This window comes from Nocardia sp. BSTN01, assembly GCF_015354405.1.
GTDB lineage: Bacteria > Actinomycetota > Actinomycetes > Mycobacteriales > Mycobacteriaceae > Nocardia.
In genome coordinates this window covers 1-56,397 of sequence record NZ_JADKYP010000022.1, presented here as the reverse complement: position 1 = coordinate 56,397, position 56,397 = coordinate 1, and the positions used below count along the sequence as shown (strand labels likewise).

Annotated in this window: 55 protein-coding genes and 1 pseudogene (1 of these 56 only partly in view); 30 read left to right on the top strand and 26 right to left on the bottom strand. The window is 67.8% G+C overall.

What is annotated here, in order from left to right:
* The 3 genes in view from IRT45_RS19160 to IRT45_RS19150 are tightly spaced (at most 22 nt apart) and all read left to right on the top strand, a layout consistent with a single transcriptional unit that may run on beyond the window.
* Positions 1-409, top strand: partial view of an MlaD family protein gene (locus IRT45_RS19160; protein WP_194807219.1) — the 3' portion only. 653 nt of this gene lie to the left of the window's left edge; the window shows 409 of its 1,062 coding nt (coding positions 654-1,062); the start codon falls outside the window, past its left edge; the stop codon is at positions 407-409.
* Positions 406-1,362: an MlaD family protein gene (locus IRT45_RS19155; RefSeq protein ID WP_194807218.1), complete on the top strand. Its 957-nt coding sequence runs from the start codon at positions 406-408 to the stop codon at positions 1,360-1,362. The genes IRT45_RS19160 and IRT45_RS19155 overlap by 4 nt, the downstream gene beginning before the upstream one ends.
* 22 nt (positions 1,363-1,384) lie before the next feature.
* Positions 1,385-2,026, top strand: a complete 642-nt coding sequence (locus tag IRT45_RS19150) for a hypothetical protein (protein ID WP_194807217.1) — start codon at positions 1,385-1,387, stop codon at positions 2,024-2,026.
* 26 nt (positions 2,027-2,052) lie between these two features.
* On the opposite strand, the gene IRT45_RS19145 is transcribed toward IRT45_RS19150, so the two are convergent.
* Positions 2,053-2,532, bottom strand: a complete 480-nt coding sequence (locus IRT45_RS19145) for a carboxymuconolactone decarboxylase family protein (RefSeq protein WP_039776864.1) — start codon at positions 2,530-2,532, stop codon at positions 2,053-2,055.
* Positions 2,529-3,623 (bottom strand): dihydrodipicolinate reductase, encoded by a 1,095-nt coding sequence (locus tag IRT45_RS19140; protein WP_194807216.1) that lies wholly within the window; start codon positions 3,621-3,623, stop codon positions 2,529-2,531. Before IRT45_RS19140 ends, IRT45_RS19145 begins: the two co-directional genes overlap by 4 nt.
* A 127-nt stretch (positions 3,624-3,750) precedes the next feature.
* On the opposite strand from IRT45_RS19140, the gene IRT45_RS19135 reads away from it, so the two are divergent.
* Together IRT45_RS19135 and yidC are read left to right on the top strand one after the other, a co-directional pair.
* Complete coding sequence (locus tag IRT45_RS19135) at positions 3,751-4,047, top strand: DUF6412 domain-containing protein (protein WP_194807215.1); 297 nt, start codon at positions 3,751-3,753, stop codon at positions 4,045-4,047.
* Between the two features lie 113 nt (positions 4,048-4,160).
* Complete coding sequence (yidC, locus tag IRT45_RS19130) at positions 4,161-4,994, top strand: membrane protein insertase YidC (protein WP_194807214.1); 834 nt, start codon at positions 4,161-4,163, stop codon at positions 4,992-4,994.
* Here the strand turns inward: yidC and ctaD are convergent.
* A complete protein-coding gene (gene ctaD, locus IRT45_RS19125) occupies positions 4,991-6,736 on the bottom strand; it encodes a cytochrome c oxidase subunit I (RefSeq protein WP_194807213.1) in 1,746 nt (581 codons plus the stop codon). The genes yidC and ctaD overlap by 4 nt on opposite strands.
* A 337-nt stretch (positions 6,737-7,073) precedes the next feature.
* Here ctaD and IRT45_RS19120 point away from each other — a divergent pair, with 337 nt between their 5' ends.
* Together IRT45_RS19120 and IRT45_RS19115 are read left to right on the top strand one after the other, a co-directional pair.
* Complete coding sequence (locus IRT45_RS19120; protein WP_194807212.1) at positions 7,074-9,635, top strand: ATP-dependent Clp protease ATP-binding subunit; 2,562 nt, start codon at positions 7,074-7,076, stop codon at positions 9,633-9,635.
* A 26-nt stretch (positions 9,636-9,661) separates the two neighbouring features.
* Positions 9,662-10,060, top strand: a complete 399-nt coding sequence (locus tag IRT45_RS19115) for a DUF1801 domain-containing protein (protein WP_309241051.1) — start codon at positions 9,662-9,664, stop codon at positions 10,058-10,060.
* 26 nt (positions 10,061-10,086) lie between these two features.
* On the opposite strand, the gene IRT45_RS19110 is transcribed toward IRT45_RS19115, so the two are convergent.
* Positions 10,087-10,365: a hypothetical protein gene (locus IRT45_RS19110; protein ID WP_194807211.1), complete on the bottom strand. Its 279-nt coding sequence runs from the start codon at positions 10,363-10,365 to the stop codon at positions 10,087-10,089.
* A 78-nt stretch (positions 10,366-10,443) separates the two neighbouring features.
* Positions 10,444-11,148 (bottom strand): TetR/AcrR family transcriptional regulator, encoded by a 705-nt coding sequence (locus IRT45_RS19105; RefSeq protein ID WP_194807210.1) that lies wholly within the window; start codon positions 11,146-11,148, stop codon positions 10,444-10,446.
* A 113-nt stretch (positions 11,149-11,261) separates the two neighbouring features.
* On the opposite strand from IRT45_RS19105, the gene IRT45_RS19100 reads away from it, so the two are divergent.
* Both IRT45_RS19100 and IRT45_RS19095 read left to right on the top strand, forming a co-directional pair.
* On the top strand, positions 11,262-12,032 hold the full coding sequence (locus IRT45_RS19100) for an SDR family NAD(P)-dependent oxidoreductase (RefSeq protein WP_194807209.1): 771 nt from the start codon (positions 11,262-11,264) through the stop codon (positions 12,030-12,032).
* A 103-nt stretch (positions 12,033-12,135) separates the two neighbouring features.
* A complete protein-coding gene (locus IRT45_RS19095) occupies positions 12,136-12,618 on the top strand; it encodes a nuclear transport factor 2 family protein (protein WP_194807208.1) in 483 nt (160 codons plus the stop codon).
* Positions 12,619-12,631: 13 nt separating this feature from the next.
* Here the strand turns inward: IRT45_RS19095 and IRT45_RS19090 are convergent, their stop codons facing one another.
* Positions 12,632-13,699, bottom strand: coding sequence for an AraC family transcriptional regulator (locus tag IRT45_RS19090; protein ID WP_309241050.1), 1,068 nt, complete (start codon positions 13,697-13,699; stop codon positions 12,632-12,634).
* Positions 13,700-13,708: 9 nt separating this feature from the next.
* On the opposite strand from IRT45_RS19090, the gene IRT45_RS19085 reads away from it, so the two are divergent.
* On the top strand, positions 13,709-15,181 hold the full coding sequence (locus IRT45_RS19085) for an NAD(P)/FAD-dependent oxidoreductase (protein ID WP_194807207.1): 1,473 nt from the start codon (positions 13,709-13,711) through the stop codon (positions 15,179-15,181).
* A gap of 23 nt (positions 15,182-15,204) precedes the next feature.
* On the opposite strand, the gene IRT45_RS19080 is transcribed toward IRT45_RS19085, so the two are convergent.
* Complete coding sequence (locus IRT45_RS19080) at positions 15,205-15,627, bottom strand: PPOX class F420-dependent oxidoreductase (RefSeq protein WP_194807206.1); 423 nt, start codon at positions 15,625-15,627, stop codon at positions 15,205-15,207.
* A gap of 150 nt (positions 15,628-15,777) precedes the next feature.
* Between IRT45_RS19080 and IRT45_RS19075 the strand changes: the two genes are divergently transcribed.
* The 3 genes and pseudogenes from IRT45_RS19075 to IRT45_RS37025 form a co-directional block, all read left to right on the top strand.
* Positions 15,778-16,263 (top strand): methylated-DNA--[protein]-cysteine S-methyltransferase, encoded by a 486-nt coding sequence (locus tag IRT45_RS19075; RefSeq protein WP_194807205.1) that lies wholly within the window; start codon positions 15,778-15,780, stop codon positions 16,261-16,263.
* Positions 16,253-17,005 (top strand): 2OG-Fe(II) oxygenase, encoded by a 753-nt coding sequence (locus IRT45_RS19070; RefSeq protein ID WP_194807204.1) that lies wholly within the window; start codon positions 16,253-16,255, stop codon positions 17,003-17,005. The genes IRT45_RS19075 and IRT45_RS19070 overlap by 11 nt, the downstream gene beginning before the upstream one ends.
* A pseudogene (locus tag IRT45_RS37025) lies at positions 16,998-17,288 on the top strand (Ada metal-binding domain-containing protein); the annotation flags it as partial. The gene IRT45_RS19070 and the pseudogene IRT45_RS37025, both read left to right, overlap by 8 nt.
* Positions 17,289-17,291: 3 nt before the next feature.
* Here IRT45_RS37025 and IRT45_RS37020 read toward each other — a convergent pair.
* On the bottom strand, positions 17,292-17,669 hold the full coding sequence (locus tag IRT45_RS37020; protein ID WP_030516063.1) for a hypothetical protein: 378 nt from the start codon (positions 17,667-17,669) through the stop codon (positions 17,292-17,294).
* Between the two features lie 375 nt (positions 17,670-18,044).
* Between IRT45_RS37020 and IRT45_RS19060 the strand changes: the two genes are divergently transcribed.
* Positions 18,045-18,749: a VIT family protein gene (locus IRT45_RS19060; protein WP_194807202.1), complete on the top strand. Its 705-nt coding sequence runs from the start codon at positions 18,045-18,047 to the stop codon at positions 18,747-18,749.
* A gap of 25 nt (positions 18,750-18,774) precedes the next feature.
* Here IRT45_RS19060 and IRT45_RS19055 read toward each other — a convergent pair whose 3' ends face one another.
* A complete protein-coding gene (locus tag IRT45_RS19055; RefSeq protein ID WP_156055668.1) occupies positions 18,775-18,948 on the bottom strand; it encodes a hypothetical protein in 174 nt (57 codons plus the stop codon).
* Between the two features lie 118 nt (positions 18,949-19,066).
* The gene (locus tag IRT45_RS19050; RefSeq protein WP_194807201.1) at positions 19,067-20,065 is read right to left on the bottom strand and encodes an acyl-ACP desaturase; all 999 of its coding nucleotides are present in this window, start codon (positions 20,063-20,065) and stop codon (positions 19,067-19,069) included.
* Between the two features lie 217 nt (positions 20,066-20,282).
* Between IRT45_RS19050 and IRT45_RS19045 the strand changes: the two genes are divergently transcribed.
* From IRT45_RS19045 to IRT45_RS19035, 3 genes are all read left to right on the top strand, one after another.
* Positions 20,283-21,527, top strand: coding sequence for a KasA/KasB family beta-ketoacyl-ACP synthase (locus IRT45_RS19045; RefSeq protein ID WP_194807200.1), 1,245 nt, complete (start codon positions 20,283-20,285; stop codon positions 21,525-21,527).
* Between the two features lie 96 nt (positions 21,528-21,623).
* Positions 21,624-23,492: a long-chain-fatty-acid--AMP ligase FadD32 gene (gene fadD32 / locus IRT45_RS19040; protein ID WP_228534595.1), complete on the top strand. Its 1,869-nt coding sequence runs from the start codon at positions 21,624-21,626 to the stop codon at positions 23,490-23,492.
* A 161-nt stretch (positions 23,493-23,653) separates the two neighbouring features.
* Positions 23,654-23,854: a hypothetical protein gene (locus tag IRT45_RS19035; protein WP_062963520.1), complete on the top strand. Its 201-nt coding sequence runs from the start codon at positions 23,654-23,656 to the stop codon at positions 23,852-23,854.
* A gap of 54 nt (positions 23,855-23,908) precedes the next feature.
* Here the strand turns inward: IRT45_RS19035 and IRT45_RS19030 are convergent, their stop codons facing one another.
* Positions 23,909-25,075 (bottom strand): thiolase family protein, encoded by a 1,167-nt coding sequence (locus IRT45_RS19030; protein ID WP_194807199.1) that lies wholly within the window; start codon positions 25,073-25,075, stop codon positions 23,909-23,911.
* A gap of 222 nt (positions 25,076-25,297) precedes the next feature.
* Here IRT45_RS19030 and IRT45_RS19025 point away from each other — a divergent pair, with 222 nt between their 5' ends.
* The 3 genes from IRT45_RS19025 to IRT45_RS19015 all read left to right on the top strand — a co-directional run bounded on the left by IRT45_RS19025 (position 25,298) and on the right by IRT45_RS19015 (position 30,316).
* Complete coding sequence (locus IRT45_RS19025) at positions 25,298-26,812, top strand: hypothetical protein (protein ID WP_194807198.1); 1,515 nt, start codon at positions 25,298-25,300, stop codon at positions 26,810-26,812.
* A gap of 43 nt (positions 26,813-26,855) precedes the next feature.
* Positions 26,856-27,695: a DUF72 domain-containing protein gene (locus IRT45_RS19020; RefSeq protein WP_194807197.1), complete on the top strand. Its 840-nt coding sequence runs from the start codon at positions 26,856-26,858 to the stop codon at positions 27,693-27,695.
* 86 nt (positions 27,696-27,781) lie between these two features.
* Positions 27,782-30,316 (top strand): MFS transporter, encoded by a 2,535-nt coding sequence (locus IRT45_RS19015; RefSeq protein WP_194807196.1) that lies wholly within the window; start codon positions 27,782-27,784, stop codon positions 30,314-30,316.
* On the opposite strand, the gene IRT45_RS19010 is transcribed toward IRT45_RS19015, so the two are convergent.
* Positions 30,289-30,780 carry a hypothetical protein gene (locus IRT45_RS19010; RefSeq protein WP_194807195.1) on the bottom strand — a complete coding sequence of 164 codons (492 nt, stop codon included), beginning with the start codon at positions 30,778-30,780 and terminating at the stop codon, positions 30,289-30,291. The two genes, IRT45_RS19015 and IRT45_RS19010, sit on opposite strands and share 28 nt — an antisense overlap.
* 387 nt (positions 30,781-31,167) lie before the next feature.
* Here IRT45_RS19010 and IRT45_RS19005 point away from each other — a divergent pair, with 387 nt between their 5' ends.
* The 3 genes from IRT45_RS19005 to IRT45_RS18995 are packed head-to-tail and all read left to right on the top strand — an operon-like array spanning position 31,168 to position 34,636.
* Positions 31,168-32,217 carry a helix-turn-helix transcriptional regulator gene (locus tag IRT45_RS19005; protein ID WP_194807194.1) on the top strand — a complete coding sequence of 350 codons (1,050 nt, stop codon included), beginning with the start codon at positions 31,168-31,170 and terminating at the stop codon, positions 32,215-32,217.
* Complete coding sequence (locus IRT45_RS19000; protein WP_194807193.1) at positions 32,214-33,617, top strand: pyridoxal phosphate-dependent aminotransferase; 1,404 nt, start codon at positions 32,214-32,216, stop codon at positions 33,615-33,617. Before IRT45_RS19005 ends, IRT45_RS19000 begins: the two co-directional genes overlap by 4 nt.
* On the top strand, positions 33,614-34,636 hold the full coding sequence (locus IRT45_RS18995) for a hypothetical protein (protein ID WP_194807192.1): 1,023 nt from the start codon (positions 33,614-33,616) through the stop codon (positions 34,634-34,636). The genes IRT45_RS19000 and IRT45_RS18995 overlap by 4 nt, the downstream gene beginning before the upstream one ends.
* On the opposite strand, the gene lipB is transcribed toward IRT45_RS18995, so the two are convergent.
* From lipB to IRT45_RS18980, 3 genes are all read right to left on the bottom strand, one after another.
* Positions 34,579-35,229 (bottom strand): lipoyl(octanoyl) transferase LipB, encoded by a 651-nt coding sequence (gene lipB / locus IRT45_RS18990; RefSeq protein ID WP_194807191.1) that lies wholly within the window; start codon positions 35,227-35,229, stop codon positions 34,579-34,581. The genes IRT45_RS18995 and lipB overlap by 58 nt on opposite strands.
* A 62-nt stretch (positions 35,230-35,291) precedes the next feature.
* Entirely contained in the window at positions 35,292-36,521 is a 1,230-nt protein-coding gene (locus tag IRT45_RS18985) for a DUF475 domain-containing protein (protein ID WP_194807262.1), read from the bottom strand.
* A 122-nt stretch (positions 36,522-36,643) separates the two neighbouring features.
* Entirely contained in the window at positions 36,644-37,138 is a 495-nt protein-coding gene (locus IRT45_RS18980; RefSeq protein ID WP_309241049.1) for a transglycosylase SLT domain-containing protein, read from the bottom strand.
* A 451-nt stretch (positions 37,139-37,589) separates the two neighbouring features.
* Here IRT45_RS18980 and IRT45_RS18975 point away from each other — a divergent pair, with 451 nt between their 5' ends.
* From IRT45_RS18975 to IRT45_RS18965, 3 genes are read left to right on the top strand one after another with little or no spacing between them, the layout of a single operon-like run.
* Positions 37,590-38,117: a MarR family winged helix-turn-helix transcriptional regulator gene (locus IRT45_RS18975; protein ID WP_228534594.1), complete on the top strand. Its 528-nt coding sequence runs from the start codon at positions 37,590-37,592 to the stop codon at positions 38,115-38,117.
* A 13-nt stretch (positions 38,118-38,130) separates the two neighbouring features.
* Positions 38,131-40,830, top strand: coding sequence for an MFS transporter (locus tag IRT45_RS18970; RefSeq protein WP_194807189.1), 2,700 nt, complete (start codon positions 38,131-38,133; stop codon positions 40,828-40,830).
* Entirely contained in the window at positions 40,827-41,648 is an 822-nt protein-coding gene (locus IRT45_RS18965; RefSeq protein ID WP_194807188.1) for a YceI family protein, read from the top strand. The genes IRT45_RS18970 and IRT45_RS18965 overlap by 4 nt, the downstream gene beginning before the upstream one ends.
* A gap of 19 nt (positions 41,649-41,667) precedes the next feature.
* Here IRT45_RS18965 and IRT45_RS18960 read toward each other — a convergent pair whose 3' ends face one another.
* Both IRT45_RS18960 and IRT45_RS18955 read right to left on the bottom strand, forming a co-directional pair.
* Positions 41,668-42,000: a hypothetical protein gene (locus IRT45_RS18960; RefSeq protein ID WP_194807187.1), complete on the bottom strand. Its 333-nt coding sequence runs from the start codon at positions 41,998-42,000 to the stop codon at positions 41,668-41,670.
* Between the two features lie 203 nt (positions 42,001-42,203).
* On the bottom strand, positions 42,204-43,379 hold the full coding sequence (locus tag IRT45_RS18955) for a helix-turn-helix domain-containing protein (RefSeq protein ID WP_228534593.1): 1,176 nt from the start codon (positions 43,377-43,379) through the stop codon (positions 42,204-42,206).
* Between the two features lie 154 nt (positions 43,380-43,533).
* Between IRT45_RS18955 and IRT45_RS18950 the strand changes: the two genes are divergently transcribed.
* Positions 43,534-45,078 (top strand): long-chain-fatty-acid--CoA ligase, encoded by a 1,545-nt coding sequence (locus tag IRT45_RS18950; protein ID WP_194807186.1) that lies wholly within the window; start codon positions 43,534-43,536, stop codon positions 45,076-45,078.
* A gap of 5 nt (positions 45,079-45,083) precedes the next feature.
* Here the strand turns inward: IRT45_RS18950 and IRT45_RS18945 are convergent, their stop codons facing one another.
* The 8 genes from IRT45_RS18945 to IRT45_RS37790 form a co-directional block, all read right to left on the bottom strand.
* Entirely contained in the window at positions 45,084-45,764 is a 681-nt protein-coding gene (locus IRT45_RS18945; RefSeq protein WP_194807185.1) for a TerD family protein, read from the bottom strand.
* Positions 45,765-45,772: 8 nt separating this feature from the next.
* Entirely contained in the window at positions 45,773-47,836 is a 2,064-nt protein-coding gene (locus tag IRT45_RS18940; protein WP_194807184.1) for a CocE/NonD family hydrolase, read from the bottom strand.
* Between the two features lie 107 nt (positions 47,837-47,943).
* A complete protein-coding gene (locus IRT45_RS18935) occupies positions 47,944-49,176 on the bottom strand; it encodes a cytochrome P450 (protein ID WP_309241047.1) in 1,233 nt (410 codons plus the stop codon).
* On the bottom strand, positions 49,173-50,450 hold the full coding sequence (locus IRT45_RS18930) for a cytochrome P450 (protein ID WP_194807183.1): 1,278 nt from the start codon (positions 50,448-50,450) through the stop codon (positions 49,173-49,175). The genes IRT45_RS18935 and IRT45_RS18930 overlap by 4 nt, the downstream gene beginning before the upstream one ends.
* The gene (locus IRT45_RS18925) at positions 50,447-51,094 is read right to left on the bottom strand and encodes an ATP/GTP-binding protein (protein WP_194807182.1); all 648 of its coding nucleotides are present in this window, start codon (positions 51,092-51,094) and stop codon (positions 50,447-50,449) included. Before IRT45_RS18925 ends, IRT45_RS18930 begins: the two co-directional genes overlap by 4 nt.
* Positions 51,075-51,440 (bottom strand): DUF742 domain-containing protein, encoded by a 366-nt coding sequence (locus IRT45_RS18920; protein WP_194807181.1) that lies wholly within the window; start codon positions 51,438-51,440, stop codon positions 51,075-51,077. Before IRT45_RS18920 ends, IRT45_RS18925 begins: the two co-directional genes overlap by 20 nt.
* A 10-nt stretch (positions 51,441-51,450) precedes the next feature.
* Positions 51,451-51,858 (bottom strand): roadblock/LC7 domain-containing protein, encoded by a 408-nt coding sequence (locus tag IRT45_RS18915; RefSeq protein ID WP_036506268.1) that lies wholly within the window; start codon positions 51,856-51,858, stop codon positions 51,451-51,453.
* Positions 51,855-53,243, bottom strand: a complete 1,389-nt coding sequence (locus IRT45_RS37790) for a sensor histidine kinase KdpD (RefSeq protein WP_194807180.1) — start codon at positions 53,241-53,243, stop codon at positions 51,855-51,857. The genes IRT45_RS18915 and IRT45_RS37790 overlap by 4 nt, the downstream gene beginning before the upstream one ends.
* Positions 53,244-53,680: 437 nt before the next feature.
* Here IRT45_RS37790 and IRT45_RS18905 point away from each other — a divergent pair, with 437 nt between their 5' ends.
* From IRT45_RS18905 to IRT45_RS18895, 3 genes are all read left to right on the top strand, one after another.
* Entirely contained in the window at positions 53,681-54,484 is an 804-nt protein-coding gene (locus tag IRT45_RS18905; protein ID WP_194807258.1) for an SDR family oxidoreductase, read from the top strand.
* 8 nt (positions 54,485-54,492) lie between these two features.
* Entirely contained in the window at positions 54,493-55,341 is an 849-nt protein-coding gene (locus IRT45_RS18900) for a TIGR03619 family F420-dependent LLM class oxidoreductase (RefSeq protein WP_194807257.1), read from the top strand.
* Positions 55,342-55,485: 144 nt separating this feature from the next.
* Entirely contained in the window at positions 55,486-55,980 is a 495-nt protein-coding gene (locus tag IRT45_RS18895) for a nuclear transport factor 2 family protein (RefSeq protein WP_194807179.1), read from the top strand.
* On the opposite strand, the gene IRT45_RS18890 is transcribed toward IRT45_RS18895, so the two are convergent.
* On the bottom strand, positions 55,968-56,397 hold a 430-nt coding region (locus IRT45_RS18890; RefSeq protein ID WP_228534591.1), incomplete at its 5' end, for a 3-hydroxyacyl-CoA dehydrogenase family protein. The two genes, IRT45_RS18895 and IRT45_RS18890, sit on opposite strands and share 13 nt — an antisense overlap.

The following is a 56,397-nucleotide window of genomic DNA, read 5'->3' as shown; positions in this document are numbered from 1 at the left end:
GCAGGTGCTGCACGATATTCAGCCGGAACTCGACGATATCCTCAGCCGTACCTCGGTCGATCAGATGAACGGCATCACCGGCTCCATCGTGGGCGTGACGAAGATCTTCGGTGGGCTGGGGCCGGTGGGTGCGTCGCTGGCCTGGCTCGGGCCCGTGCTGCGTGATGCCGACGGGGCGGCCCAGGCGTTCGCGCCGCTGCTGCTCTCGGCCGGCCCGGTGGATCTGAGCCGGCCGTCGAATCTGCAGGCCGTCGTGGAACTGTTGCGCGACAAGCTGATTCCGTTCGTCGAGCGCGGGCCGAAGGTGAACATCGTCGGCGTGCGCTCGGACGCGTCGGCGGACGTGCCGCCCGATCAGCAGACCGACCGCATCCTGGCGACCCTGCGGATGATCGGAGTGGTGCGATGAGGTGGGGTGCGCTGACCTCGTTGGGCGGCATCGTCGCGATCACCGTCCTGGGAGCGAGCTATCTGACCTTCGGCGTCGTCCGCGCCGATCCCTTCGCCGACTACAACCGAACCACTATGGTGCTGACGGATTCCGGGGGGCTGGGGGTCGGATCGCCTGTGCTGCTCACCGGGCTCGAGGTCGGCCGGGTGACCGCCGTGCGTCATACCGCCGCCGGTGTCGAGGTCGGCATGCGGCTGGCCGCGGACAAACGGGTGCCGGCCGACAGCACGGTGACCATCGAACATCTGTCGGCCCTCGGCGAACCGTATGTCGAATTCCGGCCCGTCACCGGCAACGGGCCGTACCTGCACGACGGCCAGTGTCTGGAAACGTCGAATGTGCGCATGCCGCTGTCGATTCCGGACGTCGCGCGGATGGTCACCGAGACCATGAACCAGCTCGATCCCGGGGTGGTGGGCACGCTGGTAACCACCGCGAGCTCCGCGCTGAACGGCACCGACGCCGCGATTCCGAATCTCACCCGATCCGGAGATCTGCTGGCGGCCGCGATCATGAGCCGCAGCCCGCGGATCGCGGATCTCCTCAACAGCTTTCAGGCCGCGGCGGCCGACATCGAGTGGGCCGGTCCAGCCACCGCTACGGCCGCGCCGGCATTCGTGCGGTTCACCCACGCCCTGAACGATCTGGTCGCGGCGGTGGGCCGGATGGTGGACGCGCGCCCCGCCGGAAGCTACACCGAGGGCAACGGTCTGGCGCCGTTCCTGGCGAAGCTGACCGACCGGCTGGCCGAACTCGGCCCGGAGCTGAAGTCCCTGGGGCCGGCGCTCGCGCCACTCACGGAGGCGACCACGAACGCCGCGCCGCGCATCGACATCTCCAGTCTGATCACGCAGGCCCTCGACGATGTGGGCACCGACGGAACCGTGCGGGTGCGGATCAATGTCAAGTAGTACGACCGAGAAGGAGGACGCCATGTCGAACGACACTGGTACCGAACCGAAGCGGGCAGTCGACGCGGAGGCCGAGTCCTCCCTGCCTGTCACCACCGAGTCCGCCACCCCCGAGACCGGGGCGACGACCGCGAAAGTGCCTCGCACTCTATCGATCCGGCTCTCCACCGTCGTCACCGCGGCGGCCGGAATGGCACTGATCGCGTCGGCCGCGGTCTTCGGATCGCTGTGGCTGTCGGCGCGCGGCGATCTGCACGACCGCGACGACCGGGCGGCGGCGCAGCAGCACGCCGAACAGGTCGCCACCGATTACGCGGTCGGCGCCTCGAATATCGACTACCGGAACGTCGGCGCGTGGATCGGCAAACTGAAGGCCGGCACCTCGTCGCAACTGGCGCAGAAATTCGACGCCACCGCACCGAAGCTGCAGGAGATCCTGGTCCCGCTGAAGTGGACCTCGTCGGCGAATCCGATCGCCGCCAAGGTGATGAGCGCCGAGAACGGCGTCTACAAGGTCGACGTCTTCCTCGACGTCACCTCCACCAGCGCGCAGACGCCACAGGGTGCGCAGACCACCGTCACCTACACGGTCGACATCGATCCGAGCAGCGGCTGGAAGGTGACCGATGTCGGCGGAATGGCCGGGGCCCTGCCCAAGCAGTGACAGCCCTGCTCACGCAGGAGCAGCGGTCAGTGGCCCGGTAGCACGCACACGGTGTCGAGTCCCAGCACGCGGTTGAGCCGGCCGAACGCCAGCCACGAGCCGATGCACATGCTCAACTCGACGATTTCGGCCTGACTGTAGTGCGCCCGCATCCGGGTCCAGAACTCGTCGTCCAGGTTGTGGTGATCGAGCACGTAGCGTTCGGCGTATTCGGCGGCCAGCCGGGTCCGATCGTCGAACGAATCGGTGGTGCGCCACTCGGTGACAGCCTGGTCGAAACCGACTTCGACCTTCTGCCCGTCGCGTTCGGTGCGCCAGTCCTGACAGAACAGGCAACCGTTGATCTGGGCGATCCGCAGCCGCGCCGCCTCGAACTCACGCAGTCCGAGGGTGCTGTGCGAGTAGACCGCCAGCGACAACTTCGAGGCGGCGGGCCCGATACCCGGCACCATCTCACCCCAGACGTAGCCGATCGGATCCTTCCCCTCGGGGATATCGATGTTCATTGCGGTGTCCTTTCGGATGGGGCGCTCGCGAATCTGCCGACGGCGGGGCGCAAGGGGACGTCGAGGGCGTCGTAGAGACCGGGCTCGGCCGCGGCCAGCCAGTCGATGGCATTGACCAATCTGCCGACGGCCGTGGCATTTCCGCCGGCGGCCCGGTTACCGCCCTCGGTCTCGGCCTCGACGGTCACCTCGATGCGCGGATCGCCCTCCACGATGATGCGATGCGCGCCCGCACCGTCGGGCGGCCGCGGCCAGTCGCCTGCGCAGTCGGGATGGATGCGGGTGACGTGTTCGATCACGATGCGCGGCCGGCCGCCGACCATGCCCTGCACCTCGAACCGCACCGCGCCCTGGGTGCCCGCCTCGAAGTCACCCATCGCCGCGGTGGTCACCGTGGTGTCGAGGGCGCGCCGGTCCAGCGTCTCGCGGATTCCGTCGAGTTCGGCGCCCAGGGCGCGTGCCATCAGCCGAATCTGCCCGCCCCACACCATGGTCGGGACACCGGGCGCGGTCATCGGCGGTTCGTAGTCCATCGGCTGGCCCATCCCGACCAGGTAACGCACCGAATCCGGCTGATCGTAGGTGGAATAGTCGAAGATCTCCTGACAGCGGATCGTGTCCACCCGGTGCCCCAGCCCGCTCACGAGCAGTGGCAGCACGTCGTTACCCCACCCGGGGTCGATACCGGAGACGAACAGCGAGCCGCCGCCCGCCGCGATCGCCGCCCGCACCGGCTCGCGTACTTCGGCGGGGGCGTTGCGGGGATCGTAGAGCGCGTACAGCGCGGGCGTGACGACCACCGCGCCGGCCCGGATCGCGGTGACGATATCGCGCAGTGCGTCGTCGGGCCGGATATCGCCGGACGCGGCGTACACGACCGCCCGGGGATGGCGCGCCAGTAGGGCGTCGACATCGGCCGAGGCCGTGACGCCGAAGTCGTGGTCGAGTCCGGCCAGCCGGCCCGCATCGCGCCCGACCTTCGCCGGATCGTGCACCAGCACCCCGGTCAATTCCAGTTCGGGGTGTGCGTGCACGGCGCGGATCGCGGCACGGCCGACATTGCCCGTGCCCCAGACGATCGTCGAGATCATCTCACCGAGACTAGCAAGCGCTTGGTTTGCCGTGGGCGTTTTGCGTGGGTCGGTCCGCGGTCCCGCGTCCGGACATGAGGTCGTCGGCTGAGCTCGGCGGGCGTGGACGTTCGGTACCCTGATCGGCATGGTGATGAGGATCCGTTCGGCGGCGCTGATGCTGTGCGCCGTCGCGCTGTCCATCGTCGCCGTCACGGTTGTGCCTGCGGGCGAACCGAATTCGCTGCTGGCGGTCGGAGCCGCGGCGATTCTCGCCTTGGCGGTGGTCGCCGCCTGTTCCGGCCGGATGCGGCCGGCGCGGGTCGCGGTCCACAGTGGCCCACCCGGCTCCGCGCAGCAGCGGCGACGGGGTTCCTTTCTCCGACAGAGCAATCCGGATACGGCGGGCCGGGTGCGGCCCAGGGCGCCGGGTCACCGGAGCTGATCGCGCGTCACCACGCCGGTGCTCTCGCCGGCCGCAGTGAACGCGCGGCTCCTCGGCCGACCCCGTTCACTCGCCCGTACCTTCACGGGTGCCTCGAAGTGAGGTGATATCCCATGCTCGATTTCGTGTACTACCCGGTCGCCGCCGTTCTCTGGCTGTGGCACACCGGATTCGCCGTCCCGTTCGGCGCCGCGAGCGGCCTGTCCTGGGCCCTGGCGATCGTCATGCTGGTGGTGACCCTGCGCGCCGTCCTGTATCGGCCGTTCCTGGCTCAGGTCCGCTTCTCACGCACCATGGCCGTGCTGCAACCGAAGATGCGGCAGTTGCGTGCCGAATGCGGCGACGACCGCGAGCGGCTGGCCGTGGAAACCCGGAAATTGCAGCAGCAGCACAACTTCAACGTGCTCAGCGGCTGCCTGCCGGTGCTCGCGCAGTTGCTGATGTTCCTGGGACTGCTGCACGTGCTGCATTCCTTCGACCGCACCGCGGTCTCGCATGTGCCGTTCCTCGGCAGTTCCACCGCGATGACGGCGGCGCAGAACGCCGACACCGCGAATTACGTGTTCGCACCGGAACAGGTGCGGTCGTTCCTGCACGCCGACCTGTTCGGCGCGCCGCTGTCGGCGACGCTCACCTCCACCGATTCGGTCGCGTCGGTGGCCGTGGTGGCGCTCCCGCTGGTGCTGATCGCGGCCGTCGCGACCCACTGCACCGCGCGGGCGTCGATCGCCCGCCAGTTCGAGACCACTGCGCAGATGCGGCTCATCAACGCGATGACGCTGTGGCTGTTCCCGCTCGGCACACTGGTCGCCGGCCTGGTGATGCCGATCGGCATTCTGGTCTACTTCGCGACCAGCAACACCTGGACCTTCGTGCAGCAGCATGTGGTCCATCGCAGGCTCGGCCCGCTGGAACCCCTACCGCCACCGGCAGTCCCGACGATCTAGGCCCGTTCCGGTTCGGCCGCCGCGGTCTCCTCGACATCCGCATGCGGGGCGCCCCAGCCGATATGCGATTCGGCGCGCAGGCGATCGATCATGTGCGGATAGTGCAACTCGAATGCCGGTCGCTCCGAACGGATCCGGGGCAGTTCGTAGAAGTTGTGCCGCGGCGGCGGGCAGGTCGTCGCCCATTCCAGCGAATTGCCGTACCCCCACGGATCATCCACCGTGACGACCTCGCCGTAGCGGTAACTGCGGAACACATTCCAGACGAAGGTGATCATCGAGAAGCCGAGGATGAACGAGCCGATGGTGGACACGGTGTTGAGTGCGGTGAAACCGTCGGAGGGCAGATAGTCGGCGTAGCGGCGCGGCATCCCTTCGTTTCCCAGCCAGTGCTGCACCAGGAAGGTGGTGTGGAAACCCAGGAAGGTGGTCCAGAAGTGGATCTTGCCGAGCCGCTCGTCGAGCAGCCGGCCGGTCATCTTCGGGAACCAGAAGTAGATACCGCCGAAGGTCGCGAACACGATCGTCCCGAACAACACGTAATGGAAGTGCGCCACAACGAAATACGTGTCGGTGACGTGGAAGTCCAGCGGCGGGCTGGCGAGGATGACACCCGACAGGCCGCCGAACAGGAAGGTGACCAGGAACCCCAGCGCCCACAGCATCGGCGTCTCGAACGTCAGCTGCCCCTTCCACATGGTGCCGATCCAGTTGAAGAACTTCACTCCGGTCGGGACGGCGATCATGAAGGTCATGAACGAGAAGTAGGGCAGCAGCACGGCTCCGGTGGCGAACATGTGGTGCGCCCACACCGCCACCGACAGCGCCCCGATACTCATCGTGGCGTAGACCAGCGCGGTGTAGCCGAATACCGGTTTGCGGCTGAACACCGGGAAGATCTCGGTGACGATGCCGAAGAACGGCAGCGCGATGATGTACACCTCGGGATGGCCGAAGTACCAGAACAGATGCTGGTAGAGCAGGTTGCCGCCGGTGGCGGGATCGTAGATGTGGCCACCGAGATGACGGTCGTAGGCCAGCGCCATGAGCGCCGCGGTGAGGATCGGGAAGGCCAGCAGGACCAGTACGCTGGTGACCACGATGTTCCAGGTGAACAGCGGCATCCGGAACAGGGTCATCCCCGGCGCGCGCAGCACGACCACGGTGGTGAGCATATTGACCGCACCGAGAATGGTGCCCAGACCGGAGACGGCCAGACCCAGAATCCACATGTCGCAGCCGACGCCGGGGGAGTGCACCACGTCCGACAGCGGGGTGTAGGCGGTCCAGCCGAAGTCCGCGGCGCCGCCGGGAGTGACGAATCCGGCGGTGGCCATCGAGGCGCCGAAGAGATAGAGCCAGTAGCTGAGCGCGTTCAGTCGCGGGAACGCCACATCGGGCGCGCCGATCTGCAACGGCAGGATGCAGTTGGCGAAGCCGAACACGATGGGCGTGGCATAGAACAGCAGCATCAGGGTGCCGTGCATGGTGAACAGCTGATTGAACTGCTCCGGCGACAGGAACTGCAGGCCCGGGCGGGCGAGTTCGGACCGCATCAGCAATGCCATCAGCCCGCCGACGAGGAAGAACGCCATCGAGCTGACGATGTACATCATGCCGAGCAGCTTCGGATCGGTCGTCGTGACGATCGTCCAGATCTGCGAACCCTTCGGGGCGATCCGCCGGGGATAAGGCCTTACGGCTTCGATCTCGGCGGCGCCGCGAGATGGTGCTGTAGTCACAGTTCCTCCTCGAGCCCAACCATCTTCGAGTGTGGCACCGCGGCAAGATCAACGTGTTCGAATCCCGCCGGGCATCGATGTGCGATCGGTCGTGATCTTCGGGACGGGCCCATGCTCCCATCGATACCCACTTCGCGGCGGATGGATCGCCGGAACGACCACGTGGATCGCTGGAAAGTAACGGATGCGTCGGCGGCTGCCCCGGAAAGGAGGGCCGAGGGTACGGTGGGACCCGACCGTTTCGGAGTGGTTCTGCGAGTGAGTGCGGCGATGCGGACCGTAGCTGTCCGTTTGCTCGCCGCTGCGACGACGAGATTCCGAGATACGAGGTGTGGACATGACCGCTGCCTGGCCCAGTTCGTTCAACTCCTTCGACGACCTCTTCAACCGCTTCTTCGGCCCCGGTATGGCCGCACAGCCGCCGGTGCAGCGCATCGATCTGGGGCGGCTGCTCAGCGACAGCGCCAAGGAGCTGATCGCGATCGCCCGGTCGGCCGCCCAGGGCTGGGGAAATCCCGAGGTCACCGCCGAACATCTGCTCTACGCCGCCACTCAGGTCGAGCCGTCGCGCGGGATCATCGGCCAGCTCGGGCTGGAGCCGGACAAGGTGGCCGCGCAGATGCGGAGTGCGGTCGGCAGCGGAGAGGCCACCGCGACCGCGGGCGGTCAGGTGGTGCTCGGGCCCGGCGCCAAACTGGCCCTGCGCACCGCGCAACGCAACGCCGCCGAGGCGGGATCCAGCTACATCGGCCCGGAACATATTCTGCTCGGCATCGCTGACAATCCGGAAAGTGCTGCCGTGCAGTCTCTTTCGGGTGCCAAACTGCCGGTCGCCGAGGGACGGAAGAAGCCCACCGACACGCCGACGCTCGACGAATACGGCCGGGATCTGACCGCCGAGGCGCGCGCGGGCAAGGTCGACCCGGTCGTCGGCCGCGCCGAGGAGATCGAGCAGACCGTGGAAATCCTGTCCCGGCGGCGCAAGAACAATCCGGTGCTCATCGGGGATCCCGGAGTCGGCAAGACCGCGATCGTCGAGGGTCTGGCGCAGCGCATCGTCAACGGCGATGTGCCCAGCACGCTGGCCGACCGGCGGGTGGTGGCCCTCGATGTGGGCTCGCTGGTGGCGGGCAGCAAATATCGCGGCGAATTCGAGGAGCGGCTGACCAAGATTCTCGACGAGGTCCGCGAGCACTCCGACGAACTGGTGCTGTTCATCGACGAGTTGCACACCATCGCCGGCGCCGGCGCCGGCGGCGAGGGTTCGATGGATGCCGGCAACCTGCTCAAACCGGCGCTGGCCCGCGGCGAACTCCATGCCATCGGCGCCACCACAATCGATGAATACCGGCGCTACATCGAGAAGGACGCCGCCCTGGAGCGTCGCTTCCAGCCGGTGCTGGTTCCCGAACCGTCGGTCGCCGACACCATCGAAATTCTGCGCGGACTCAGCGACGTCTACGAGGAACACCATCAGGTGCACTACGACGACGAGGCGTTGGTCGCCGCGGCGGAACTCTCGGACCGCTACATCACCGACCGGTTCATGCCCGACAAGGCGATCGATCTGGTCGACCAGGCCGGTGCCAGGGTCCGGTTGCGCACCCGCATGCCGGGCCCGGATCTACGTGCGGCACAGCAGGAATTGTCGCGCCTCGAACGGGAGAAGGATGCCGCCGTCGCGGCCGAGGACTACTCCCGCGCGGACGAACTCAAGGGCGAGATCACCGCCGCCGAGGAACGGGTCGGCCACATCACCGCCGACGAGGAGCCGACGGTCACCCTCGACGATATCGCCGAGGTGGTGTCCAAGCAGACCGGAATTCCGGTGTCGGAGTTGACCGTCGAGGAACGGCAGCGCCTGCTGCGGCTGGAGGACGCGCTGCACAAGCGGGTGATCGGGCAGGACGAGGCGATCGTGGCGGTCGCCGAGGCGGTGCGCCGCGCTCGGGCCGGGATGAAGGATCCGAACCGCCCGATCGGCTCGTTCCTGTTCCTCGGCCCGACCGGTGTCGGCAAGACCGAATTGGCGAAAGCCTTGGCGGAGGCGGTATTCGGCGACGAGGACCGGCTGATCCGATTCGACATGAGCGAATTCCAGGAGAAGCACACGGTGTCCCGGCTCGTCGGCGCCCCGCCCGGATATGTGGGCTACGAGGATGCCGCACAGCTCACCGACAAGATTCGCCGACAACCGTATTCGGTGATCCTGTTCGACGAGGTGGAGAAGGCCCATCCGGACGTGTTCAACGTGCTGCTGCAGTTGCTCGACGACGGGCGCGTCACCGACGCCAAGGGCCGCACGGTCGATTTCAAGAACACCATCGTGATCATGACCAGCAATATCGGTTCGGATCTGATCCTGAAGGCCACCTCGGCGGAGCTCGACGCCATCACCCCGCGGCTGATGGAACGGCTGCAACAGCATTTCCGGCCGGAATTCCTCAACCGCATCGACGAGACCATCGTGTTCCACCGGCTCGACCAGGAACAGTTGCGCCGCATCGTCGATCTGGTTCTCGACGGCCCCCGCCGCCGCCTGCGCGCTCAGGACATCGAGCTCGACGTCACCGACGCGGCACGGGATTGGCTGTCCGAGAACGGATATCAACCCGAATTCGGTGCGCGCCCGCTCCGCCGGACGGTACAGAAGCAGCTGGAGAATCAGGTGTCCCGGCTGGTGCTCGGTGGCGAGCTGAACCCGGGCGACACCGTGCGCGTGGACGCCGACGAGTCCGGACTGATCGTCGCCGCGGTGGCCGGATCCGGAGCCGAACGTTCCCTCGATGCCTCCGCGAACGGCCAGAAGCCGAAGGGAAAGAAGGCGAACGGTAAGTCGGAGGCCAAGTCGGAGGCCAAATCCGACAAGAAGTCCGGAGCGAAATCCGGGAAGAGCTGATCCGGGGGAGGCCGATGGTGAGCTACGTGGCCGACCCGCGCGTCGACGCCTACATCGACGCGCTACCGGCCTGGCAGCGCGACATCTGCCGCGAGGTGCGCGAACTCGTCCACGCCGCCGATCCGGAAGTGACGGAGACCGTAAAGCGCAGGGTGCGACCGTATTTCGTGCTCGACGGCAACATCTGCGCGCTGCTGGCGACGAAGACGCACGTCGACGTCTTCCTCTACGACGGTGCGATCGTGCCCGATCCGGCGGGCATCATCACCGGCGGTCACGACAACACGACGGCGCGCACCGTGGCGATTGGCGAGGGGGAGAAGGTCAACGCCTCCGCGCTGTCGGCGATGCTGCGGCAGATCATCGCGAACAATCGCGCGGGCGGTTGGCGCAAGATGAAACGCGATGCGGCACAGAAAGAATGACCGAACGAGGTTCCGGGAGAGGGCGGTCAGTCCGGTACGCGTTCGGCGATCGTGAGCCGGAAGCGGAAGTCGCTCATCGCGCCGTCGACCACGACCACCCAGCCGTCGGCGGTGCGGTAGCGCGTCCGGCGGCGCGGACTGAGCGGGTGGTGGGGGCGGTAGGTGCGCGAGAGTTCCTCGGCGAGCCGTTCGGCATCGGCGCGATCCGCCCCCGCCGGGTGGATCGAGGACAGCTCCCACTGCCGGTAATCCTTCGAGGCGCCGACCTGCTCTTCCACCAGCACATGCCAATTCCCGGTGTTCATGGACCCATCATGCGGTAGCTCGGCGTGGCCCCGCGCGTCGTCGGCGCCGGATCGCACGGTCCGGCGCCGCGGCGACCGTCAGCCCGCGGCTGTCGTATCCGCGGGGGTCTGCGCATAGACGCCGACGGTGAGTTCCCGCATGCATCTGACCACGAGGGGAGCCGGACCGCCCGATCGTGGGGCGGTCGAAGGTGTTTCGTCGAATTCGCCGGCCTGCGCCGGGCCGTCGTCGTCGGCCCACTGCTCCAGTCCGATCCGGATGGCGCCGGCGGCCGCGGCGGCCAGCGTGCGCAGGCGCAGTGGATCGGTGTCCGGGGACAGTTTCCTCAGCAGGTCCAGCAGGGCGTGCTCGCCGGTGAGATTGACCCGGAACCAGACCGCGCGCAGGGCCGTATCGTCGGCCATCGCGCGCAACAGGCCGCGGGTGATGTCGAGTTCGTCGCGGTCCACCACCGTCAGGGCGCGGATCGCGGCGGTCTCCAGTTCCGCGATGGTAGGCAATCGGTCCGGTCCGTCGCCGAGGATGTCCAGCCAGCGAGACGCACCCGCCGACAGCATCGGTTCCACGGCATCCTCTTTGGTACGGCAATAGCGATAGAAGGTGCGCAGGCCGACGCCGGAGGCGGCGGCGATCTGCTCGGCGGTGACCGCCGCGGTGCCACGCTCGGCGAACAGGCGAGCGGCGGTGTGGGCGATCTCCATCCGGGTCGCCGACTTGCGCCGCTGAGCCAGGTTCGGCCGCGGCGATGCGGTGGCGGACGGGCCGGTTCTCGACTCGGGCATGAGTCACCTCCTGTCCGCACAGTCTAAGCGCGATTTGTCACTCTGGCACAACGTGCCACACAGGCGTAGTGTGTCAATCAAACGTGAAAATCGCAGTTGAGGAGAGTTTCGCAATGGAGCGTTTCGCAGATCGCCGGGTTCTGATCACCGGCGCCGGATCCGGTATCGGCCGCGCCACCGTGCATCGCATCCTGTCCGAGGGCGGCACCGTGGTGGCCGCCGACGTCAGCGAGGCGGGCCTGGCCGAAACCGCGAAACAGGCGGCCGAGAAGGGCAGCGCCGATCGGCTGACCACCGTCACGATCGACATCTCCGACGAGTCCTCGGTGCAGGCCGGGGTCGCGAAGGCCGTGGAAACCCTGGGCGGGCTGGACGCCCTGGTCAACGCCGCCGGCATTCTGCGCTCGGCGCACACCCACGAGATGCCGCTGGCCGACTGGAACCGCATCATCACCACCAACCTCACGGGCACCTTCCTGATGATTCGCGAATCACTGCCGGCGCTGCTGGACAGCGGCTGCGGCGTCATCGTGAACTTCGCCTCCACCTCCACCTACTTCGCGCACCCGTACATGGCCGCCTATGCCGCGTCGAAGGGCGGCATCATGTCCATGACCCATGCGCTGGCCTCGGAATACTCCAAGCAGAACCTGCGCGCGGTGGCCGTGGCGCCCGGCTCGATCTCGAGCGATATGACCGACGGCCGCGGTCCGGGCCTGCCCGAGGATGCCGATTTCTCGTTGTTCGGCAAGCTGATGCCGATGCTCGGCCAGGGGTTCGCCTCGCCCGATACGGTCGCCGGAGTGGTGGCCATGCTCGCCTCCGACGACGGCGCCTTCATCACCGGCACCGAGGTGCGCATCGACGGGGGCACCCACGCCTGATGCGGCGAATCGGTCCGGGCCGTCCTGGTCATCGGGAAAGCCCGGACCGAAACAGAAACGTGTTCTATTGTGCTGGCGGGGCCGAAACCAGGAGGTGACCGCGATGGATCTGGTTGCGTTGGAAGAGATTCGTGCGTTGAAATACCGCTATTTGCGGACGCTGGATCTGCGGGAGTGGGACGAGTTCGCCGATACCCTCGCCGTGGACGCGGTGGCCGATTACGGCTCGCCGTCGGGCGGTAAGCCGCTGCAGTTCGAGGGCCGCGACGCCATCGTCGGCTATCTCAGCGGCGCGATGACCGGCACCATGATCACCTCGCATGTGTGCAGTCATCCCGAGATCGCGGTGGACGGCGATTCCGCCTCCGGCAGTTGGTGTCTGGAGGATACGGTCATCGTTCCCGAGCACGGGATCATGATTCGCGGCGCCGCCTACTACCGCGACACCTATCGCCGTGAATCCGACGGCCGCTGGCGCATCACGAAGACCGGCTATCAGCGCAACTACGAGGCGATGATGCCGCTGTCCTCGATCCAGGGATTCACGATCACCGCCAGCCGCTGGGATCCCAGCGTCACGCACTGAGCCGACCGGCCGCTCAGGTCCGGGCGGTGCGCCGGATCGCGGTGGGAGTGCTGTCCCACCAGCGGCGCGCGCAGCGGGTCAGGGTGGCCTGTTCCGCGAGGCCGAGCAGTGAGGCGATCTGGCTCATCGGCAGATCCGTCGTGGTCAGGTAGCGCCGCGCCTCACTGCGGCGCACATCGTCGACGATGGCGGCGAAGGTCATGTGCTCGGCCGCCAGGCGGCGCTGCAGGGTGCGCGGATGGATCGTCAGAAGCCTAGCCACCGAATCGATCTGCGGGGCGGTCGTACCCAGCAGTTGCTGCACGGCGGCCCGTACCGCCGGCACCGTGGAGGCGCCGGTGTCGCCGGCCTGTTCGGCCAGGAACGCCACCGCCAGCCGGCGCAGATTCGCATCGCCACCCGCGATGGCCCGCGTCGTGAGATTGCTCGGCAGCCGCAGCATCGCCGCCGGTCGCTCGAAGCGCACCGGGACGCCGAAGAAGTTCTCGTAGGTCGCGCGCGAACCCGGCGGGCGGTACGGCAGCTCCACCGAGCGCAACCCGTACGGGCCTTCCACGAGCCGGATCAGTGTGCGGTGCAGAAATCCCAGGCCCAGGTCGGTGCCCTGGACGGGTTGCGGAAGTCTGGGTTCGACGCCGTAGCGCAGGGCCGTCACACCGCGGTCGCCGTAGGGATCCGGTTCGATGGTCAGACTCAGCGAGCGCGCGTGCACGAACAGGTAGCGCGAGGTGCACTCCAGTGCATCGGCCAGGGTGGGGGAGCTCCGGATGGCCAGCGCGAGCGGACCCAGCATGCCGAGATCCTGCCGGGCGGCGATCCGCAGGCCCAGATCGGGACACCGCAGCCGGTCGGCGGCGATCTCCAGCACGAGGGCCATCGCCTCGTCGGAGACCAGCAGATCGTCGGCGTCCAGGGCGGCGATCGGGTATCCGGCGGCGGCCGCGTATTCCTCCGCATTTCCCCCGAGTTCGGCCACGGTCGCGCGGAAACCGCGCAAACCGGCCGAGCGGATCACCGACATGTCGTCCAGAATCAAATACTTGTCGTGCAAAGTCAAGAATGCCGGGGAAGGAACCAGCACACTGGAACCATGACCGCAGCTGGTGAATATGTCGATGTCGTCATCGTGGGCGCCGGTCTGTCCGGAATCGGCGCCGGTTACCGCGTGCAGACGGAATTGCCCGGAAAGTCCTATGCGATTCTCGAGGCGCGCGAGGCGCTGGGCGGCACCTGGGACCTGTTCCGGTACCCCGGCATCCGGTCCGATTCGGACATGTTCACCCTCGGCTACCCGTTCGAACCGTGGCGCGATGCCAAATCGATCGCCGACGGTCCCTCGATTCTGCGCTACATCACCGAGACGGCACGCCGTCACGGGATCGACGAGCATATTCGCTACGGCACCAAAGTCGTTGCGGCACAATGGTCCAGCGCCGAATCGCGCTGGACGCTGACCCTGCGGCAGGGCGATGCGGAGCGCACGCTGAGCTGTCGCTTCCTCTATTCGTGCTCCGGCTACTACAACTATGACCAGGGGCACGCCCCCGAATTCCCGGGCGTGGAAACGTTTTCCGGCACCATGGTGCATCCGCAGTTCTGGCCGGAGGATCTCGATTACGCCGGCAAGAAGGTCGTGGTCATCGGCAGCGGTGCCACCGCCGTGACGCTGGTTCCGGCGATGGCCGAAGAGGCCGAGCGGGTGACCATGCTGCAGCGTTCGCCGACCTGGATCTCCGCGGTCCCCGGCCGGGACAAGCAGGCCGACAAGATTCGGGAACTGCTGCCGGCGGGCTTGGCGCACCGGGTGATCCGCACCAAGAACATCCTGTTCAACGTCGGTTTCTACCAGTACTGCCGGCGTCGGCCGCAGGCCGCGCGCAAGCTGCTGACCGGGCTGACCACCCGCATTCTCAAGGACGAGAAGCTGGTCGCCGAACACTTCACCCCGGAGTACAACCCGTGGGATCAGCGGCTGTGCGCGGTGCCGGACGCCGACTTCTTCAAGGCGATGCGCAAGGGGAAGGCCGAGGTGGTCACCGATCACATCGACACCTTCGTGCCCGAGGGGATCCGCCTGAAGTCGGGCCGGGTGCTGCCCGCCGACATCGTCATCTCGGCGACCGGTCTGAAGCTGCTGGCCTTCGGCGGCATCACGCTGGAGGTCGACGGTGAGCCGGTGAACCTGTCCGACCGGTTCGTCTGGCAGGGAACGATGCTCACCGGCGTCCCCAACTTCGCGGTCTGCATCGGCTACACGAACGCGTCCTGGACGCTGCGCGCCGACCTGACTTCGCGGCTGGTGTGCAAGGTGATCGCCCATACGGACCGGCGCGGATACGAGGCGGTGGTGCCGCAGCCGCAGGCCGAGCTCACCGAACATCCGCTGCTCGACCTCGCCTCGGGCTATATCCAGCGGTCCATCGGCGACTTCCCGCGGCAGGGCGACCGGCATCCGTGGAAGGTGCGCCAGAACTACCTGCTGGATTCGGCCACCACCATGCGCACGAATCTGGACAAGACGCTGCAGCCGGTCCGGCGCACGGCGGTGCTGTCGAACGCCTGACCGGCGGCGCCGGACCGGTCCGTTCAGTTCGCCCAGGGGCCGACCCCGCCGATCTTGTCGATCCGTACCCGGGTCAGCAGTCCCGGCGGGGCGTCGGCGGGCGGGAAGTTCAGTCCCGGTGCGGCCAGTACAGCGGCCAACTCCGTCAGGAGTTCGGGCGCACCGCCCTCGACGATGCGCGCGGTGCCGGTGACCGACAGATACGGGCGCATGAACTCGCTCGGCTGATCCGAGACGATGGTCAACGCCACCCGCGGATCGCGGCGGACGTTGCGCACTTTCAGGTATTCGCCGAGGTGTGCGCTGACCAGCTCGTCGCCCTCGAGGGTCGACCGCAGCGCCACCCAGACGACGGAGATCTGCGGGCTGCCGTCGGCATTCAGGGTGACCAGGGTCGCGTTGGCGCCGGCGCCGACGAATTCGCGCGCGGAATCGGGAAGTCGCATATCCGCTCCGACGCCTGCGCGAACCGTTTCATTCCCGCGGTAGCCGCAGGCGCCGCGCGGCCGGGACGTGATGTCTGATTTCCGCCGGTATTCGGTCCGGGGCTCAGGCAGATTGGGGAGCGTACGGATCGAAAACCGAAAGGATCAGCAATGACGGTCTACACGACGACGGCGAGTCCGCTCGGTGAGCTGATGCTCGTCGGCGAGCCGCGCCCGGCCGGTGTCGCGCTCACCGCCCTGTCCATCGCGGGCGGGAAAGGTGGTGGAGCGCAACCTGGTTGGATCGAGGATCGCGCACCGTTCGCCTCGGTGCTCGACCAGCTCGACGGCTACTTCACCGGGCAGCGCACCCGTTTCGAACTCGACTACGCGGTCGAGGGCAGTGAGTTCCGGCGTCGGGTGTGGCGGGCGCTCGACGACATCCCGTACGGCCGCACGGTGACCTACGGCGACATCGCCGCCCGGGTCGGTGCGCCGCGGGCGGCGGTGCGGGCCGTCGGGGCCGCGATCGGCGCCAATCCGGTTCTGATCGTGCGGCCGTGCCATCGGGTGATCGGCGCGAACGGCCGTCTGACCGGCTATGCGGGCGGGATCGACCGCAAGCGGCAACTGCTGGAGCTCGAACATGCCGCGTGAAACCGGCCCGGCACCGACCGGTTCGGGGCTCACCGCGACGCCGTTCGGCGCTCGGGTGGACGCGCAGGACTGGACGCGGATAGCGGACGAACTCGACGAGCACGGATACGCGCTCAGCGGCTGCCTGGTGAGCGCCGACGAGTGCCGTGCGCTCGCGAAGCTGTACACCGAGGACGATCGCTTCCGCTCCACCATCGAGATGTCGCGGCACCGTTTCGGGTCCGGCGAGTACCGCTACTTCACCCACGATCTTCCCGCCGTGGTGTCCGAGTTGCGTGCCGCGCTGTATCCGAAACTGCTACCCATCGCGCGGAACTGGGCGCAACGGCTCGGTCGCCCGGGTTCGTGGCCGGACGGCCTCGACGACTGGATCTCCCAATGTCACCAGGCCGGGCAGAATCGCTCGGCGCAGATCCTGCTGCGCTACGGCCCCGGAGATTGGAACGCGCTCCATCGAGACCTCTTCGGCGACATGATCTTTCCGCTGCAGGTGGTGATCGGACTGGATGCCGCCGGCTCGGACTACACCGGCGGCGAATTCCTGATGGTCGAACAACGCCCGCGTGCCCAATCTCGCGGCGCGGCAGTCGCTCTGCCGCAGGGCCACGGGCTGGTCTTCACCACCCGGGAACGCCCCGTACGATCCGCGCGTGGCTGGTCGGCCGCGCCCATGCGCCACGGCGTGAGCGTGGTGCGCAGCGGGCATCGCCATACTCTGGGCCTGGTCTTCCACGATGCGTGAGGAATGCGGCGTGGGTGGTGAGGACGGAATCGCGGCGCGCGATTACCTACTGCTCGACTCGGATGCCGTGCCGTACCGCAGCCCGATCGCGGGCACCGTCGGCGGCCATCGGCGTCAGCGCATCTACGGGCGGCTGGACTGCCCGGCGGCACTGCGCGCACTGCGTCGCGGCGATTACGCCGCGTACCGGGTGTTCTTCGCCGACGAGGCCACCGCCGTCGCCGCCGGATACCGGCCGTGCGCACGGTGTCTGCCGGAGGCGTATCGGCGCTGGAAGTCCGGGCGTTCAGATGCTGCGCTGCCGCCGCCGGATCGGCGGCCGGGGCGGACCGATGTGCCGGTGCACCAACTGCAGGGCGGCCAGCAGGATCAGCGAGAATCCGGTGGACAGATAGTCCTCGGTCAGCACGCCGAGGACCGCCAGGCCGCCGAAGACCGGTAGTTCCAGCCACGAGCACCAGGCCAGCAGCCGGAGCCGGGAGGCGTGGGAGTCGAGCCAGGCCAGTCCGTCGTCGACGATGTCGGCGGCCGTGTCGAACTCGACCAAACCGTCGCCCACCTGCACGAACCGATGTACCGCCTGTTCGCGACTGATCCGCCCCAGCCACACCTCGTCGATGAGCCGCTTACCTTCGACCGCAACTTCCGTGACGACCGCGTCCATTCTGCGCCAGTCCCTTTCCAGTTGGTCTCGCAAAGTGTAAGCGCCCCGAGCCGCAATCACCCCGCAATCCGGCCGTCCCAACGCTGGGTGGCGCGAGACGGGCGGTCCGGGACCGCCCGCGCGGCGTGGCCGATCGACGCGAATCGGACAGTGCCGCAGCTCACACCGGTCTCGCGGAGAAGTGGCACCGAAAGTCTTGGCGATGAACGGAATTCGGTGCCGCCGACATCGATCGAGTGAGCGTTCCCGCTTTTCGGAATTAGGTATGGAATACCTTCCTGTGCAATGGTTTACCTAAATTCGGGCAGCCTTTCTTTGCTGGCGGAGAAAAGGCGGGCGAGTTATTTTTGTCCGGTGCAAGCGGATACGGCGGTAATGGAGAGTGTGGTCCGGCCCGAAACCCACGGGCCGGGTTTGTCGGTGCGACTGAATTGGCTGCGGGCCGGGGTGCTGGGTGCCAACGACGGAATCGTCTCCGTCGCAGGGATTGTCGTGGGTGTGGCGGCGGCCACGACGTCGACGTCGGCGATCGTGACCGCGGGCGTCGCCGGACTCGTCGCGGGCGCGGTGTCGATGGCGCTGGGGGAGTACGTGTCGGTGAGCACGCAGCGCGACAGCGAGCGCGCGGTGCTGGCCGTGGAACGGCGTGAACTCGCCGAGGACCCGGCGGGTGAACTCGCCGAACTGGCCGCCATCTACGAGGGCAAGGGCCTGACGCCGGCCACCGCGTGGAAGGTCGCCGAGGAACTGACCGCCAAGGACGCGTTCGCCGCGCACGCCGAGGCCGAATTGGGAATCGACCCGAGCGAGCTGACCAACCCGTGGCATGCCGCGCTGTCGTCGGCGACGGCGTTCACCATCGGCGCCCTGCTGCCGCTGCTGGCCATGCTGGTACCCGCGGCGATCCGGGTTCCGGTCACCGCGGCGGCGGTTCTGGTGGCACTGGCCGCGACCGGCGCCGTCGGTGCCCGGCTCGGGCAGGCGTCGGTGCGGCGCGCGACGATTCGCGTGCTGGCGGGCGGTGCGCTGGCGATGGCGACGACCTATGTGGTCGGCCACCTGGTCGGTATCGCGGTCTAGCGGACGGTCGGGGCGGCAGGCGAAATCAGCGGTTCCGGAACCGGTTTCCCACGCGCAGCCGGTCCATGACCGCGCGCATCTTGGCTTGCCGGTGCGGATCGCCGATCCGGAATTCGACGTGCACGACGGGATGGGATGCGTCGATCAGCGCCACGGTTTCGCGGTCCGTGGAGTGAGCAGCGCGGGGTGAAGCGGTCATAACTCCCAGTGTGCACCCGCGGCTATTTTCTGGCAATGTGTTCTGCCGCTCTGTCGCTTTCGAAACCCAATCGAAATGCTCGGGGATGCAGTCGCTTACACCGCCGCGCCGCCGCCGCTCACGGCCGGGAGCCCACCAGGTCCCGTTTGCGGGCCTCCCGGGCCAGCGCCCGGTCACGCTGTTCTTCGAAACGCGCACAATCGTTTCGCAGTTTCTCCAGGAATTCCCCGAGAGTATTGCGCACCCGCTCGCCGCGAGCGGTGAAGTCGTTGCGATCGAACACATTCCACTTGCGCAACACCGGCATCACGACTTCCTCCAGATGCTGGCGCAGATCGTAGATTCCGTGCTTGGCCATCAGCACGCCGTTGCGTCGCCAATCCGGCATTCCGGCGCCCGGCATCTGGAAATTGCACACGATATCGGCAATCGCCTCCAGCGCCTGGTCGGGCGCCAGATCCAAAGCCGCCGCGCACATATTGCGGTAGAAGATCATGTGCAGGTTCTCGTCCGCGGAGATGCGCGCCAGCATGCGGTCGGCGACCGGATCCTCGCAGACCTTCCCGGTGTTGCGGTGGGAGACCCGGGTGGCCAGTTCCTGGAAGGTCACGTAGGCCACCGAGTGCAGGAATCCGGTGTCGGCCCGCTCCACCACGCTGGCCTTGTCGCTTTCGCGCACGAGTTTCATCGCGTCGTAGCCGTTGGTCATGTGGCCCATCCTGGCCCGCTCCAGGGCCACGGGGTCGACCGCGCGGGTGACGACCAGATAGTCGCGAATCGCGATGCCGTGCCGGTTCTCCTCGGCCGTCCACCGCCCCACCCAGGTGCCCCAGGCGCCGTCGGCGGAGAAGTTCTCGGCGATCTCGCGATGGTAGGACGGCAGATTGTCCTCGGTGAGCAGATTCGTGACCATCGCGGCGCGGGCCAGCTCGCTCAGCCGTGACTGGGCGGGGTCCCAATCGGTTCCGCCGAGGGCGGCGAAATTGCGTCCCGCGTCCCACGGGACGTAGTCGTGCGGATGCCACGTCTTCGCCATCGACAGATGTCGATGCACGTTGTTCTCCGCCACGGGCTCGAGTTCCAGCAGCAACTCGAGTTGGGTGAGATTCCTGACCACGGTGTTGCCCTTCCTCGTTGTGGATCGCCGTGCGACGCTGCGGGAAGAAACCGGTACAGTGCAGTCACGACCGGGTTGCCGGGTGGCACTCGGGGCTGCGCCGGTCGTGTTCGCCTCGCTAATGTAGCCGCTCCACCGCCACCGTTGTCGCTCCAGCTGGTATTCGCCGCAGTGTTGCCCCTGTTCCGCAGTGTTGCCTGTCGAAAGTGAGCCGAGAATGACGGTTTCCAGCCGTATGCGCTATCGCGACGTCGTCGTCACCAGCCTGGCCGCGACCACGTCCATCGCCGGTGATATCGACTCCACGTGGAAGGGACTGTTGAACGGCGAGAGCGGAATCGACATACTCGACGACGGTTTCATCGACCAGTTCGAACTTCCGGTTCGCATCGGCGGTCATCTCAAGGTCGTTCCGTCCACCGTCCTGAGCCGCGAGGAGTCCCGGCGGCTGTCCTACGTCGAGCAGATGGCGCTGGTGCTGGGGCGTGAGGTGTGGCGCAACGCCGGTGCGCCCGAGGTCGATCCGGAGCGGCTCGGCGTCTCCATCGGCACCGGTCTGGGCGGTGCGGAGGCGCTCATCGACGTCAAGGACAAGATGGCCAACGGCGGATATCGCCGGGTCAGCCCGCTTGCGGTGCAGATGATCATGCCCAACGGCGCGGCCGCGGTGGTCGGGCTGGAATTGGGCGCCAAAGCCGGTATCGCGACCCCCGTTTCGGCGTGCTCCTCGGGGTCGGAGGCCATCGCCAACGCGTGGAAGATGATCGTGATGGGCGATGCCGACGTGGTCGTGACCGGCGGGGTGGAGGGGTCGATCCAAGCCGTGGCGATCGCCGCCTTCACCATGATGCGCGCGATGAGCACGCGCAACGACGATCCGAAACGCGCCTCGCGCCCGTTCGACACTGATCGTGACGGGTTCGTCTTCGGTGAGGCCGGCGCGATGATGGTGCTGGAATCCGAGGAACACGCCCGGGCCCGCGGTGCCACCGTGCACGCCCGGCTGCTCGGCGCCGGGCTCACCTCCGACGGTTTCCACCTGGTGGCGCCGGATCCGGACGGCAAGGGCGCGGCGCGGGCCATCGCCCGCGCGCTGCAGACCGCCGGATTGTCGAAAACCGATGTGGCACATGTGAACGCGCATGCCACGGCGACGCCGATCGGCGATACCGCGGAGGCCCGTGCCATCGCCGCGGCGGTCGGTAGCCACGCCTCGGTCTACGCGCCGAAATCGGCGCTGGGACATTCCATCGGCGCCGTGGGGGCGCTGGAATCGGTGCTCACGGTGCTGTCGATCCGCGACAGCCTCGTCCCGCCCACGCTCAACCTGGAAAACCAGGATCCGGATGTCGATCTGGACATCGTCAAGGGCGAGGCCAGGCCCGGGCGGATCGACTACGCGGTCAACAATTCCTTCGGATTCGGCGGCCACAACGTGTCGTTGACCTTCGGTCGGTACTGAGTTGCCCGGCCGGAGCCCCCCGCGAGGGCGGGCTCCGGGCATTCGTTCCTGCGTGACTGTTCGTGCGTGACGTTCGTGCGTGAAAAGGATGAGGGAATGATCGGCGAGACCTTCGATGACTATCTGGACGAAGACGGCAACATCTGCATCCTGGGCGATGCGACCCTGATCGATTTCGTCGACAAGCACAGTGCGGCGAACGGGGACGAGCTGGCCTACCGCTACATCGACTATTCGCGCGAGCTCGAAGGTGAGTACCACGAGCTCACCTGGCGCCAGTTCGGTGCGCGGTTGCGGGCGGTGGCGGCCCGGTTGCAGCAGGTGACCCGGCCGCGGGACCGGGTGGCCGTGCTGGCGCCGCAGGGCCTGGACTACGTGGTGGCGATGTTCGCGGCGGTGTACGCGGGCAATATCGCTGTGCCGCTGTTCGACCCGGAGGAACCCGGCCACACCGACCGATTGCACGCCGTCCTCGGCGACTGCCGGCCGACCGCGATTCTGACCGCGAGTTCCGCGGCGGGCGGGGTTCGGGAATTCTTCCGCGGCATGCCGGCGGGACAGCGTCCGCGCATCATCGCGGTCGACGCGATACCCGACAGCGTCGGCGCGGGCTGGACCCAACCGGACATCACCATCGACAGCGTCGCGTACCTCCAGTACACCTCCGGCTCCACCCGCACGCCCGCCGGAGTGGAGATCACGCACCGCTCGGTCGGCACCAATCTGCTGCAGATGATCGACGCGCTCGGGATCGACGAAACCGCCCGCGGCGTCACCTGGTTGCCGCTGTTCCACGATATGGGCCTGCTGTGCGTGATCCTGCCGGCGATCGGCGGCAAGTTCATCACCATCATGTCGCCGAGCGCGTTCGTCCGGCGGCCTTCTCGCTGGATCAAGGAGCTGGCCGCCGCCTCCGACGGCGCCGCGACCTATGCCGCCGCACCGAATTTCGCCTTCGAGCACGCCGCCGCGCGCGGGCGGCCGAAGGCGGGGGAGCATCTCGATCTGTCGAATGTGATCGGCCTGATCAACGGCAGTGAGCCGGTGTCGGTGTCGTCGATGGCGAAATTCAACGATGCCTTCATGCCCTACGGACTGCCGAAGACGGCGATCAAACCGTGTTACGGGATGGCGGAGGCCACCCTGTTCGTGTCGGCCACCCGGCGCGAGGACGCCGCGCGGATCGTCCACGCCGACCGCACCCGGCTCAACGCCGGGCATCTGGTCGAGGTCGACCCGGATGCGGAAAACGCCGTGGCACAGGTGTCCTGTGGATATGTGGCGCGCTCGCAGTGGGCGGTGATCGTGGACGACAACGGCGCCGAACTGCCGGACGGCCGGGTCGGGGAGATCTGGTTGCACGGGAAGAATATGGGCATCGGCTACTGGGGCCGTCCCGAGGAGACCGAGGCGACCTTCCACAACCGGCTCAGCGCCCGCCAGGCTGCGGGCAGCCACGCCGAAGGCACTGCGCCGCAAGCGGATTGGATGAGCACCGGCGATTACGGCGTGTATCACGACGGCGAGTTGTACATCACCGGCCGCGTCAAGGATCTGGTGATCGTCGACGGGCGCAACCACTATCCGCAGGATCTGGAGATGTCGGCACAGGAGTCGTCGACCGCACTGCGGCCGGGTTTCGTCGCCGCATTCTCGGTGCGCGGTGACGAGCTGCCCGCCGACCTCGCCGCCTCCGGTTCGGGGGGCGAACACCTGGTGATCGTGGCCGAACGGGGAAGTGGTGCAGCCAAACTCGATGCGGGTCCGGTGGCGGAGGTAGTGCGGGCGGCGATTTCGGCGCGCCACGGGGTGGCGGTGCGCGAACTGCTCCTGGTGCCGGCCGGGTCGATTCCGCGCACGTCGAGCGGCAAGATCGCCCGACGTGCCTGTAAGACCGCGTATCTGACGGGAACCCTGCGTGGCGGCCATCGGCAGCAGGCCTTCCCCGATGTCTCCGACGAGTAGCCGAGGCGGATCGGCGAGCGGATTAGGTGAGGCAATCCTCGTGTGCCCGTTGAGATGTCCTCTGGGCACCGGATTGTCCGGTACTTGTCCGTCGGCAACGGCCCGCTGTGGAGTTACCGTGTAGCTACATCAACATGTAGAACCGGATATGGGGCAATGTCATGGAGTTGTCTACCGATTATCTCATTGTGGTGATGGCACATTCGGCGCCCACCCGGCCGTTGACCGTGGAACGTGCACACCAGGTGATGCAGTTGCACACCGATTGTTCGACCGACGGCTGCGGTATCAAGCAGGCGGCGTTCGACGCGCTGGTAACCGCCGGGCATATCGTGCCCGACAGCTGCCGGCACCGCGGATAGCGTGCGTCGGTCGGCGTCGGGGACGCCGACCGGCACACGTGATCCGATCGATCCTCAGAGTCGTTCGATGACGGTGGCGTTGGCGAGACCACCGGCCTCGCACATCGTCATCAGGCCGTAGCGGCCCCCCGACTGCTCGAGGTGGTTGACGAGCGTCGCGAGGATGCGGACGCCGGAGGCGCCGAGCGGATGCCCCAGCGCGATGGCCCCGCCGCGGGGGTTCAGCTTGGCCGGGTCGGCGTTCAGTTCGCGCGCCCACACCAGCGGAACCGGCGCGAAGGCCTCGTTCACCTCGTAGGCGTCGATGTCGTCGATCGACAGACCGCCGCGGGCCAGCACCTTCTCGGTCGCGGGGACGACCGCGGTCAGCATCAGCAGCGGGTCGTCGCCGGTGACGGCGAAGGAGTGGAAGCGCGCACGCGGGCGCAGGCCGAGGGCGGCGGCCTTCTCCTCGCTCATGATCAGGGCCGCCGAGGCGCCGTCGGTGAGCGGGGAGGAGTTGCCCGGCGTGATGGACCACTCGATCTCCGGGAAGCGGGCCAGATACTGGTCGTCGGCGAAGGCGGGACGCAGACCGGCCAGCCCCTCGACGGTGGTGGTCGGACGAATGGTCTCGTCGGCCCGCAAGGTTCCGGCCGCGACGATCTCGCGATCGAATCCGCCCGCCGCGGCGGTTTCGGCGGCCAGCCGGTGTGACCGAGCCGCGAATTCGTCCAGGGCGGCACGGTCGAACTTCCAGCGCGCGGCGATCACCTCCGCCGAAATTCCCTGCTGCACGAGGCCTTCGGGGTAGCGGTGGGCGATCGGGCCGCGATTGGCATCGGCGCCCTGGCCGTTGGAGAACATCGGGACCCGCGACATCGACTCCACACCGCAGGCGATGGCGATGTCGTAGGCGCCGGCGATCACGCCCTGCGCGGCGAAGTGCGCGGCCTGCTGGCTCGAGCCGCACTGGCGGTCCACGGTGGTGGCGGGAACGGCCTCCGGGAATCCGGCCGCGAGCACCGCCGTGCGGGCGATGTTGAACGCCTGTTCCCCGCTCTGTGTCACACAGCCGGCGATCACGTCGTCGACCAGCGCCGGATCCAGGTCGTTCCGTGTGACCAGGTCGGACAGCACTCCGGCCAGCAGGGTGGCCGGGTGGACCTGGGACAGGCCGCCACCGGTTTTTCCCTTACCGGACGGGGTCCGGACGACATCGACGACGACTGCCGTGGTCATAGCCACTCCGATCGATCAAAGTTACTCGAGGTTCTGCTATAAGTTAACACCGATTCGCTTATTTTCCGAGAGTGGGTCGGGTGTGCCGCCGCGCTGCGGGCCCGGCGGCGGCGCGGCTCGCGGACGTCGTCGGCTGCTGCGTGGTCCCCGGATGTGGCAGACTCGGCACGGCACGATGCGGCCGGTCGACGACCGTATGCGGAAGGTGATGCGGGAGTTGGGATGGCGAGTGCGCTGAGCGCGATCGAACAGCAGGTGGCCGACCACAGACGGGCCGCCGCCCAGCAACGTTCGGCCGAGGCCGAACTGCGCCTGGCGACCTCGCTGTGCGAGTTGGCCAGGGCGTGCCTGGACACCAAGGCCGAGGGCGCCGACCGCGACCGCGCGCCCGCCGCGCTGGAACCCGCCCAGGAGGCGGTGCTGATCCGGCTGCACTGGCTGACCGCCGGTCATGTGACCGCGCAATTCGCCGGGCAGGTCACCGAGGCGTTGCGATTGTTCGAACAGGCCGCCCGCACGATCGGGCATCGGGAACTGGCCACCGCGACCATCCGCCAGGCCTGCGACGCGTATCACCAAGTGGCGCAGAACTATCCGATGGCGGCCGGAGTGTGCGCCGACGGTCTGTCCAAATGCGGGGTGTGGCTGTGCCGGCTGGACCCGGAGTCGGCGGTGGCGGCCAGTGCCGAGGCGGTGCGCATCCGCGCGGGCCTGTTCGCCGCCAATCCCGATCAGGCCGGGCGCTACCTGGCCAGCCTGAACATGCTGCTGCGCACGCTGATGATCGGCCGCGGCCGCAAACAGGCACTGGCGACGTATCGCGAACGGTATTCCGCGTGGACCACGCCGGAGATGACCACCCGGCTGCGGGAGACCTCGATCGACGAACTCGAGTTCACCAGCAAAACCCATGCCGCCCTGGTGAAATTGGAATGTCCGACGCTCGAGCGGGCCGGATATCTCACCCAGCAGCAGATCCTGTATCAAACCGCCGGTGATCTGACCACGATCGAGGAGATCAACTGGAAGCTCGGTCTGGTCGGGCTCAAACCCCTCGCGGCCGGTGCGCTGGCGGACCCGCCGTCCAAGCCGATGGAGATCGCCACCTCCTACGGGGCGTTGAGTGTGCGCTGCGCCGCCGCCGACGCCGTGGCCCGCGTGCGCGCGGCCGTCATCGAGGCCTATGCCGCCGACGGCGCGCATCCGGTGGACAGCAGCGCCTTCGCCGGAGTCGGCGAAACCCATTGGCATATGCCCGATCCCGCTCTCAACGCCGCTCCGAACCTCGGTGACGACGTGGTGCTGCTGCAGCGTGCGGGCAGCTGGGTGCATGTGCTGAGCCTGTTCTGGGAACTCGCCCCCACCGGCAGAAATCCTCTGGCGCTGCGGCTTTCGCGGCAGTGGCCGGTGCTCGCGGTCAACACCATCGAGAATCTGACCTACGAATTGTGCTGGTACGCCGACGGTGCCGCCCGGCAGTTCGCCGCCCTGGGCCGACCGGCAGGTCAGGAGCCGCTGGAAGAACCGCTGGCGCCGTTGGATTTCGCGATGCTCGCCGACTACGGCGCCGACTACGCCTCCGAAACCCAGGTTCGCGCGGCGTTCGGCAACTCCGGCATGTTCGCCAAACTGACCAACCTGCCCGCCAGCGGTATCCGGCAGGCCGGCCAGGCGCGTGCCCTGGCCGACTACGGCGACCAGATCCTGTTCTTCCGCGGCGGCGCATCGCAGGGCTGATCCGCCGCGCGGTGTTGTCACCGCCGGCGGATACCGTCGACACATGACACTCTCGGTCGGATGCGCGCAGTGGACGCACGAGGCGTGGCGTGCGTATCAGCCGGATTCGCGGCGGCGCCTGGGCGGGTATGCCCGGTACTGCACCGCGGTGGAGGGCAACACCACCTTCTACGCGACGCCGAACCCGGCCACCGTGCGGTCGTGGGTGGATCAGACGCCCGAGGACTTCCGCTTCGTGCTGAAGCTGCCCAAAACCATCACACACGAGCGCCGGATGCGCGGTGCGGAAACGGAATTGGCGGAATTCCTGCGCGCGGTCGAACCGCTCGGGCCGCGCATCCACGCGCTGTGGGCGCAATTGCCGGCCTCGTTCGGGCCGGACGATCTCGGCGTGCTCGCCGGGTTGCTGCACCGCCTGCCGCGCCGGTATCGCTGCGCGGTCGAGGTGCGCCACCGCGCCTTCTTCGCCGACCCCGAGGCGGCCGGGCGGTTGGAGTATGTGCTGGAACGTGTTGGCGCCGAATGGATTCCGTTCGACACCACCACCCTGTTCGCCGCGCCGCCGCGCAGCCCCGGCGAATACGAGGCGAGCGCGAAGAAGCCGCGGCTGCCGCGCCGCCTACGTGCCCTGACCGAATATCCGATCGTGCGGTATCACGGCAACGACGATGTCGAGGCGACCGTCGCCGGCTGGCGGCCGTGGCGCGATCTCGTCATCGAGTGGTTGGGCGAGGGACGGTCGCCGACGGTCTTCGTTCACACTCCGGACAATGCGGATTCGTTACTGCTGGCCCGGCGGTTCTACGATGACGTGCGGTCCGCCGGCGCGGAGCTCCCGGCCCTCGTGGATCCGGCGCCGATCGAGCCGATGACCTTGTTCTGAGGAAATGAACGACCGCCGTACGCCCTCTGTATACGCTTCGAATCAACTCCACCATCGACGGCCGAACCGAAACAGGGCTGGGAAATATGACCACTTCGACCACCCGGGAGCCGGCGGCGCAGTCGGCCCCGGGCCCCGCGCCGAGCACGCTCTCGCATCGGCAGATTTTGACTATTTTGTCCGGTTTGTTGCTGGGGATGTTCTTGGCGGCGCTGGATCAGAATATTGTGAGTGTGGCGATTGTCCGGATCGCGAATAGTTTGCATGGTTTCGATCAGCAGGCGTGGGCGACGACGGCGTATTTGATTACGGCGACGATTTCGACGCCGTTGTATGGCAAGTTGGCCGATATCTATGGTCGCAAGCCGTTCTATCTGTTGGCGATCGGTATTTTCGTGGTGGGTTCGGCGGCGTGTACGTTCGCGACGTCGATGTATGAGTTGGCGGCGTTCCGCGCGTTCCAGGGTCTCGGCGCGGGGGGCCTGATGTCCTTGGCGTTCACCATCATCGGGGATATCGTGCCCGCCCGCGAACGCGTGCGGTATCAGGGCTATTTCATGATGGTGTTCGGCACCGCGACGGTCGCCGGCCCGGTGCTCGGCGGCTTCTTCTCCGATTACGACACGCTGTGGGGTATCGACGGCTGGCGCTGGGTGTTCCTGGTGAACGTCCCGATCGGCGTGCTCGCGTTGGCCGTGGTCGCGAAGGTGCTCAACGTGCCGCACGAACGGCAGCGGCATCGCGTGGACTGGTTCGGTGCGATCGCGCTGGCGATCTGTGTGGTGCCGTTGCTGATCGTGGCCGAGCAGGGCCGCGGCTGGGGCTGGGAGTCATCGCGCGCGCTGCTCTGCTACGGCATCGGTGCGGTCGGGCTGCTGCTGTTCGTCCTCGTGGAATTTCTGATGAAGGATGCCGCGCTGATTCCGCTGCGGCTGTTCCGGAATTCGACGTTCTCCGTCACCATCCTGGGCGGCTTCATCGTCGGTATCGCGATGTTCGGCGCGATCAGTATGGTGCCGCTGTATCTGCAAGTCGTGCGGGGCTATTCGCCGACCAAGGCGGGTCTGTTGATGCTGCCGCTGGTGCTGGGCATCATGATCGGCTCGCTGATCGCGGGGCAGGTCACCAAATTGACCGGCCGCTACAAGATCCTGCCCGTGCTGGGCACCTTCGTCATCGCATGCGGGGCGGCGCTGTACGCGCAGGTGCACTACGACAGCCCGCTGTGGCAGCCGCTGGTGTACAGCGCGGTCATCGGCTTCGGACTCGGTGGCTGTATGCAGACGTTGATCATCGCGGCGCAGAATGCCGGTCCGCGGTCGGATATGGGTGTGTCGACGGCGTCGGCGACCTTCTTCCGGCAGATGGGCGGCACGCTGGGTGTCGCGGTGTTCCTGACGATTCTGTTCAATCTGTTGCCGCACAAGATCATCGACGCGTTCGGCGGTGTGCTGCCGCCCGGCTTCGACACCGGGAAGCTCGATCAGCTGCAGTCGAACACCAGTGGGATCGCGGCACTGCCGGCGCAGGTGCGCGATCCCATTCTGATCGGCTTCACCGACTCCCTGCACGGCGTGTTCTACGCCGCCGCCGGCGTGGCGCTGCTGGCCTGTGTGGTGCTGCTGTTCATGAAAGAGATTCCGCTGCAGGACAGTTCGGCACCGCCGGCGCAGCCGCAGCGCGCCGAACCGTCGCAGAAAGAGCGGACCGTGGCCGACGTCGAAGCCGCCGAGTCGGCGCTCGAACCCTGGGAGCCGGAGCCGTCGTGGGAGGCCGACGGCGACGCCGCCCGGACGGAATCGGCGCCGGTCCTTGCCGAACCGGCCACGCACACCCCGTTTCCGGAGGCCGTCGGCGACGCGCCTGTGTCCGGACACATCCACCGCGAAGACGGGCAATCCATACCCGGTGCGGCGCTGACACTGATCGACCAACGGGGACACCAGGTTTCGCGCGCGACGACCGACGGCGCGGGCGGCTACCGCCTGAGCGTGCCGGACGCCGGTAACTATGTGCTGATCGTTTCCGCCGAGGGATATCAGCCCGCCGCGGTGAACGTCGCGATCGGTTCCGAACCCCAGACGGTCGATCTCACCTTGCTGGGGTCGGGGGAGCTGTCCGGCATCGTCACCGAGGGGCCGGGCCGGCCACTCGCGGGCGTGACCGTCACCCTGACCGATCGGCGCGGCGAGGTCGTCGGTGCGGCGGTGACCGGAGCCGACGGCGCCTACGCCTGTCACGGCATCGTCGCCGGCACCTACACCCTGGTCGCGGTCGCCGGACATCGCAGGCCGGATGCCACCACGTTGACCGTTCCCGAGACCGGCATGTTGCGCTACGACATCGAACTCGCGCCGACGGCGGTGCTGTCGGGCCGGGTGCGCTCGGAGCGCGGTCCGGTCGCTCACGCCCACGTGACGGTGCTGGATTCGGGTGGCGCGGTGGTGGCCGCCGCGTTGACGGACGGGGACGGCCGCTACCGGATCGACGACCTCCCCGCCGGGGACTACACGGTGGTGGGTCGCGGCTATCCGCCGGCCAGTGCGCTGGTGGCGGTCGACGGCGAACAGATCGCCCACGACCTGCGGCTCTGCTACGACGGCGCGGCCGACAGATCGTGATCGGTATGCCGCGGCCGGTGCAGCGACACCGGAGTGCGGTGGACCTGCGGGAGGTGCGGGTGGCCTCGGACCGGGCCGTATTCGGTGCTGTTCGCCCCCGTGTCACCCGGCCCGATATCCCCGGGCTCGATGTCGCCGGGTTCGATGTCGTCCGGCCCGATATCGCCGGATCGCAGGGCTGTCCGCTCGAGGACCCGGGCGCACAGCCGGATCACCGCCTCGTCCAGGGGGATGCCGAGTTCGGCGGCGTGCAGGGTGGCCATCTCGACGGCCCCCAGGTCGTCCACGAAAGCCGGATCGGACAGGATCTCGTCCAGGATCATGCCGCTCAGCGCCTGTTCCTGGGTCAGAAGCTCGCCGGGCAGCCAGCTCAGCAGCCATCGTCCGGGAAGTGACGGCAGGCGCTGGGCAGATTCCGGGGTGACATCGCTGGTCATCAACCAGTCGGTGATATGAAGCGTCATGGCATTCCCCTTCCACCAAGCCGGCCGCTGCGGCGGTCGTTGCCGCTCCGATAAACGGAGAGCCGGTGGCTATAGCTAAATGCTAAGGACGGCTTTCCGGGGCTGTCAACTAAGCATCAGTGCTTATCTGCGATATCTTCGGGACCTCAATGCCCATCTTCAATCAGATAAGCCCAGCGAATATCTGAATTGATTACCGGAGCTAGGTGCGCAGGCGTGAAAGTTGGCTCTGCGGAACGCTTTCGAGCGGCGTGTGGCAGAAACCGCAGCAGGCCGGGCGCATTCGAGTTATCGGTGAGCTGTGTTCGCCGCGCGTTCACCGGAGTAATGAAAAATTGATGTTTAGCTGATGATGCGATGGGCCACATGTGATTAGAATTCCGCATCGTGACACAATCTGACCCAGACGGTGGCGAACGGATCGGCGAACTGGTGCGCCGGCTCCGTATCGAGTCCGGTCTCACCCAGGCCGCGCTGGCCAAACAGGCGGACTGTTCACGCAGCCTCGTTCAGCAGATCGAGAACGGCACCCGCGTGCCGCCGCTGCCGCTGCGGGAACGGCTGAGTTCGGCGCTGGGGCAGGAACTTCCGATGGACGGCGTCGCCGGCTCGTCCGAACCCGGTGGGCATTACGACCTGCGGATGCGTTTCAACGTGCTCCTCGGCAAGGACCCCGGCGTCGTGGATCGGGTGCTGACGATCGCGCAGACCGTGCTCGACGCCCGCGGCGCGCGCGAGGAGGTGGAGCCGTTGCGCCTCATCGCCGCTCGCCAGCTCGAGCGCGCGGAAGAGCTGCTGGCGCAGATACCTTCGCGCAGTGCGACGGTGTGGGAGTGGAATACGGTCAACGACTGGCTGACCATCCTGGAACAGGCCGAACAGTCCGTGCGTGCCATCCACACCGCCGACCTGGGCACCATCGGCGGCGACGTCGGCGACGACTACCATGCCGCGATCGTGCGCCTCGCCGATGCGGTGCACGAGCCGCGAGTCACGGTGCGGCGCATGTACGTTCTGGATCGCATCGAAGATGTGTGGCCCTACGACGACAAGCTGTGGTGGCAGGCGCGCTCCGGTGTCGAAAGTGTGCTGGTCAAGCGGGAGCACGCGCGCAACGCGCAGAGCATGCTGGTCGTCGACGACCGCTATGTCTGTGTCGGGGAATACGACTACTCCCGCCAGACCCGGGTCGCGACGCGGTTCTCGGTGCTCAAACACGATGTGGCGTTCGCGGTCCGGCGCTTCGAGAAGCTCTACGACCTGCGGCGTATCGGTTCGGCGATCGTGGTCAACGATCTGCTGGCCGATCCGCGGCTGGCCCGATTCGACCGCCTGGGCGACGGTGAGGGACGGGACCTGTTCCGCGAGACGCTCGTTCGAGCCTGGGAGGACATCCCGACCCCCGGTCAGGCGTCGCTGGAAACAGGGCGGCTGTGACGAGCGGCCCCCGGCATACCGAGCGGGCCGCCGCCGCGATGATCCTGCGTTCCGAGGAGCGCAAGAAGCAACTGCGCAGGCAGCTGTCGGAGACCGCGCCGTTTCCCGGCCGATCCGGCCGCCGGTATGAGGGTGTCCTGGACGCGTACCACGGCGAGACCGGATTCGAGATCGATCCCGCGGCGGCGCGCGCCCTGCGGCGGGCGTGGAATGATCTGTCACCGCATCGGATCCGGCGCAGAGGTCTGCCGGACTACGACAAGCGGCAACCGCTCGAGGTGCGGGAGTCGGCCGCCGCCCGCCTGTTCGACCGGCTGCACCGCCCCGCCGACGGCGTGGCCGGCGTCCGGGTTCGTGCCGACGAGGTCGTCGTCTGCCCGTATTCGAGCATGCTGATGCTCGAGGAGGTGATCGCGACCGTCGTGCGTCCCGGCGGGGTGATCGTCTGCCCGGAGGGCTTCTACAAGAACTTCGCCACCCATATCGCCAAATTCGATGTGCGCGTCGTGGTTCCGGCGGCCACGCCGGACGATTCGTTCCGCGTCGACCCGATCGCCCTGGCCCGGGAACTGGCACGGCACGGTGATGCCGTCTGTGCGGTACTGCTGACGCTGCCGGGCAATCCGGTCGTCACGCGGTACTCATCGGACGAATTGCGGGAACTCGCGGAGGTTCTCGTCGCGGCCGAGGTGCCGGTGGTCTGCGATATGGCCTTCGACCGGCTTGTCGGCGGTCATATCCCGCTCGCGGCGCTGGAGGTGCCGACCGCGCACGGCTCGGTCCGGTTGTACGACCGGATGGTGACCGTCACCGGCAACTCGAAGGGCTACAACGCTTTCGGCCCGTGCAAACTGGGCGCCGCGTGCACCGGCGACGCGCAGTGGCTGGAGCGTATCCGGGCGCGACTCACGATCGCTTTTCAGCGTGAGAGTACGCATCTGGTGCGCGCGGTGCTGGACCATACGCCCGACGCCTATTTCGAGCACAACCGGAAGCTGGTGCGCGAACAGTTCGACACCGCTCTGGACCGGATCGCCGCGATCAACGCCGAATTCGGCTCGAATGTATTGCGGACGTTGGGCTCCGGCGCGAGCATGTTCCTGTCCGTCGTCGCCGACTCCGCCCTTCTGGACGCGGCGGGAGTGGGCGACAGCGCCGAGCTCGAGGATCTCTTGCTGGCCGGTGCGGGAATCGACAGTGTCGCGCTGGGGCGCACCGGATCGCCGCGGACGGGTGTGCGGCTCAACGTCCTCGCGCCCCGGCACGGACCCGGCACCGAGTCGCGGGAGTTGATCGACGAACTCTTCGACCGGCTCGGCGGGCTGGTCGCCGACCTGACCGGTGGCGCCACCTACCGCGACATCCTGCGCCGGCGCGGAATCGCGGAGCCACCGGCGTGATCGTCGGCGTCCTGCGCGAAAACGCCGCCCGGGAACGGCGGGTGGCGCTGACGCCGGACGGGGTCCGATGCCTGATCGCGGCCGGGATGCGGGTCGTGATCGAGGTCGGCGCCGGGCGAACGGCCGGATTCGACGACGCCGCCTACCGATTCGCGGGGGCAGCCCTCGTGGACGATCCGGCCGCCGTGGTGGCGGCCTGCGATGTGCTGGCCTGGGTGAAGCCGACGACCCACGATCTGCGCGCGATGTCGCGGCGGCCGCATCTCACGCTGATCGGCTTCCAGGACCCGCTGCGGCGAGCGCCGGACATCGCCGAACTGCGCGGTTCAGGTGTGGAATCGATTGCGTTCGAGCTGTTTTCGCCCGAGGCCGGTGCCCTGGACGCGCTCTCGGCGATGAGCCGGATCGCCGGTAGCGTGGCCTATCTCGCGGGCCGGCGGCTGGTGCCGCGCACCATGCGCAGGCCGATCCGTTCCCTGATTCTGGGATGCGGGGCGGCCGGACTGTCGGCCGTCGCCGCGGCGGCCGCCTGCGGGGCGGAACCGCCGGTGGTGCTGGGGCGTCGGCCCGAACTGCGTCGGGCGCTGAATGCGCAGGGCCCCAGTGTCTTTCATTGGTCGCCCGACGTCGACGCCGCGTGCGTCCTGGAGCGGATCCGCGCGGACAAACCGGATCTGGTCCTCTGCGCCGCGGTGCGGCGCGGACACCGGGCTCCGCTGCTGGTCGACGGGACCGCACTCGACGCGCTCGGGGACGGCGCGGTCGTGGTCGACCTGACCGCCAAGGCGGGTGGCAACTGCGCGGCGACCGTCACCGACGCGACCGTGGTGCTGCGCAACGGCGTCGTGGTGACCCACCGTTCGAACTATCCGGCGCGCCGACCGGCCGCGGCCAGCCGGGCCTACAGTGCGGCGGTAACCGCCGCGATACTACGACTGGCGCAATCCGGCCTGCCGTGTGATCACATGGTGTCGGACGCTTCCGCTTCGAACACTTCCGCCACGATCGGACGAACCTGATCCATTCCGGCGCCCGGTTGTTCGCGCCGCACCGACGTCATATCCACATCGGGCAGTCCGCACGCGACGGCCCACTGCCACGGTTCCAGGTCGCCGTCGACGTTCATGGCGAAGCCGTGACTGGTGACGCCACGGCTCTGCCGCATGCCGATGGAGACGATCTTGCGGCCCGTCTCGACGGTCCACACGCCGGTGAGCAGTTCCGATCCCGGCGGGGTATCGCGGCGTTGCGCCCGGATGCCGAGCCGGTCGAGCGCGGCGACCAGGCGGTATTCGACCTCGCGGATGTAGTCCACGACGCCTTCGCCCGCACCGAGTTTCACGACGAGGTATCCGACGAGCTGCCCCGGGCCGTGATAGGTGAGCTGTCCGCCGCGGGTGGTCTCGACCACCGGAATCCCGTGTTCCGGATCGGGGAGATGCGCACTCGGCGTCCGGCGCCCGATCGTATAGACCTGCGGATGGCTGAGCAGCCACAACGTATCCGGCCGTTCGTCGCGCCGGCGCTGTTCCACCAGTTCGGCCATGCGGTCCATGGCCTTGTCGTAGTCGACGAGTTCGTCCTGGATCAGTGTCAGCGGCCGCGACCTCATGATCCGAGAATACGACCGGGGCCGACAGGGGCGTCGCGCAGTGGGCCTCGGTACGCCATGGCTCAGTACGCGTCGGTGTTGAGTTTGTCCCGCGCCGGCAACGCGTCGCCGCGCAACGTGACCCGATCGATGGGCACGCCGCCGTCGAGGCTGGACAGCGTGCCGGCATCGCCGCGCAGCGTCAGCTCGTCACCGCCGAGGGACAGATGTTCCAGCTCGGTCTCGGTGACGACGGGCGCACGGTGGCGCCGGTTGTGCACGATGCTGCTGAGGTAGGCCGCGGCGATGATCCCCACTCCCAGCAGCCCGGTGACGACCTCGTTCAGGTGGTGGCCGGTGGAGACCAGCAGGATCGCCGCGAGCGCGCCGATCGCCCAGTGCGCACCGTGTTCGAGATAGATGTACTCGGCCAGCGTGCCGCGCCGGACCAGATAGACGGTGATCGAACGGACGAACATCGCGCCGATCAGCCCGAGCCCGAGTGCGATGACGATCGGATCCGCGCTGATGGCGAAGGCGCCGATCACGCCGTCGAAGGAGAACGAGGCGTCCAGCACTTCGAGGTAGACGAAGCCGAAGAAGGCGGCGCGCCCGGTCAGCAGGGCGGCGCGCGAGGGGCCCTGTCCGGGCTGTTCGTTCTCGAAATGGGCGCCGAGGCCGTCGACGAGGAAATAGGTGGCCATGCCGAGAGCGCCGGAGACCATGACGACGTCGGCCTTGTTGTTCGGCGCGAGCACACCGGCGGTGAGCACCAGCGCGATGAGCGCGATCACCACGGTGAACATCGAGAACCGCCCGATCCGCGCCAGCGGGCGCTCGAGCCAGCTCAGCCAGGTGACCTCACGCTGGGCGCAGATGTAGTTCAGGAACAGCAGCAGCAGGAACATCCCGCCGAAGGCCGCGATCTTCGGATTGGCGTCGTTGAGCAGCGTCTCGTAGCTCGGCCGTCCGTCCGGGAAGAAGGGCGCGCCGCCGGCGGGTGGGTTCATCGCCAGCCGCAGCGCCTCGATCGGGTCCAGATGCGCACCGATCGCGACCACCACCAGTGGGAACACCAGGCGCATGCCGAAGACCGCTATCACCATTCCCAACGTGAGGAAGATGCGCTGCCAGAACGCGCTCATGCGTTGCAGGACACTGGCATTGACCACCGCGTTGTCGAACGACAGCGATACCTCGAGAACGCCGAGGGCTGCGACCAGCACCACGGCCTCCGGCCCGCCGTACAGCACCGCGACGACCAGGGACGCCGCGGCAACCAGGAACGACAGGGCGAAAACTCGCACGAACATGCCGATGCCTTTCGTCAATTCGACACCCGCGGGGGGTATGACCTCGCGGGTCACAGCATTCAGAGTGCTCGCAACCCTGCCCTCGATTGTGACAGTTGAAGTGGTCCGGCGACAATCGACAGCTAGTACCAGTGGTGGGACTGCCAGAATGCCCACGCCCCGTCGGGGCTGCCGTACCGCTCGACCATGTAGTCGTAGGTCCAGCGGATCTGGGTCACCGGGTTGATCATCCAGTCCACGCCGTGGGAGGCCATCCGCTCCGGCGGCAACGCCTGCCCGAGGCCGTAGGCGCCCGATTCCGGATTGACGGCGAACGGATTCCAGCTGCTCTCGTGCGTGATCACGTTGTCGAACGAGGGGAACTGGGGGGCCGGGACGATCGTGAGGGCGACCGTCTTCATCGGCAGGCCCAGCAGCAGACCCGCGGTGCCGGACCCGGAGGAGCCCGCCGAACCCGAGGCCGAACCGGATGCCGATCCGGAGGTGTCGGCGCAGGCGGGGCCGCAGTCGGCGCCGGCCGTGGCGGCGAGGGCCGCCGGTGCGCCGAGCAGCCACAGGGCGAAGAACGTGGCGAAGGCGGCGCGGCGGAGCGGGAACCTCGGTGTCGTCTCGGTCACAATTTCGGTGCCGGTCGGGGCGGGTGCCGAAGATGGCGGCAAGGTTGCCGAGCCGATCGGCCAGGCGGAGACGACCGGAAAATGCATTGCCGAATCGGTGGGCTTCGCGGTCTGATTTGTCGGCTGGGCCGGAATTCGGGCGGGCTCGATTGGCGCGGACATGGTCAGCTCGGTCCTTCCGTGTCGACTTGCCGATCGATCAGAGTCGGAAATGCGACAGGTCGAGCAAACCATCGGTAATCCCGGGATGTCCGGATTGGGATCGGCGTGTCCGGCGCGGGCTTGCCGGTGTGAGCCGGGGTACGTGCGAGCGGTATCCGAACGGATGTATAGTTGGCCTCAGCAACTAGTTGTACATGCTAATCAAATGCGTCGCGGGGAGTAAGGAAACTCGATCATGGTCGTCGATGCCCGTGATCCCCGTGTGAGCCCGGGGGCCGAAGGCGGTAGCTTGCGTAACCACGTAGGCCCTGGCGAACACGGCATCGAACACAGCGCCGGTGTCACCGAACAGGATGTGGCCGATCGACTCGGCGGCCAGCTGATCCGGTTGATGCGGGCGATCGGCAGAACCAAATCGCACATAGCCAAGTACGGTCCGGACGGTCTGGAGCGATTGGCCTATTCCGTGCTGTTCTGCCTGGTCCACGACGGTCCGCAGCGGACGGGGAAGCTCGCGGACACCTTGCATACCGAAACATCGACCATCAGCAGGCAGACCAGATCGCTGGTGGCACACGGCCTGGTGGAACGCCGGGCCGACCCCGTGGACGGACGGGCCTGCGTGCTGGCGCCCACCGCCGAAGGGGTGCGGGTCTTCGAGGAGAACCGCCGAAACCGCAACCGCTGGCTGGCCGAGGTGATGGCCGAGTGGCCCGCCGACGAACGGGCCAGATTGACCGATCTCCTCGAGCTGCTCGTCAGCGGCATCGAGGAATCCACAGCTGAAAAGTCCACTGCAACAGCCGAATCGAATTAGGGCTTACATACACATGACGACTTCGACCAGTGAGGCTCCGCCGGCGCAGCCGAACGCTCCGACCGTCGCGCCGACAGCGGATGTGCGACCGTCTCTGTCGCATCGGCAGATTTTGACTATTTTGTCCGGTTTGTTGCTGGGGATGTTCTTGGCGGCGCTGGATCAGAATATTGTGAGTGTGGCGATTGTCCGGATCGCGAATAGTTTGCATGGTTTCGATCAGCAGGCGTGGGCGACGACGGCGTATTTGATTACGGCGACGATTTCGACGCCGTTGTACGGCAAGTTGGCCGATATCTATGGTCGCAAGCCGTTCTATCTGTTGGCGATCGGTATTTTCGTGGTGGGTTCGGCGGCGTGTACGTTCGCGACGTCGATGTATGAGTTGGCGGCGTTCCGCGCGTTCCAGGGTCTCGGCGCCGGTGGCCTCATGTCGCTGGCCATGACGATCGTCGGCGATATCGTCCCGCCGCGTGAACGGGCCCGCTACCAGGGCTATTTCATGATGGTCTTCGGCACCTCGACCGTGCTCGGCCCGGTGCTGGGCGGCCTGTTCTCCGATTACGACACGCTGTGGGGTATCGACGGCTGGCGCTGGGTGTTCCTGGTGAACGTCCCGATCGGCGTGGTCGCGCTCGCGGTCGTGGCCAAGGTGCTCAACGTCCCGCATCAGCGGCAGAAGTTGAACGTCGACTGGTGGGGCGCGATCGCGCTGGCGATCTGTGTGGTGCCGTTGCTGATCGTGGCCGAACAGGGCCGCACCTGGGGCTGGGGTTCCAGCGACTCGGTGATCTGCTACGCCATCGGCGCGGTGGGCCTGGTGTTGTTCATCGGGGTGGAATACCTGATGAAGGATTCCGCGCTGATTCCGCTGCGGCTGTTCAAGAACTCCACCTTCTCGGTCGTGATGATCGGTGGCTTCATCGTCGGTATCGCGATGTTCGGCGCGATCAGCATGGTGCCGCTGTATCTGCAGGTGGTGCGCGGCTATTCGCCGACCGAGGCGGGTCTGCTGATGCTGCCGCTGGTGCTGGGCATCATGATCGGGTCGATGATCTCCGGTCAGGTCGTCAAGCGCACCGGCCGCTACAAGATCCTGCCGGTGGTCGGCACCTTCCTGGTGACCGTGGGCGCGCTGCTCTACGCGCAGCTGCACTTCGACAGCGCGATGTGGCAGGTGCTCGCGATCGGCGCGCTGGTCGGGCTGGGTCTGGGCTGCTGTATGCAGACGTTGATCATCGCGGCGCAGAATGCCGGTCCGCGGTCGGATATGGGTGTGTCGACGGCGTCGGCGACCTTCTTCCGCCAGGTCGGCGGCACGCTGGGTGTCGCGGTGTTCCTGACGATTCTGTTCAATCTGCTGCCGCACAAGATCACCGACGCGTTCGGCGGTCATCTGCCGCCCGGACTGGACGCCGGCAAGCTGAACCAGCTGCAGGCCAACACCGCCGGAATCGGCGCGCTGCCACAGCAGATCAAGGATCCGATCCTGATCGGGTTCACCAACTCGATGCACGGCGTGTTCTACGCCGCGGCGGGCGTGGCCCTGCTGGCCTGCATCGTCATGATGTTCATGAAAGAGATTCCGCTGCAGGATGCATCGGCGCCCGCCCCGGCGCCGAAGGATCCGGTCGAGGCGGCCGATGCCGAATGGGCCGAGAACCAGGTGTGGGAGGGTGCCGCCCAGGCGCTCTCCGAACCCGAACCGGTTCTCGCCGCCGCGGCGGCAGGTCGGCACACCGCGGCCAACGGGCACGAATCACATCGAATTGCGGAGGTTTCGGCGATGACAAACACTCCTGTCGTCAACTCCCACGGCAGCGGCCACGCCATCGGCGGGCAGGTGCAGCGGGCCGACGGCCGACCGGTCGCGGGCGCCGCGCTGACACTGATCGACCAACGCGGACACCAGGTTTCGCGTTCGGCCGGCGACAGCGGCGGCCGCTATTCGATCGAGCCGCCCGGCGCGGGTAGCTACGTGCTGATCGTCTCGGCGAACGGTCACCAGCCGGCCGCGGTGAATGTCACCGCCGACGGACGCACCCAGCGCCTCGATCTGACCCTGCAGGGCTCGGGCGAGCTGTCGGGTATGGTCCGGACCGCCGTCGCCGGACAGCCGCTGGCCGGTGCGACCGTCACCCTCACCGATCTGCGTGGCGAGGTGGTCGGCGCGGCCGTCACCGACGCGTCCGGCAACTACCTCTGCCACGGTGTGGTCTCGGGGACCTACACCCTGGTGGCGGTGGCCGAACACATGCGCCCGAGCGCGACCGCGCTGGTCGTGCCCGACAGTGGCCTGCTGCACCACGACATCGAGCTCTCGCCGATGGCGGTGCTGACCGGAACCGTGCTCGCCGACGGCGGCGCGGTGCTGGACGCGGAGGTCACGGTGCTCGATCGCTCCGGAACCCCGATCGGGACCACCCGCACCGACGAGAACGGCCAGTACGTCCTGACCGACCTCAGCGAGGGTGAGTACACGGTGGTCGCGCGCGGTTATCCGCCGGTGACCAGCCGGGTCACCGTCGGCGGCGGCGAGGTCGAGCACGATGTCCGGCTGGGTTACGACGACGGTGACGAGGGTGTTCGCCCGGCCGCCGAGCCCACCGGAGTCGCCGGCACGAACGGTGCCGCGACGAACGGAGAACGGAACGGGGTGCGGCACAATGGTGTCGAACCCAGTGGTGTCGATCAGAACACGGAGCTGTCATGAGCGGTTTGACCGCACAGGTTCGCAATTCCGATGGCTGGCCGGTGCCGGGTGCGCTGCTGACCGTGACCGATCTGACCGGTCGCCAGCTCGCCCGGGCGGTGGCCGACGAGACCGGGTCCGCGGCCACCGAGCCGCTGCCCGCCGGTATGCACACCGCGGTGGTGACCGCCCCCGGCTACCAGCCGGTGGCGCAGATCGCGCGGATATCCGCTTCCGGCAGTGGGCAATTGGGTGCGGTGGCATTGCAGTCGGAGGCGAGCTCCGTCGGCACGCCGGCGCCCGGCCCGTGGACCATCGACCCGGTGCACTCCACGGTCGTGGCCACCGCCCGCCACCTCGGTATCGCGAGTATCAAGGCGCGATTCGCCGAGGTGGGCGGCCGACTGGACGTGGCCCGGAACTTCGAGCAGACAACCGGATTCGCCGAGATCAAGGCGGCCAGCATCGACACCGGAATCGGGATGCGCGACGACCATCTGCGCTCGGCCGACTTCCTCGATGTCGAGAGCTACCCGCTGATCGGCTTCACCGGAACCGGATTGCGGCGCACCGGCGCCGATACCTGGGTGATGCCCGGTGAATTGGAGCTGCACGGTCAGCGCCGCCCGGTGGAGCTGGACCTGACCTACGGCGGTTCGGGACCCGACCCGTGGGGTGGGGTCCGGGCCGCCTTCCATGCCGAAACCCATTTGCACCGCAACGATTTCGCGATCGACTACAACGCCGTCGTCCGCGCCGGCGTCGCCGCGGTGGGCACCACGGTGAAGATCGAACTGGATATCGAACTGGTGCAGGGAGATTCGCTGCCGCAGATGTAGCGGGCGGGCCGGGAACCGGTCAGCTCGCGTGGCGTTCCGGGACGACCCAGAGGCGCTGCACCGCGGGGAATTCCGTGGTGTCGGCGCTGGGGTCGACCTCGACCTCGGGATCGAACTCCGGATACCAACGCGTCATACCCGCAAGGGAATTCGCCGAAGCGGGAATGTCGAGTTGCAGCTCGATGGTGTCGGTGAACGGGTCGATCACCGCGGCGTGGCGGGCCGGCTCCGGCGCCGCGTGGCGCGGGCGAAACCGTAGTCGATCGATGAAGTCATCGACGGAGGTGTATCCGGCCTCGTAGATCTCGGCCAGCAATCGTTCGGCGGGCGACGGGGCGTGGGATCCGCGCATACTGTCCCTCGATTTATCGATGTTTCACACTACGGTGTTTTTCAGGGGCGATGGGGGCTGTCGGGGACGCAGCCCCCATCTGACCTGATGTTGCGACAGCGGGACGCTGTGGGCATGGCGACCCGCTCTGCAAGCCCCGAGCTATCGAGGCAGGTCGAGCCTAAGCCACTTCGTGGCAACCGCACGGCATTTCGGGGGAAACTTCACTGATTCGCAGACGCGAAATTCGTTGCGCCAGGCCGTACCAGACGGTCGTATTGAATCGCCCACCACACCTGTGCGCCGGTGTGGGCCCGGCGCAGATCGCACCCGGTCAGCTCCTCGAATCGAGCGATGCGATAGCGGACCGTATTGGGATGCACGATCAGTCGCTGGGCGGTCGCCTCGATGCGCATACCGGTATCGAGATATGCGGTGACGGTATCGATCAGCGTCGTCGCCGAGCCGCTGCCGCCCAACGGCGCGAGATAGCGGCGCACGAGTTCGGCGCCCAGTTCGGGATCGGCCGCGACCCCGGGCAGCAGGCCGAGACCGTCGAATTCGCAGGTGCCGGTATGGCCGAGCGCGGCCGCGGTGGCCAGCGCGCGGCCCGCCAGCCGAAACGAGCGCGGGGCCTCGGCGAGCGGGCGCGGCGGCCCGAACGCCAGTAGTGCGGTACCCGGGATGTGGATCCTGCGATCGGTGAACCCGGCGTAATCCCCGTCGATCACGGTGCGGAAGGCGTAGTCGGCGCCCTGGGGCCGCAGCAGACGGTCGAATTCTGCCGGCGGTGCGGCATCGGCACGGGCGCGAAACGCCCGGTATTCGGCGTCGGCGCGCAGGCCGTAGCGCTGGATGCCCAACGTCAGTTCGGTGGCCGAGATCGTGCCCGCCAGCACCGCCCGGGTGAATTCCGCGCGCTCGATGCGGTCGTGGCCTGCCCGGGTGCGCTCGACCTCGTGGTGGGCGTCGGAGAAGGAGGTCGCGGCCTCGTCGACCAGGCGCAGCAGGTCCCTGGTGATCTCGAACAGCACCGCGTCGTCGGCGCCGCATTCGGCCGCGACCGCGCTCAAGGTCTCGAGATGCAGCCGTTCGGCCAGGCGCCAGGCTCGCAGCAGCGCTTCCATCGACACGTCCTGAGTGGCGCGGATGCGGCCGTAGTCGGTCATCCGGGTGCCCTCGGGCGGCTCGATATCGGCAGTACCGGCGAGGGAGGCGAACAATCGGTCCATGATCGCCGTCGTCGTCGGGAGCAGATCAGCCGCCTCGATCGTGCGGTAGTCCGGAATCTCGCTGCGGGCCCGGTCGACGATGCGGGCGGCGAGGGCGTCGCGCTCGGCCCGCATCCGCACCAGCAAGCGCTGCCGTGGGGAACTCGGGACCTCGGACGATTCGCTCATGACAGGCCCGAGGATACGACCCGCCTTTGGAGAAACCAACAAAACGCGGGCCCCCGAACTTCGACACGGACTCCATGGCCGCCCAGCCTGTGGCGTACGACACTCAACGGTGTCCACCCGCCGCAGCGAAGCGAAGGCAGAAAGCAGAGAGCGCATGTATCTCACTCAGGGCCTGCACCGGGCCGTCCAGCAGAACCCCGACGGGGTCATGTCGATCTGCGGCGATCGCACCCGCACCTTCGCCGAGGGCGCCGATCGGGTGGCGCGGCTCGCCGCGGCGTTGCGGCTGCTGGGCGTCGGCGAGGGCGATCGGGTCGCGATTCTGGCGCTCAACAGCGATCGGTATCTGGAGTACGTGCTGGCGGTGCCGTGGGCCGGGGCAGCGCTGAACCCGGTCAACATTCGCTGGAGTCCGGCCGAGATCGCCTATTCGCTCGAGGATTCCGAGACCGCGGTCCTGCTGGTCGACGATGTCTTCGCCGCGATGGTGCCGGCGCTGCGGGCGGCCGCGCCGGTGCTGCGCACCGTGATCCACTGCGGTGACGGTCCCGTGCCCGACGGCATGCTGTCGTATGAGGAACTGATCGCGGGCGCGGATCCTGTCGAGGACGCTCGCCGCGGTGGTGACGCCCCGGCCGGAATCTTCTATACCGGCGGCACCACCGGTCACCCCAAGGGCGTGGTGCTCAGCCATGCCGGGTTGCAGCTCTCGGGCCTGGGCAGCCTGTCGACCGGATATCTGGCCCAGCCCGGCGCCCGCTATCTGCATGCCGCGCCGATGTTCCATCTGGCCGATCTGGCCGGCTGTGTCACCCAGATCATGATGGGTGGCGCCCAGGTGATGGTTCCGGCCTTCGATCCCGTCGCGGTGATGACAGCGATTGCCGATCACCAGGTGACGGATACGCTGCTGGTGCCGGTGATGATCCAGATGATCGTCGACCACCCGCGGGTGAGCGAGTTCGATCTGTCCAGTGTGCGCGGCATCGTGTACGGGGCCTCGCCGATCGCGCAGGCCGTGCTCGAGCGCGCCATGCGCGCGTTCCCGCAGGCGCGTTTCGCCCAGGCCTACGGAATGACCGAATTATCGCCCGTGGCAACGCTGCTCGGCCCCGACGACCACCTGGCGGGACGGTTGCGTTCGGCGGGCCGCGCGGCTCCGCACGCCGAGGTGCGCATCGCCGATGCCGAGGACAACGAGGTGCCGCGCGGTACCGTCGGCGAGATCCTGGTGCGCGGCGGCCATGTGATGCTCGGGTACTGGAACCGGCCCGAGGAGACCGCGGCGGCGCTACGGGGCGGCTGGATGCACACCGGCGACGGCGGCTATATGGACGACGAGGGGTATGTCTACATCGTCGACCGGATGAAGGACATGATCGTCAGCGGTGGCGAGAACGTGTATTCCGCGGAGGTGGAGAACGCGGTCTCCGCACATCCGTCGGTGGCGGCGTGCGCGGTGATCGGTGTCCCGGACGAGGAGTGGGGCGAGCGGGTGCACGCGGTGATCGTGTGCCATGCCGGCGTCACCGTCACCGTCGAGGAGATCCGCGACCACGCCAAGCAGTTGATCGCCGGCTACAAGGCCCCGCGCACGATCGAGCTGGTCGACGCTCTGCCGGTTTCCGGTGCGGGCAAGATCCTCAAACGTGAACTGCGCACGCAGTATTGGGGCGATGCGGAGCGGCAGGTCCACTGATCGCGTCAGCGCAGGAGGCCGGCCAGGTGTGGTAGCGCTTCGACGGGGTGGGCGGCGGTGATTCCGGCGGCGATCTCGCGGAATTCCCAGCCGTCGCGCTCGCGGCGGAACACTCCCACCACCATGCCGGTATGGCTGCCGGCGCCGAGTTCGCGATCGGCGATCACGGTCCCGTCGGCGCCGGTGACGCGGCAGCGCGCGTTGTCGATATCGGCGAAGGTCTGTCCGCTGTAGCAGGTGACGACCACGGCGACGGTGGTGATCTCGGGGCGCACCCGGGTCAGGTCGAGGGTGATGATCTCGTCGTCGCCCTCGTCTTCGCCGTTGACGCTGTCGCCGAGCAGCCGCACCGCACCGTCGGCGGAGATCAGCTGCTGGTGATACACCACCTCCACCGGGTCGTCGCCGGCCAGGAGGACGGCGGCGGCGTTGAGGTCGATCGCGGTGCGGCGGGCGCCGAACCAGCGTCGGCCGTGGGCGGGGTCCCACCCCAGGCCGACGGTCGCGAATTCCACCGGATCCGTAGCGCCTCGCGGTTGTTCTCTGGACATCAGCCGCACCTCCCCGCCGAGCGGTGCGACGTCGGTGCGCACCGGCTTCTCGCGGTAATTATGGACCGTCGAGTGCGCGACCGTGACCGGCGGCAAGGACCGGTAGCTGTAGCTGACTCGAAAGGCTTCGGCCACTGAATAATTCAGCCGAGTGGCCGATCGGTGGGCAGGTTGACGTAACTGGGTGCGTTCGGATCCAGGCGCAGATGCTGGGGCTTGAGCTCGGAATCGTTGAGCATCGGGCGGAACGGCATGGCCTTGGGCGCGTTGGACGCGAACAGATCGATCCGCAGCCGATGTCCGATCTGGAGCCGCGCCTGGGTCGGGATCACCGCGATGTCGAGGCCCACCGGTTCGCCGGGTGTCACCGGCTGCCGCGCCGCGGCGGTGAGGAGATGGAACGGAACGGTGTAGTCGCCGTTGGCGGATCGGGAGCTGCGGGCATCGTCGACGGCGCGCATGGAGACGGTGAGCTGGCCGGTGGTCAGAGCCGTGGAGGTGCCGTCGGGCGCGACGTCGTTGACGGTGGCGCTCCAGAATCCGTCGGTGGCGTCCTGCACCGTCTCGAGGTGGATGTCGATCGGCCCGGAGATGGCGGTCGGCGCGGACACCGGGGCGCTGGTGAAGGTCAGCGCATCGTGTTCGGCCACTCGGGAGTCCTTGGCGCAGGTGTCGAGCATCGCGGCCGAACCGGCCGATCCCTGGGCCGCGTCCCGTGAGCAGAGGGTCGCCAGTCCCGGCGCCACGGTGAGTGTGGAGACCTCGGCCGGCGGATGGGCGCTCAACGAGCCGTCGTGCACCGCCGCATCGGTGGTTCCGCTGGGCGCGGCCGTCAGGTAGATCCGGCGGTGGTCGGCTCCGGGCTGCGGATACTGCGGCAGTGTCACCCAGCCGCCGCCCTGTTCCTTCAGCACGATGGGGCCGTAGCCGTCGATACCGTTGTCGATGTCCTTGAGCCACTTGTCGAACCACGCTCGCTGCAGCACCTCGAGCCGCGGCGGGGCCCCGGGTACCCCGGTGCCGGCGCCGGGATTGGCGTGATAGGTGTCGCCGACCACGAGTTGCTTGCGCCCGGCCGGCAGCGGAATGGCCTGATAGATCTTGGTGGCGCTGTTGGCGAAGATGTCGTGCCAGCCGCCGTAGACGAAGGTGGGCACGGTGACTCGTTCCGGATGGCCAGTGAGGGCCTGGCGGAAATCGCTGCCGGAGTCGAGCGCCTCCGACAGGGCGGGCGGCATATCGTCCATCGACGGCGTCAGCAGCGCCTGCGCGAGCAGGTCGACATTGGTGGCCGGATCCGCCACCCGGGCGGCGAGCCATTTCCAGTCGAAGGTTCCGGCGAAGATCGACTTCAGGTCGGGGATCAGCTTGAGCTGATTGACCGTCTGGAGCCACATCGGCAGGAAGGTGGTGCCGACGCCGCCGCCCGGCGCCACCACATCGCGCATGAGATCGCTGCCGGGGACGACCGGGAAGATCGCGCGCAGCGCCGCCGGGGCGTCCTCCGCCGCGCGCAGCTGGTTGATGGCCGCGTACGAGCCGCCGCTCATCGCCACCTTGCCGTTCGAGAACGGTTGCGCCGCAGCCCAATCGATCACCTCGCGGGTATCGAGCTGTTCCCGCGCGCCCAGGGTCTCCCAGTTGCCCTGGGACTGTCCGGTGCCGCGCACATCGGCGACCACCAGCGTGTAGCCGCTGCGGATCAGATTGCGGTCCAGGCCGAGGACGGTCGGCACGGTACCGCCGTCGAGGGCGTGCAGCAGATCGCCGAAGCTGCTGATCGGGGTGCCGGAGAGGTTGATCTGCCGCACCAGCGACATCACCAGCGGCTGCAGTTCCGGATTCTCCACCGCCGAGCCGACCAGATCGGTCATCAGTTTGGTGTAGGGCGTGAGATTGACGATGGTCGGCAGTGGCTGGGCGACCACGGCGCCGGAAGCGTCGACCGGTCGGTAGACGTCGGCCTTCAGCATCACTCCGTCGCTCATCCGGATCGCCACATCGGAATCCACGTGGACGTCCGGATATTGCTGCGGGCCGTCGTGTACGGCGGTCCACTGGTCCTCCCGGCCGGCGAGGCTGGGGGCGCCGGAGTGCGGTAGGCCACCGAAAAGCGCGGTGGCGGTCGCGGAAATCCCCACTGCCGCAACGGCAATCAGGGTTCGGACGGGCACGACGGGTTTGCGCGATCGCAGCTGCCCGAACATCACGCCCCTTCTCGGTTGAGTTTTCGCGCACGACTGGGCCGGTCATCGACGATAGCAATGCGCTACCGAGAAAGCCGGTAGCGCGGCCCTGGTGTCGCGCGCGGAACTCAGTCGCCGAGCCGGACCGGGAACTGCGCCAGATCGTTCTGCGTCAGCACGGGAAGGTTGTGAATCTCCTCCACGGGTACGGCCAAGGACAGCTGCGGGAATCGTTCGAACAGCGCGGGCAGCGCGATCGAGGCTTCCAGCCGGGCGAGCGCGGCTCCCGGGCAGATGTGCGGGCCGTGACCGAAACTGATGTGCCGCTTGGCCGTCGGCCGGGTGATGTCGAATTCGCCGGCGTCGGCGCCGTGCACCGTGGTGTCGCGGCCGATGGCCCGATACGACATGACCACCCCCTCGCCGCGTTCGATGACGGTGTCGCCGACGGTGATGTCCTCGGTCGCGAACCGCATCAGCAGATGTGTCACCGGGCCGTCCCAGCGCAGCGTCTCCTCGATCGCGGTCTCCCAGTCGATCTGCCCCGACCGGACCAGCGCGAACTGTTCCGGATGGGTGAGCAGGGCGCGCACGGTGGTGAGGATCAGCGACACCGTGGTTTCGTGCCCGGCGGCGACCAGTGCCTGCAGATTGCCGACCACCTCGGCCTCGCTGAGCGGTTCGCCGCCGTCGGTGGCGAGGATCAGTGCGCTGGTCAGGTCGTCGGCCGGGGCGGCGGACTTCTTGCGCACCATCTCGCTGAAGTACTCGCCCATCCGCTCGATCACCGCGAGCCGCTCGTCCTGCGGGGTGAGCAGGGAGAAGAACGCCTTGTACCAGTCGAGCAGCATCGGATGGTCGGCGTGGTCGACGCCCATGAGCTCGCTGATCACGCGCATCGGCAGCGGATAGGCGAAGACCGATTTCAGATCGACCGTGCCGTCGCCGGAGGCGGCGGCCAGATCGTCGAGCAGTGCGGCGACCGTCGATTCGATGAACGGGCGCAGGGCGGTCAGGCGACGCGCGGTGAGTGCCTGGGTGGTCTTGATCCGCAGGCGGCGGTGTTCGGGGCCGTCGACGGTGAACATCGACACGCCGACATCGATCATGCCGATCAGCGGCCACTGCCGGGTGACCACGCCGTCGCGCCACAACGACCAGGAGTTGATGTCCTTGACCAGTCGCGGGTCGATGAGCAGCTGCCGGGCCAGGGTGTGTCCGGTGACGGTCCAGGCCGGGACGCCCAGCAGTTCGATGCGGGTCAGCTGTCCGGCATCGCGTAATCGGGCGGTCTCACCGGCGAGGTCGCCGACCATCGGATCGATCACGAGCGGTGCGGCATGCGGGCAACTGGCAGTCACGGGGTACCTCCCACGGTACGAACGGGTGTGAAGGTGACCGGCAGCGACGTCATTCCGCGCAGGAACGGCGACGGCCGGCGGGTCAGTTCGGTGGCGGCGACGGCGAGGTCGAGATCCGGCAGCCGATCGAGCAGCACTTCGATCCCGGTGCGCGCGATGATCTCCGCGATCTGCTGCGCCGGGAAGGGGCAGCGGTATTCGCCGTAGCTGAATGCGAAATGCGCGCTGTTGCCGCTGTGCGCGGGCGCCAGCGAATCGGAAAGATCTTGGCGCACATGCGGATCGGCGTTCGCACCGGCCAGGCCGAGCAGCAGCATATCGCCGCGCCGGATGGTCTTGTCGGCCAGCCGGGTGTCGCGCGAGGCCCAGCGCCCGGCCAGGATCTGGGTGGGGGTGTCCTCCCACAGCACCTCGTTCATCGCCTGGCCGATGCTGTGGCGGCCGCCGCCGAGCGCGGCGGCGAAACGGTCGTCGGTGAGCATCAGCCGCACCGAATTCCCCAGCCAGTCGCTGGTCGGCAGCTGGCCCGCGGCGGTGACGGCCATCAGGTCCAGGGCGTATTCCTCGTCGCTGAACGGTTGCGGCGAATGCAGCATCCGCGAGGTCAGATCGTTGCCCGGGCGCGACTTCTTCATCGCGACGAGTCGCTGCATATGGTCGGCGAACCGGCCGTAGGCCGCCTGCGCCTCGGCGCCGCCGTCGGCCAGTGTCTTCATCGTCCAGGCCAGATCCGCGCCCTGGTCGTCGGGGAATCCGATCACCCACGCCAAGGCCAGTACCGGCAGCGGTTCGGCGTATTCCGCGATCAGATCGGCGTGGCCGCGCCCGCAGAAGTGGTCGATCAGCCGATCCGCCAAATCCTCGCAGGCCCTGCGCAATCCGAACGGGTCGACCTGTTCGAGCGCGGGTTCGACCATGGCCAGATGCCGCCGATGTTCGGCTCCGGCGGTGAAATAGATCGAGGGCATCGGACGGCCGACCATCGGCAGCAGCGGCCAGTCCTCCGGGATGTTCGGCCACTGGTTCCAGCACGCCACGTCGCGCGGGAACAGTTCCGCATCGCTGGTGACCTGGTGCACTTCGCGATAGCCGATCACCAGCCAGGCCGGAATCCCGCCGGGCAGTTCCACCGAGACCACCGGCCCGTGGGCCCGGCGCATCTCCCGGTACACCTCGTGCGGGTCGGTGTGAAAACGCGGACCGCTCAACGGAACCGGATCGGTGGGCGAGACCGGGCAACCGCCGGTGGTGAGGCCGGGCTGCGGCGCGTTCATCGAGCGGATCCCTGGGCGGCGGCCCGCAGACCGGCGGCGTGCAGATGTTCGACGAGGGCGATCAGCACCCGCTTACCCGAATCCCGCGAGCGCGCATCGCATGCCACCATCGGCACGTGTGGATCCAGATCCAGTGCCGCGCGCAGTTGGGTGTCGTCGTGGCCCGTGGGCCCGAAGATGTTGCACGCCACCACGAACGGTGTCTGCTGATGTTCGAGCCGATCGATGGCGTACCAGGAATCGGTGATCCGGCGCGGATCGACCAGCACGATCGCGCCCAGCGCGCCGGTGAACAGCCGGTCCCACAGAAACCAGAAGCGCTCCTGTCCGGGAGCTCCGAACAGATACAGGACGTGTTCGGCGTCGATGGTGATGCGGCCGAAGTCGAAGGCGACCGTGGTGGTGGATTTGGCCGGTGCTCCGGTGGGATCGTCGATGCCGACGCCCAGCGAGGTCATCGTCGCTTCGGTGTCGAGCGGCCGGATCTCGCTGACCGCGCGGACCATGGTGGTCTTGCCGACGCCGAAACCGCCGACGATGACGACCTTGAGCCCGTGCCGGGCGGTATCGGCCAGCGGGGCCTGGGCCCGGGCGGGACGGTCGCCGAATCCGGTGCGGAGGGGATCAGAGGTTGCGGAGTCCAACGAGCACCTTCTCCAGTATTTCGGTGTCGGGCAAAGCTTTCCACGGCTCCCACGCGGGGGCGGAACGCGGGTGGCGCACGGTGATCTTGCCGGCGTCGAGCAGGTCGGCCAGCAGAACCATCGTGATGCCGACCGGCAGCCGCAGTTCGGCGGCGATCTCGACCACGGCCGTCGGCGCCCGGCAGATCTCGAGGATCGCGACCTGTTCGGACTGCATTCCGGGGATTGGAGCCGATTCGGCCACCACGAGCGTCACCAGATCGAAGGCGTCGGTATCGGGATGGCTGCGGCCGCCGGTGAGGGTGTAGAGCCGGTCCGGGGTGTCGTCACGGCCCGGCCTGGTCATCGCGGCCGCCTCACGGGCGCGGGCCGCGCGGCGCGGCGGACAGGTGTTCGCCGAGCTGTTCGACCAGTTCGCTCATGTTGTGGCCGACCAGCCCAGCATCGGCCTCGGCATCGGCGACGACCGCGATGTGGGCTCCCAGCCCGGCTTCGACGATGAACAGGATGCCGCCGTAGAACTCCGTCATCGACTGCCGCACGCCACTGCGCCCGTCGCCGAATTCGACCGAGGCGCCGTGCGAGAGACTCTGGATACCGGCCGCGATCGCGGCCAGCTGATCGGCCTTGTCCACCGACAGTTCCGGTGTGTGGCAGATCTTGAGACCGTCGCTGGACAGCAGCAGGGCGTGCCGGCTGTGCGGGGTGCGGGCCAGCAGCTGGTCGAGTAGCCAATCCAGGTGTGCCGGTACGGAAGTGGTCACCGATCGTTCTCCAGGGCAATCGAAGGGGAAGGGGAATCCGGGGCCGAGACCGCACGCTGGAAGGCGCCCAGGGCCGAGGGGCGCGCCGGCGGATAGGCGGAATTCTCGGCGGCGGTGCTGCGCAGGCCGTCGGGATGCACGGCGGCGAGGGTGCTGCCGCGGCGGCGCTTCGGCAGTGGCTCGGCCGACCGTTCGAGGGGTGGAACCGATTGGGCGGCAGGCTGTTCCGTGTTCGGCGCGGACGGGGTCGGTTCGCGGTCGTCGGTCAGCGGCGGTCCGAACGGACCGGCCGGAAGGGCGGCCGGGGTGACCGATCGCGCCGCGGGCGGCAGTTCGATCGTCGCGGTGGAGCCGGGGGAGCGGTCCAGGCGCGTGGTCAGATCGCGCGGAACGACCACGACGACCGCCGTGCCGCCGATCGCCGACGGGCGGTACGACACGGTCAGCGCGTGTTTGCGGGCCAGATTGCCGACCACGGCGAGTCCGAGCCGGGTACCGGTCAGTGAGGACAGATCGGTCTCGGCTCCACGGCCCGCCACGGTGCCCGATACCGCCTGTTCGGCGCGGCGCAGCGCGGTGTCGCTCATCACGAGTCCGCTGTCCTCGATGGTGACGACGACGCCGGCCGGCACTTCGGCGGCATAGACGTGGACTTCGGTCGTGGGCGGGGAAAAGTTGCACGCGTTGTCGATCAGTTCGGCGAGCGCGTGCATGACTCCCTCGGCGGCATGACCGGCGATCGCGATTTCGGCGACCGCACGCAGGCGCACCCGGCGGTAGCCCGCGACGCGCCCCATCGCGCCGCGCAGAATCGATTCCATCGCAATGGGTTTCGCCCACCGGCGGCCCGAGCGGGCGCCGCTGAGCACCGCGATACTGTCGGCCAGGCGTCCGGCCTGTGCGGTGCGGTGGTCGAGGGTCAGCAGATCGGCCAGCACCGACGGATCGGCGTGCCGATGTTCCATCTCGCGCAGTTCGGCCAGCATCGAGGTGGTCATGGCCTGCATGCGCCCGGCCGCACCGGCGAACGCCGCCATCGCGGCCACCCGGCGGTTCTCGCTGCCACTCGCCTCCCGCCCCGCCGCGAACGCGGTGTCGTGCGCGGCGGCCAGGCGCGCCTCGCTCTCGGCGACGTAGGTGGCGGCCGCACGCTCGGCCCGGTGGTTCGCTTCGCGATAGCGAATCGCCTGGGCACGGTACTGCGCGGCGCATCCGGACGTCACGGCGAGGATCAGCCCCGCGGCGCCGGCGGCGATGGCGAATGCCACCCGTCCGGTATCGGGCGCGAACCGGAGTACGGCGAGGCAGGCCACGGCGCCGGTGAGGACGCCGATCGTGGTGGGAAGGAGAAAAGCCGGTAGCCGTCGGCCGTGCGCAGATGGCACAGTTCCCCCACCTTCCGCTGTGCACGGCTGGCTCGAATACGCGGATCGCCAGACGATTTCGAAATTCGCGCACGAGCATAACGCCGACCTCGAGGGTGCGCTACCCGAAGTGTTCGCGCCGACCGGCGGCTTCGAAATGGAAGTTTCACGGTGAGTTTTCGAATTGAAGGAATGTGATTCCGAGAGGTCCGTTGCCGTGAAAACGCTGCTCGGCGACCATGTTCGAAAATACTGGCGAATGCGTCGTGCGCTCGATCGACATGATCACGAACTGAAAACGTTGCGGCGCAGTCTCTTTCGACTGTTTAGTGAACAGCGTTCATTTCACTCTGAGCGGTGCTTTTCTTCGCGGGCCCGGGTGTCCGGTGAGCGGGAGTGCGCGCCGGACCGAAACGTGTTTCAGTTACCGTCCCGGCATGGCCGCAGAACCGAACGACATCATCGATCCGCACCGCTACGGGCCGTGGGCAGTCATCGCCGGCGGTTCGGAGGGGGTCGGCGCGGAGTTCGCCGACCGGCTCGCCGCCGCGGAGATCAACATCGTGCTGGTGGCGCGGCGGGAGGGGCCGCTGGCCGAGACCGCCGAGCGAGTCGCCGCGCGTGGTGTCCAGGTGCGGACACTGGCAGTGGATCTCACCGCGCCGGATGCGGCCGCCCGGGTCGCGACCGCCACCGCCGACGTGGAGGTCGGCCTGCTCGTCTGCAACGCCGGGGCCAATACCCACAGCGCCGAATTCCTCGACGGCGACCTCGAGGCGTTCGCCGCCACGAACGCGCTCAACGTGACCGCGCCGCTGGCGCTGGTCCACCATTTCGGGCGCGGTATGCGTGAGCGGGGCCGCGGCGGCATCGTGCTGGTCGGCTCGCTCACCGGATACTGTGGTTCGGCCCGTCACACCGTCTACGGCGGTTCCAAGGCGTATCTGCGGATCTTCGCCGAGAGCTTGTGGCTGGAACTGCGGGAATACAATGTCGACGTGCTGCATCTGGTGCTCGGGGTGACCCGGACGCCGGCGATGGCACGGGCGGGATTGAATTTCGACATTCCCGGAATGCTCGTGGCCGAACCCGCGGATGTGGCGCGCGAGGGGCTCGAGCAGTTGGCGAACGGGCCGGTGTTCGTCGCGGGCGGCAATGCCGAGACGGCCGCGCGCAGCAGCGGTCCGGATCGGGCGGCGATCGTGCTGGGCGGGCATCGCCGGATGCAGAAGTTGATCGGCGCCGAACCGGATCCGCGATGACCGCGCCGTTGCGACTCGCCCTCTCGTCGCCGATCGTGGTGCGGTTTCCCGGGCAGTATTCGCCGTGGGAGGCCGACGCCGGCATCGAGGAACTCGCCCGCATCGCCGAGGCCGCCGATCGGCTCGGGTTCGACCATCTCACCTGCAGTGAGCACACCGCGGTACCCGCGTCGGTGGCCGCTACCCGGGGCGCGACCTACTGGGATCCGGTGGCCACGCTGTCGTATCTGGCCGCCCGCACGACCCGGATCCGGCTCGCCACCTCGGTGCTGGTGCTGCCCTATCACCACCCCCTCGAGATCGCCAAGCGCTACGGCACCCTGGACCGGATCAGTGGCGGGCGGGTTGTTCTCGGCGTCGGAGTCGGTTCTCTGCGTGCGGAATTCGAGCTGCTGGGCGCGTCCTGGGAGGGGCGCGGAGAGCGGGCCGACGATGCGATCGCCGCGCTGCGTGCCGCGTTCGGCGTGCGCGAACCACGCTATACCGGAACGCATTACAGCTTCTCGGAGATGATCGTCGAACCGGCCGGCCTGCAGGCCCGCGTTCCGATCTGGGTCGGCGGGCGAACCATGCGCTCACTGCGCCGTGCGGTCCGCTTCGGCGACGGATGGATGCCGTTCGGCTTACCGATGGCGGAGCTGAAAACGATGCTCTCACAGGTCGATTCGCCACCGGGCTTCGAGGCCGTACTTCCCACCGGACCGTTGGACCCGCTGGGTGAGCCGGAGCGGGTGACGCGGCGGCTCGCGACCCTGGCGGATGCGGGTGCCACATTGGCCGGATGCGCCGTCACCGCGAACTCGGCCGAACACTACTGCGACCAATTGGCGGCACTGGCCGAACTCGCGAACCGATGAGCCCGATTCGCCGCGCAGGGACCTTGCCGCCGGGCCAGCCGACGGACGCCCGGCAGCCTGAGGGGACCTGAATATTCTGTGACACGACGTCGGCGCGGGACTCGAACCGGTGCGAATGCCGGCGCCGGTACGGAGGAGGACAAGATGGCCGAGATAGAGCTCACCGACATTCTCCGCCGACTGCGGCGGGTCGAGGACGAACTGGCGATCATGCGCCTCATCGCCTCCTACGGGCCGCTGGTCGACGCCGGACAGGCGGAGGCGACGGCCGAATTATGGTGTGCCGACGGCGAATACGACGTCGAAGGCTGGCAGATGCGGGGGCGTGACCAGGTGCGCGCGATGGTGGACTCGGCCGCACATCAGACGCTCATCGCGGCCGGGTCGGCGCACTTCCAAGGCCCGGCGCGCATCGATATCGACGGCGACGAGGCGCTCGCGGTGTTCGAATCGCTGCTGGTACACCGCGAATCGGAGGGTTACCGGGTCCTGCGCGCGAGTGTGCATCGGCTCGAACTCCGCCGCGAATCCGACGGCTGGCGTATCGCTCGCCGCACCGCCCGGCTGCTCGACGGCGGTGATCAGGCGCGGGAACTGTTGTCCACCTTCGCGCCCGACCGCGGGCCTCAGGCGTTGTAGCGGTAGAAGCCCTCACCGCTGGCCAGGCCGAGCTTGCCCTTGTCGATGTATTGCGACTTCAGCCACTGCGCCAGCTTCTGGCCGTCCTCGCCGCTGTTGACCAGGATGTTGTACGGCGTGGTGAGACCGACGATGTCGAGGATCTGGAACGGGCCCGCGGGTGCGCCGGTGCCGATGCGCCACGTCTCGTCGACCGCCTTCGGTTCGGCGTAGCCGCCCGCCGCCAGCGCCATCGCCGAGTTGAGGAACGGCACGAGCAGCGAATTGAGGACGTAACCCGCCTTCTCCTTGTGCAATTCGATCGGGACCATGCCGATGGCCGTGGCGAAGTCGACCACGGCCTGATACACCTTCGGATCGGTGTCCTGGGTGCCCATCACCTCGGCGGTGTTGAACTGCCACACCTGATTCGCGAAG

Bases quoted from the DNA above. Each gene is read 5' to 3' on its own strand.
- IRT45_RS19155 (WP_194807218.1), top strand. From the start codon at position 406: ATGAGGTGGGGTGCGCTGACCTCGTTGGGCGGCATCGTCGCGATCACC.
- IRT45_RS19150 (WP_194807217.1), top strand. From the start codon at position 1,385: ATGTCGAACGACACTGGTACCGAACCGAAGCGGGCAGTCGACGCGGAG.
- IRT45_RS19145 (WP_039776864.1), bottom strand. From the start codon at position 2,532: ATGAACATCGATATCCCCGAGGGGAAGGATCCGATCGGCTACGTCTGG.
- IRT45_RS19140 (WP_194807216.1), bottom strand. From the start codon at position 3,623: ATGATCTCGACGATCGTCTGGGGCACGGGCAATGTCGGCCGTGCCGCG.
- IRT45_RS19135 (WP_194807215.1), top strand. From the start codon at position 3,751: ATGGTGATGAGGATCCGTTCGGCGGCGCTGATGCTGTGCGCCGTCGCG.
- yidC (WP_194807214.1), top strand. From the start codon at position 4,161: ATGCTCGATTTCGTGTACTACCCGGTCGCCGCCGTTCTCTGGCTGTGG.
- IRT45_RS19120 (WP_194807212.1), top strand. From the start codon at position 7,074: ATGACCGCTGCCTGGCCCAGTTCGTTCAACTCCTTCGACGACCTCTTC.
- IRT45_RS19110 (WP_194807211.1), bottom strand. From the start codon at position 10,365: ATGAACACCGGGAATTGGCATGTGCTGGTGGAAGAGCAGGTCGGCGCC.
- IRT45_RS19105 (WP_194807210.1), bottom strand. From the start codon at position 11,148: ATGCCCGAGTCGAGAACCGGCCCGTCCGCCACCGCATCGCCGCGGCCG.
- IRT45_RS19100 (WP_194807209.1), top strand. From the start codon at position 11,262: ATGGAGCGTTTCGCAGATCGCCGGGTTCTGATCACCGGCGCCGGATCC.
- IRT45_RS19095 (WP_194807208.1), top strand. From the start codon at position 12,136: ATGGATCTGGTTGCGTTGGAAGAGATTCGTGCGTTGAAATACCGCTAT.
- IRT45_RS19085 (WP_194807207.1), top strand. From the start codon at position 13,709: ATGACCGCAGCTGGTGAATATGTCGATGTCGTCATCGTGGGCGCCGGT.
- IRT45_RS19080 (WP_194807206.1), bottom strand. From the start codon at position 15,627: ATGCGACTTCCCGATTCCGCGCGCGAATTCGTCGGCGCCGGCGCCAAC.
- IRT45_RS19075 (WP_194807205.1), top strand. From the start codon at position 15,778: ATGACGGTCTACACGACGACGGCGAGTCCGCTCGGTGAGCTGATGCTC.
- IRT45_RS19070 (WP_194807204.1), top strand. From the start codon at position 16,253: ATGCCGCGTGAAACCGGCCCGGCACCGACCGGTTCGGGGCTCACCGCG.
- IRT45_RS37020 (WP_030516063.1), bottom strand. From the start codon at position 17,669: ATGGACGCGGTCGTCACGGAAGTTGCGGTCGAAGGTAAGCGGCTCATC.
- IRT45_RS19060 (WP_194807202.1), top strand. From the start codon at position 18,045: ATGGAGAGTGTGGTCCGGCCCGAAACCCACGGGCCGGGTTTGTCGGTG.
- IRT45_RS19055 (WP_156055668.1), bottom strand. From the start codon at position 18,948: ATGACCGCTTCACCCCGCGCTGCTCACTCCACGGACCGCGAAACCGTG.
- IRT45_RS19045 (WP_194807200.1), top strand. From the start codon at position 20,283: ATGACGGTTTCCAGCCGTATGCGCTATCGCGACGTCGTCGTCACCAGC.
- fadD32 (WP_228534595.1), top strand. From the start codon at position 21,624: ATGATCGGCGAGACCTTCGATGACTATCTGGACGAAGACGGCAACATC.
- IRT45_RS19035 (WP_062963520.1), top strand. From the start codon at position 23,654: ATGGAGTTGTCTACCGATTATCTCATTGTGGTGATGGCACATTCGGCG.
- IRT45_RS19030 (WP_194807199.1), bottom strand. From the start codon at position 25,075: ATGACCACGGCAGTCGTCGTCGATGTCGTCCGGACCCCGTCCGGTAAG.
- IRT45_RS19025 (WP_194807198.1), top strand. From the start codon at position 25,298: ATGGCGAGTGCGCTGAGCGCGATCGAACAGCAGGTGGCCGACCACAGA.
- IRT45_RS19020 (WP_194807197.1), top strand. From the start codon at position 26,856: ATGACACTCTCGGTCGGATGCGCGCAGTGGACGCACGAGGCGTGGCGT.
- IRT45_RS19015 (WP_194807196.1), top strand. From the start codon at position 27,782: ATGACCACTTCGACCACCCGGGAGCCGGCGGCGCAGTCGGCCCCGGGC.
- IRT45_RS19010 (WP_194807195.1), bottom strand. From the start codon at position 30,780: ATGACGCTTCATATCACCGACTGGTTGATGACCAGCGATGTCACCCCG.
- lipB (WP_194807191.1), bottom strand. From the start codon at position 35,229: ATGAGGTCGCGGCCGCTGACACTGATCCAGGACGAACTCGTCGACTAC.
- IRT45_RS18985 (WP_194807262.1), bottom strand. From the start codon at position 36,521: ATGTTCGTGCGAGTTTTCGCCCTGTCGTTCCTGGTTGCCGCGGCGTCC.
- IRT45_RS18970 (WP_194807189.1), top strand. From the start codon at position 38,131: ATGACGACTTCGACCAGTGAGGCTCCGCCGGCGCAGCCGAACGCTCCG.
- IRT45_RS18965 (WP_194807188.1), top strand. From the start codon at position 40,827: ATGAGCGGTTTGACCGCACAGGTTCGCAATTCCGATGGCTGGCCGGTG.
- IRT45_RS18960 (WP_194807187.1), bottom strand. From the start codon at position 42,000: ATGCGCGGATCCCACGCCCCGTCGCCCGCCGAACGATTGCTGGCCGAG.
- IRT45_RS18955 (WP_228534593.1), bottom strand. From the start codon at position 43,379: ATGAGCGAATCGTCCGAGGTCCCGAGTTCCCCACGGCAGCGCTTGCTG.
- IRT45_RS18950 (WP_194807186.1), top strand. From the start codon at position 43,534: ATGTATCTCACTCAGGGCCTGCACCGGGCCGTCCAGCAGAACCCCGAC.
- IRT45_RS18940 (WP_194807184.1), bottom strand. From the start codon at position 47,836: ATGTTCGGGCAGCTGCGATCGCGCAAACCCGTCGTGCCCGTCCGAACC.
- IRT45_RS18930 (WP_194807183.1), bottom strand. From the start codon at position 50,450: ATGAACGCGCCGCAGCCCGGCCTCACCACCGGCGGTTGCCCGGTCTCG.
- IRT45_RS18920 (WP_194807181.1), bottom strand. From the start codon at position 51,440: ATGACCAGGCCGGGCCGTGACGACACCCCGGACCGGCTCTACACCCTC.
- IRT45_RS18895 (WP_194807179.1), top strand. From the start codon at position 55,486: ATGGCCGAGATAGAGCTCACCGACATTCTCCGCCGACTGCGGCGGGTC.